This window comes from Natrarchaeobius halalkaliphilus, from assembly GCF_003841485.1.
Lineage (GTDB): Archaea > Halobacteriota > Halobacteria > Halobacteriales > Natrialbaceae > Natrarchaeobius > Natrarchaeobius halalkaliphilus.
The window spans coordinates 115,344-173,014 of sequence record NZ_REFY01000007.1 but is presented as its reverse complement, the minus strand read 5'-3'; the positions used below and the strand labels follow the sequence as shown (position 1 = coordinate 173,014).

The window sequence follows — 57,671 nt, the reverse complement described above, 5'->3', positions numbered from 1 at the left end:
ACGTGGTTACCGTGTCGCTGTTACTTTCGATGACTGCGCTCCGCACGGATCCGTCCGCCTCGTACCCGACGGTCACCGTATCGTCGAAAAACCGTCTGACGTGTTTCGGGACGGAGCCGACGTTAACGTCGACGACACGTGAAAGGGAAATCGTCGTTCTATTATCGTTCGTTGCGAGAACCAACCGTTTTCTCGTCATGATTATCCGCCCGCTGGAGGGGACGTCGTCACCAGTCCGTTTGAGAAAGAATCGCCCGGTGAAATCAGCGACGATATCTTCGTCCATATATCTCTCTATTGAGCGAACTCTCTTATCCTTTTAGGAACTACTCTTCACCAATTAATTCCTGGATTCCATGGGATGTTATATAGTCATGCGCACAGTTCTAAAACTCACACTGTAGCTGTTCGGTTTTCGTTCGAAACGTTCAGTGTTTGAGCCGGTTCCGCAATTACGACCTCCTGTGGTGACTCTCTGTTCACTCATATTTCGTTCTGACCGGCGGACAGGCGATGGACTTCGGCGTCGATTTCGTCGACGAGTTCCTCGAGCTGGTCGTTGATGGCGACGATCTCTTCGGTTCCAGCGGAGATCTCCTGTGACCGTTCCATCGCGGTATCGGTCATGCTGGCGATCTCCTCGGTCGTGGCGGCCTGATCATCGGTGGCGATGGCGACCTCCTGAATGCCGGTGCTGGCCTCGGTGATCGACTCTTTGATTCGCTCCAAGTTCTCGACGGTGTCCTCGACGAGGTCGACGCCGTCTGCGATTTCGTCGTTTGCGTCCTCGAGGCTGTCGACGGTGTCCTGGGTGTCGTCCTGAATCTGTTCGACCATCTGCTCGATGTTGGTGGCCTCCTGTTTGGACTCTTCGGCGAGGGATTTGACTTCGTTTGCGACGACTGCGAAGCCGTCGCCGGCCTCGCCGGCGGTGGCGGCCTCGATGGAGGCGTTGAGCGCGAGGAGGTTGGTCTGGTCCGCGATATCGTTGATGACGTCGATAATTTCGTCGATGCGCTGGACGCCTTGGCGGAGGTCTTCGACGTCGTCGGTGACCTCGGCGGCGGCGTTTTCGACGCGTTGCATTTTGTCGATGGCCTCTTCCGCGGTGTCGGTGGTCTGGCCGGTGAGGGTTTCGGCGCGTTCGCTGGTGGCGCTGACCTCTTCGGCGTTGGACGCGATCTCCTCGACGGTCGCTGACAGCCCGGACACTTCACCGGCGATGCTGTCCATCGATTCCGATTGCTGTTCCGCCAGGTCGTTGATCTCGTCCGTCTCTTCTGAGACCATTGTTGCGCCGTCGCTGAGCTCTTGTACCGATTCTTGAACGTTTTCGGAGACTTCTATCCGGCGCTCGAGTTCGGCTTCGAGATCCGAATAGGCGTGGATGTAGGTGTCCATCACGACCTGCTGGTCGAGCGACGTCAGCTTGAGCATCGAAAGGGCCCGCTCGACGACGTCGTCGACGGCTTGTTTTGCGTCTGCGAGTGCCACCACCGGCTGGGCTTCATCCTCGAGCGCTGTCGCGACGGTACCATCCCGTTTTTCGTCGGTCGGTGCTCGATTCTCGAGATCGTCGCTGCTTCGACTTTCGAGGTGTGCTTTGCTCTGACTCTCCAGTTGCGCTTTGCTCTGACTCTCCAGTTGTGCTTTGCTCTGGTCTCCGAGCGCCGATAGGATCCCTTCGTAGTAGATCGTCGAGCTTCCGAGATAGAACTTCGGCTCCATCTCGAGCAATTCGTGAAGCTTGCCGATTCGGGCCCGACGATCGAAGTACTCCTGTCCGTACTCGCCGCTTGCGAGTTCCATGAGATACTGTCGCTGGGTTCGTTTGAGCGCGTCGATCTGCTTTGACGAGTCGTCGATGACCGCTTTCGCTTTCGGATCAGATTCGAGATGATCGTAGAACTCGTCGACCAGGTCGTCCGAGATCTCCTCGAACAGCGGCTTCATCGCCTCGAGTCGGTCGGCGTCGTCATCGTCGAAGCGGGTGAACGCCTTTCGCCACTCGATTTCGGTCCGGTCGATACCGAGTTCGGCGGTGAGTTCGCTTCCGTTGACGGTTCTTCTGATGCTGTCGTCTATCTTGTACTCGCGGTCGTGTTCTTGCATTGTCTACGTTCGTCGCTCGTTCTTCGTCTATTCTCGACGATGGTCGGTATCGGCATCAGACCCGGACGTCGGTGGGATCGATCCAGAGAACGAACTCCTCCTCTCGACGGACGATTCCTGCAATTCCGCTTCCGTTGACCGACGTGTCGACGATGTCGGTTTGGAGTTCCTGTACCTGGTGGACTTCGTCCGCGAGCCACCCGATTCGCTCGTTCGAATCTCGCTTGCGTTTGAATACGATGATCCGATCACCGAGCGTCGTCCCCGCCTCGTCTCCGAAGATAGTACGGAGATTGACGATCTTTGCCGTCTCTCCGCGCAGATCCATTACCCCCTCGATATGGTCCGGTGTGTTCGGAATCTCGGTCAGTTCGTCAGTGTTGACGATCTCTGCCACGTAGCCGATGTCGACGCAGTATCGGTTCTCACCGAGATCGAACTCGAGTACGTGCGTACTGGTCCGTTCAGCCGTCGGGTTGGTCGTTGCCATGATTATTTCTCGTAGGTTTTCCTCTGATTCTCTCGTGTTGATCGGTCCTCTGATTACTTCGAGCTGGCCGTTGCACTCGAGAGTCGGTCGACTTCGGCGTCGATTTCGTCGACGAGTTCCTCGAGCTGGTCGTTGATGGCGACGATCTCTTCAATCTCCGCGGACACGTTTTGGGAGCGTTCCATCGCGGTGTCGGTCATGCTGGCGATTTCCTCGGTCGTGGCGGCCTGATCGTCGGTGGCGATGGCGACCTCCTGAATGCCGGTGCTGGCCTCGGTGATCGACTCCTTGATTCGCTCTAGGTTTTCGACGGTATCCTCGACGAGGTCGACGCCGTCTGCGATTTCGTCGTTTGCGTCCTCGAGGCTGTCGACGGTGTCCTGGGTGTCGTCCTGAATCTGTTCGACCATCTGCTCGATGTTGGCGGCCTCCTGTTTGGACTCTTCGGCGAGGGATTTGACTTCGTTTGCGACGACTGCGAAGCCGTCGCCGGCCTCGCCGGCGGTGGCGGCCTCGATGGAGGCGTTGAGCGCGAGGAGGTTGGTCTGGTCTGCGATATCGTTGATGACGTCGATAATTTCGTCGATGCGCTGGACGCCTTGGCGGAGGTCTTCGACGTCGTCGGTGACCTCGGCGGCGGCGTTTTCGACGCGTTGCATTTTGTCGATGGCCTCTTCGGCGGTGTCGGTGGTCTGGCCGGTGAGGTTCTCGGCGCGTTCGCTGGTGGCGCTGACCTCTTCGGCGTTGGACGCGATCTCCTCGACGGTCGCTGACAGCCCGGACACTTCACCGGCGATCTCTTCCATCGACTCCGATTGCTCTTTTGCGACGCCGTCCATATCGTCGGTACTCGTAGCGATCTCCGCGGTCGATTCGGAGACGTCTTCGAGCGTCGACCGAACGGACGTCCGGACGTCTTCGACCACCTCCTGGCCCCCTTCCGTGTCGTCGAGTCGGGACTCGTAGGCTTCGATCCGCCGTTCGTACTCCTCGAGTTGAGACTCGTAGGCCTCGATTCGGTCTCGCTGTGCGTTTTCGAGGGCCTGTATCGCGAGCTGTTCGTCGACTTTCGAAAGCCGAAGGAACGCCAGTGAGCGCTCGACGACTGCATCGACGGCGCTCGAGACATCCCCGTGTATCGTCCGGTCCGCTGTGGTCCTGTCTGGACGACCCTCTGCGTGGTGTTCGGTATCGTCGACCGGTTCGAGATCGGTTTCAGGACCGTATTCGGCTTTGACGTCCGCGGCGATTTCCTCGAGTATTCCTTCGTAGTAGACGCTGGCCGAACCGAGATAGACCGCAGGATCACCGGCCAGAACCGTTTCGGTTCCGTCCGATTCCAGACGCTGCTGGAAGAAGTCGGCGTCGTACGTCCCGGACGACATCGATCGTAGGTACTGCCGTTGATCGTCCACGAGCGCGGCTCGGTCGGTATCCCTCCGGGTCTCGACCGTCGAGGTATCGAACTCCGAACGTAGCCGGTCGATGTACGTGCCGGCGAGATCGTCGCTGACGTCCTCGAAGACGTGAGCTATCGACTCGAGCGTCGCTTCGTCCTCGTCATGCAGCGAAACCAACGCTTTCGCTCGCGATACGTCGGCGGTTCCGACGTCGAACGACGGGATGGTCCGATCGCGGTCGACGTCGGGGGTGGCCGCCGTACCATCTGCTCTGGACATAGTCATGAAACTGATCGAACGCTAAATAAGTGTTTTTGCAGATTACCCGTTCGGCACCTCCGTTCCGTTCTCGCGTTGTCACCACCGTGTCGGGATCGTTGTCCATCGTGACTGTGCCTCGAGATACCGCCTTCGGTTGGGACGCGTTTCGTCGATCGATCAACGGGTGGCTCACTCCGTGTTTTCGATGATCGCGTCGACGTCTAACCACGTTATGAGGCTCGTCTCTTCGTCGACGTTTTTCTTGATAATGCCCTTGATGAACTCGTGTTGGTTTTCTGAGTCCAGATCCATTACGGCGCCGGTTTCGTCGATCTGGGATTTCGGGTAGGTAACCGCCTGAGAGACGTCCGTGACTCGCACACCGAGTTTCTGCTTGTCATCGGATCGTTTGAGGACGACGATATACTGGTCGTCGGACAGCTCGCTTTGCTCGACGTCGAGCATCGTCGTTGGATCCAGTACGCCCGTGATCTCTCCGCGGAGATCGGTGACGCCGTCGATCGCGTCCGGTCCGCGTGGGAACCGGGTGATGTCCTTCATCTCGACGATCGCGCTGATCCGTTCGATCTCGATCGCGTACCGGCTCTCGTTGAGGAACAACTCGAGCATCTGGATCGTGTCCTCCCGATCGTGCGTCGAGTGGAGCAGGGAATCGCCCTGATCGAGCATTGCGCTCCCTCGCCCCGTCGATGCTCTCCCGACGTCATCCGTCTCCTGGCTGAGGACCGAGGCGTCGACCGTCGGCTCACCGCCGATCGTCTCCGTCGTTGCGACCATCGAGGAGGTGTCAGCGATCGCTCCCTGCAGTGCGGGATCGATCCCCTCGTTTTCGTCCGCCGGTGCTGGTTCTTCAGCGCCTTGTCTCGGTGTGTCTCCGGTTTGTGGCCGTTCCTGCGCTGTCCCGTCCGTTTCGTCGTATGACAGTTCCTCCCTATCGTCGTCCGTAGCAGCCGTTTCGTCGACGAAATCGACCCTATCGTCTTCGCCGCCACTTTCGTCTTCGCCGTCGGTGAGTTCAGCACCTCCACGTTCGTCGCCGTTAGCGCTCTCTTGTGACGACTCGTCGGAATCGCTGTCCTCGCCTGTGGTCTCATCACTCGTCTCGCCGTCCGTCGGCGCCGTCGAATCATCGGCTGATTCGTCGTCTTTAGTTCCTTCGTCCTCATCGCTCGCCGTACGCTTTCGCAGATCTCGAAGCCGTCGCGCCCTGTCGTCGGTCATGCCGTCACCTCCCGCGTGGAGAATCGATCCTCGAGGGTTTCTGCGAGGGCGGTGAACACGGTTTCCATGTCGGTTTCTTCGTCGGCTTCGAATACGGATTTACCGTCAGTAAACGCTCGCTGAAGGGCGACCCGCTTTCGAACCCGGTACAGGGGAACGTCGGGTAGTGCGTCTTCGAACCACGCGAGCATTTCCTCGTCCTCGCGCGTGGTCTCGATACGGTTCGCTACGAGCGCGACCGGTTCGATTTCGACGTCGTGATCCATCTCGAGCGATCCGACGTAGTCGAACAACAGTTCGAGCGATCGTTTACTCGTCGGTTCGGTCAGCGCCGGAATCACGAGGTTTTCGGTCGCACAGAGTGCGTTGTCGGTGAGAACGCCGAGGTGAGGCGGACAGTCGACGATGACGTACTCGTATCCCTCCTCGATCCCGTCTAGAAGGTCCTCGAGAAGCGTTTCGGCGTTCGATTGTCGGGCCAGCGCTGATGCGGCGGCGTTCATATCGATATTGCTCGTGACGACGTCCATCTCGGAGTGTGAGTGGACGATATCGTCCGGTGAAACTGCCTCGGGATCGATGAGTGCGTCGAGGAGCGTCGGCGGTTCGTCGTCGTAGGCCTCGAGCAGCCCGAGTCCTTCCGTCGCGTTTCCCTGCGGGTCGAGATCGACGAACAGGACGTTCCGACCGAGCTCGTTCAGCGCGCCGGCGACGTTGATCGCCACGGTCGTCTTACCGACGCCTCCTTTCTGATTTGTCACACACAGCCGAGCGGGTCCCGCCATTCGTCTGGGTCGTTCCGACTCTGCCTACATAACTCGCACGGCCAAAACTGCCGCTCGAGAATCGCTTTCGACGGTTCACAATGGCCGAATTCTTTATGCGCCGTACATCACAATCGTGACCTATGGCAGTGAACGTCTTGATCGTCGATACCTCCGAAGCCGTCCGTGACGTTCTTCGGGAGGCGATCTCCGCCGAGTTTCACGTCGTTGCCGAGGCCGAAGACGGCGTCGAGGCTATCGAGATAGCCGAAACAACCGACCTCGACGTCGTTATCATGGATATCGTGATGCCGGGGGTCGACGGTATCGAAGCCACTGCCAAGATCAAAGCGCTCCATCCGGACGTGAGCGTAATCTTCTGTACGAGTTCGACACAACAGGAAACGATGAAATCCGCAATCGAAGCCGGCGGCGACGGCTACATTACGAAGCCCTTCGAGCATAGCACCATTCAGGACGCGGTCGAAGACGTCCTCCCCTGATGGTTCGGGCCGTAATCGCGGATGACTCTGCCGTCATGCGTGAAACCCTGGGAAAGATCCTCGAGGACGGTGGTATCGATGTCGTCGGCCGAGCGAAAAACGGGGTCGAAGCGATCGAGATGATCGCGCAGATGGAACCGGACGTTGCGACGATCGACATCCAGATGCCGGGGCTCACCGGCCACGAGGTAATCGACCGCGTGATGGCCGAGAATCCGACGCCGATGCTGGTCATCAGCTCCCAGACGACCAGAAACGCCGATGCGACGTTCGAAGCGCTCGAGGCGGGGGCGGTCGACTTTATCGCGAAACCCTCGGGTGACAACTCGGTCGACATCTGGAGTCAACAGGATCAGATCGTCGATCGCGTGCGTGCGGTTGCCGACGCCGACGTCTCGGGGATCGACGCCGATCCAGGGCGCTCGGAGCGTCACACGCAGCCGACTGTCGACGCTGAAGACGAGTTTCCGAACGATCCGACGCTCGTCATCGGCGCGTCGACTGGCGGCCCACGGGTCGTCGAGCGAGTGTTATCGGACCTCCCCGAACGAGCAGAATTTCGAATTCTGGTGGTACAACACATGGCTGATCACTACACGAAACGGTTTGCAAAGCGCCTCGACGAACGAACTGCATACGAGATCCGGGAAGCCACCGACGGCGATACGATCGGTCCCGGCGAAGGTGTCCTGGCGAAGGGCGGATACCATCTCGACGTGACACGTGCGTCGGGTGGTCGGATCACCGTTGCTAACGACGACGGCCCCAAACGACACAACGTTCGACCTGCAATCGACGTCACGATGGAAGCCACAGCGCGGCGAGTCTCCGGCAACCTCGTCGGCGTCATTCTGACCGGGATGGGGGCCGACGGCGCGGCCGGACTCGAGTCGATCAAGGAGGCAGGTGGGAAGGCCATCGTTCAGGACGAAGCGACGTCGCGGGTCTACGGGATGCCGAAAGTCGCTGCAAACCGCGTCGACGTCGACATGGTTCTTCCGGGAGAGCGGATCGCTGAGGGGATAACTAACGCCTTCAAGGGGTGGTCGGCGTGAGCGACGTGACGAGCACGTTCGTCCAGGAGAGCCAGGAAGACATCCAGAAGTTAAACAACGCGCTGTTGGATCTCGAGAACGCAGCCGATCCCGAGAACTCGGACGCCATCGAGACGGTGTTCCGGGTCGCGCACAACCTCAAAGGGAACTTCGGCGTGATGGGTTACACCGACGCGAGTAATATCGCTCACGCCGTCGAGGATCTCCTCGATTGCATTCGGAGCGGCGAACTCTCGGTGACCGGCGATCGAATGGACCTGATCTTTAGCGGAGTCGACCTCCTCGATCAGATGGTCCGGGAAATCTCCGAGAACGGCGACACGGAAACGGATCCCGAGGAGACGATCGAGGAAATTCGGGCTTCGATCGAGGGCGAACGCAACGGAGATGCGGATGGTGACGGTGTCGACACCGATGGCTCGAGCGCCGGTTCGTCGCCTCCGAGTACCGGTGGGGACGTTCCGATCGACGCACTCGCCGCCGATCTCGATGCCGGCTTCGACGACGACGGAGAACTCTATCGAACCACCGTCGAACTCGAAGCGACGGGATCCGAACACGTCGATGCCATGTTCGCCATCGACGCGATCGGTGACGAATACGAGCTGATCCGCCTCGAACCCGACAACGAAACGATCGAATCGGGCGAGTTCGACGCCGAGTTCGACGCGTACGTCCTGACGGATTCGGACGTCTCGAGCGAGGACGTCTCGGAATTTTACGACGGCAACCGGTACGTCGTCGACAGTTCGGTCAGTGCCGTTACCGATGCGGTCGCCGCCAGTCTGGCCGGATCGTCTGACGATGCGGACGAATCGGCTGCCGGCTCCGAATCGGACGCTGGCGGATCCGATTCGGGCTTTTCTCACGACAGCCAAGAGGTGGAGTCCATCAGGGTCGACGTCGAACAGGTCGACCAGCTCTACAACCAGGTCGAAGAGATGGTGACGAGCCGGATCAAACTCCGGAAGATCATCGAGGAAAACGATCTGGTCGAGGCCGAAGACGAACTCGAGGAACACGGGAAAATCACGGCGAGCTTACAGGACACCGTGCTCGAGATCCGGCTCGTCCCGCTGAAGAAGATCGTCGGGAACTTCCCACGGGTCGTCCGCGACCTCTCTCGAAAGCAAGAAAAGGAGATCGACTTCGAGATGACCGGCGTCGACATCGAGATGGACCGTTCGATCCTGAACGAACTCGGTGATCCGCTGATGCATCTCATTCGAAACGCGGTTGATCACGGAATCGGGTCTCCCGACGAGCGTGAACAGAAGGGCAAACCACGTCAGGGCTCGATCAAACTGATCGGTGAGCGCGACCGCGACCGTGTGTCCGTTACGGTTCAGGACGACGGTCGCGGACTCGACGTCGAAGAGATCCGCGAGAAAGCGATCGATCAGGGGGTCATCACCGAAGAAGAAGGCCGCGTCCTCGAGGATTCGGAGGTGTATGACCTCATCTTCCACCCGGGCTTTTCGACGACGGACGAGGTGACGGAAGTCAGCGGTCGCGGGGTCGGAATGGACGTCGTCAACCAGGTCGTCCGCGGAGTCGACGGCTCGATCAACGTCGAGAGCGAACCCGGTGCCGGAACCAGCGTCACGTTGATGCTGCCGGTCAGCGTCGCCATCGTTCGCGTCCTGTTCGTCACGGTTGGCGATGAAACGTACGGCGTCCCGATCAAGAACATCGACGAGATTTCCGAACTCGAAGACGTTACCCTCGAGTCGGTCGAGGGCCGGTCGACCGTCACTCACGACGAGCGCGTGTACCCACTGTTACCGCTGAGTGAGCGACTCGACGTTCCGGGCGTTTCGCCGTCCGAGGACGATATGATCGTCCGAATCAAAAACTCCGTCCGACAGGTCTGCCTGCGATGTTCGGACGTCGTTGGTCAGGAGGAAGTCGTGATCAAACCCTTCGAGGGTGTCCTGAGCGGTGCCCCAGGTATCAGTGGAGCGTCGGTGCTTGGCGAAGGGGAGGTCGTGATGATCCTCGACGTGGATACGCTCTAAGATGACGGGTTCGGAGGATCGACGCGACGGATCCGATCGCTCGACCTCGTTCGACCCCTCCGATCTTCCGATCCACGATGACACGGATAGCGATTCCCGATCGACGACTTCCGAGCAAAAGACTGGACTGTCGTCATCGGCCAGACGCGTCTCCACGAACGCGATACCGGTCACGATCGCGGATTACGCGGTTACCGACGCCGACGTCCCGCTGAAAACGAGCGGACTCGGCTCGTGTATCGGCGTCGCTATCCACGACGAGGAGGCCTTCGTCAGCGGGTTGTTACACTTCATGCTCCCGAAGGCGTCGCAGGCTCACAGCGGCCCCCACCCCGAAGCGAAGTTTGCCGATACGGGGATCGAAGCTATGCTCTCCGAGTTTCGGGACCTCGGCGGTGATCCCACCCGTTCCTGGGCGAAGGGTGCCGGTGGCGCGACGATGATCGTCTTCGAGAAAACGAAACCCTCTATCGGTGAGCGAAACGCCGATGCGCTCCGTCGGGAACTCGAGACGCACGATGTATCGATCGTCGGGACAGACTTCGGTGGGAATCACGGGCGCTCGCTCGAGTTCGTCCCGGGGAGGGGAACGCTCACGATCACGGGCGCTGACGGGACCGAACGAACCTTGTAGCGCGTTTGATCGTCGTTATTTGATCGAAACCGACGATTTTAATCGTTATCGACGATTTTTGATCATCGGCTCGACCGTTACTGATCGTTTCCGTCGACTAGGCTCTTTGATCGTCGTCGTTCTGGCTACCGTCGCTGTCGTTTTGGCCGGTCCCCTCGCCCCCCGTTCGGTCGTCGCCACTGACTCCGCCCGACGACGTGTCGTCGTCCTGCCGGTGAGTATCGTCAGTTTCGACTCTCTCGATCTCACGACCGAAGACGGTGCGATCCTCGCCGGATTTTGGACCTGACCCGCTGTTCATCTGATCGAGAAATGACGGTCGGCTCACTCGGTCGGTACTGTCGTCCGGAAGCGTATCGATTCCGACCAACTGGAGCGCTCCGGGAAGGCTGGTCCGTTCGTACAATTCCTCGCCGTCGAAGGCCCCGGTCGACTCTTCGTCGGGTGCCTCGATGACGATCTTCTCTTCGACCAGCGTGTCCCACACTTCTTCGTCGTCGGCGTCGCTCGTCCGTTTCGTCGCACCCGCTTCCGTTCGTCCCTTGTGGTAGGCGAGTTCGACGAAGCTCTGATCGTAGCTCGTCTCGATTACGGCTCCCAGTCGATCGAGTTCGTCCGGGTAGTTCTCGCCCAGTCGCGTTGCGACGCCGAGTGCGAACGCTCGACGGACGACTTCCTCGTGGCTGTCGATGGTCTCCCAGTCGGTGCCGAAGTGGGTGTCGTACATATCAGCTCTGGACCTTCTCGTTCGGATCGACCTGCAGTCCACGGTCGGTGAACTCGACTTTGCGGATGTCACAGTCGATCTGCGTCCCGCGCATCTTGATGATCTGTACGCCGCGAGTCATGCCACCGGCCTCGAGGTAGTTGTGCATGAAGATCACGCCGTGAGCCAGGTAGTGGCCGTCGGAGTACGACGTGGGGTCGGTCATCTCCGAGATCAAAAGTACCGTTGCATCTGCACGTTTGAGCTTCGTCAGGAACTTGATGAGCGTGTCGAGTTCGTCCGAAAAGTAGTACTCCAGAAGCATCGTCGAGTCGATGACGAGCCGATCGACGCCTTTGGATTCGATGAACGCGACCAGCTGATTGGCGAGGTTTTCGACGCTCGTGGGAAACTCTCCGCTGTTTCGTGATGCGGGCGCAAGAAGCCGTTGGGCCTCGTTTTCGAACGCGTTCAACACCTTGACGTGACCCGAGTTGACGGCCTGATCGAAGCCGAACTCGTAGTTACCCATGTCGGAGACGAGTTCCTCTTCGGTCTCGTGTAACGTCAGAAACAGCGTCGTCTCCCCGTCGATCGCGCCTTTCGTGACGAACTGTGAACAAAACGTCGTCTTGCCGCTTCCCGGCGGTCCGCTGATCACGTACAACCGATCCTTCAGGATCCCGCCTCCGACTAGCGTGTCGAACCCCGAGACGCCCGTGGTAATTCGCATTGTGGAGTATCAGGGCTGTCTCGGATAAATAAATTCTGCATTTCAATCATCTAATCTATCCGCGAAAAATATCGATCGCGACCGGCGCCCCCGACTCATCTCGACTTTCGACCGAATCAACCCAGATTCGCGATCAGGATCCCGTCGGCTCGAAGGACGACGCCGATATCGCCGGAGATCTCCTGAAAGACCTCCTCGTGGGCGGTAATGTCTTCGACCCCTGCTCCGACTTTGAACTGACTGACGTTGGGCAACGATCCGAGCGCTCGCCGTTCGTCGGGATCCAACTCGAGGTCCTGTAGCAACACCGTATCGTGGGCCGTTTGACAGCGGACGCGCACCGTTGTCCGCCTCGGCAGTTCGTTCTGTACGATCAACGTCCCGGGTCCGAGCCCGACGAGTCCCTTCAACGCGGCCATGACCGCGGCTGTATCTCCGTTTCGTGCGGCGATCCCGATCGCGATGAGTTCGCGACGGATATCCGCAACCGTGGCGGATGCACGCTCTTTGACCGAGGCTGCGTCCGGCGGAAAGGCGTCCGGATCGTTCCGGTACGCGATGAGCGCGAGTACGGAGCTCACGACGCCGAGGACGCCGAGAACGAACAGATACCACGGAACGCCGCCCTCGTCCTCGTCGCCGACGTCATCGTCGGTCGGCTCCCCGTCGGCCGACTCGCCGTTCGTGTCGGAATCGTCCGTACTGGGCTCGTCGCTCGGTTCGTCCCCGTCGTCGGGATCGTCGACCCCAGCCGCTGTCACCGTCTCGCTTACGTTATCCGTGACGACCGAAAAGCTCGAGTCGTCCTCCGGCGCCTCCACCGTGGTCGTGATGACTCGTTCTTCCCACGGCTCGAGATGGACGCGGTCGATGTGGACGACGTCGTCGTCCAGCACGAACTCGACGTACTGCTCGTCGGGCTCGAGTCCGGTGTTGTTGATCGCGGCGGACAGTTCGATCTCGGAGTCCGAAGCGCCGTCACGGTCGGCTGATAACTCCGGAACGTCGAACCTCGCGTTCCGGGAACGAACCGTCGCGTTGGTCACGTCTTCGTCGTCGTCGCTGATCACGGCGACCTCGATTTTCGGTACGTCAGCATCACGCGTGCGAAACGAAAATCGCTCGATCGTTCGCTCTCCGGCCTCGAGCGAAATCGTCCTGTTGTCTCGGACGTGATGGTCCGTCGTCCCCGGATCGTCCACGCCGCGGTCGATCCGTACCCGGACGTCCTGCTCGCCGTCGATGTCCCCCGTGTTCTCGATCGCGGCGGTGGTTATCAGATCGTCGGTCACGTTGACTGGTTCGACGATCCCCTGAATATCGACGGCGAACCCGCTGCCAGCGACGAGCGGACGAGCGGTGTCTCCCGTTCCGGGACTTCGTAACTCGACGTCGACCCGAGGCGCATCACCCTGTTGGGTTTCGTACGTAAACTCCGATTCGACCCACTCGTCGCCGTCTAGTTCGATCGTCCGTTCGTCCGCGACCTCGCCGTCGACGAAGAGCTGAATGCGGTGTTCTTGCGGGCTGTCCGGAACGACGCCGGTGTATCCGACCTCACCGGTGATAACGAGATCGTCGCCTTCGTCGGGGTAGTTCCTGTCGATGATCTCGGCCGAGACGCTTTCGTTGTACGAAGCCTGGCCGATCACGTCGACGTCGGCGGTCGCCGTATCGCCGCCGTCCTGGCTCGTAAGCGTGGCCGTCACTCCCGGTGCATCGTCCTCGCTCGTCTGATAGGTGAACGTTTCCGTCGAGCTGTCGCCCGGACCGAGCGTTACCGCCTCCGTCGAGACGTGCGTGCCGTCGACACGGAACTCCACGAGAACGTCCTGTTCTCCCTCCGGATCGTTCCCGAATCGTTCGACCTCAGCTGTGATCTCGAGTTCGTCTCCCGCCGCGGGTGCGATATCGTCGGCGTCGGTGATCGTGACCAACGTCTCCGCACTGTGAATGGTGATATCGGCGGAATCGATCCCGCTGCTGGTAGCGCTGAATTTGGTGTCGGCGGTCACCTCGGCCATCTCGGCTTCTCGATCGTCCTGTTCGGTCTCGTACTCGAACTCGAGCGTCGTCGTCTCTCCCCTGTCGAGGGACAGTTCCTCGTCGACCGAACCGAGTACGTTCCCGCTCCCGTCTAGGATCTCGAGGAGTACGTCCTCCTCGTCGGTTCCGTAGCCGTCGTTCGTGATCTCTACCGGTATCGTAAGCGTCTCTCCCGCCCCGACATCGTCGATCTCGTCATCGAGTATCGAGACGTTAAAATACGCCTCGTTGGCCTCCTCGAAGATGATCTCGTCTCCATCTTCGTCTCCGACGGTCGCCGTTATTCCTTCCTCGCTGGTCTCGATGAGTCCGTCGTCGTTCACGACGAGCGTATCGTTGACGTAGCCGTCGGTGCTGACGACCAGATTTGGATCGCCAGAGATCGTCTGCACCCTGTTGTCCTCGCTTCCGGCGACGATCTGCTCACCGCTGTTGGCGTCGACCACCATCCCGTCGTCGACGATGAGCCGATCGTCTCCATCGCTTCCATCGACGCTCACGTACGGTTCCGGCGGGATCTCGTCGGCCACGCTTTCGGTAACGATGTGATCGTCCGCGAACCGGACGACGACGTATTCGTCCTCGTGGTCGTCGTCCGCAGCCGCGATGTCCGGTGCCGCGACGAATAGCCCCGCTCCGATCAGCAACACCGTGGCGACGAGTACGGCGACTCTCCGCCGGTCCAGCTCGTGACTCGATCCACCTATCGCTCCGCCCCGATTTTTACGTTCACCTCGAGTCGAACCGCTCTTCGCCGGACCTTCGACCGCGCCGGTGATCGACGCCACGCTCAGCATACCATTCGATCCCCTGACGCCGAACCGCGTTGCCGTAGTTGCTCCTTCATTGTCTCGTCGTTGGTTTCGATCGTGACCAGATGTTGTCCAGTAAGGAATCCTGTTATATGATATTGCCGGCCCGTCGATCACCACCTTTTAACAGCGATGGAGTCCCACCGTCTCCGCTTCGGTCCGTCTATCATGTCCGCTTCAGTTCGTCGACGACATTCTGTTCGATTTCTCTCCCTGATTTACTTCGATTCGTTCGTCGTCCCTCGAGTGGTTGGTGCGGCCGACGCGTTTTTCACCTACTGGTGCGACGGATCCGGTAGGATGGCAGAACCCGGGAACACGAAGCGAGGGGCGCAACTAACTCGGAGGCGGGCACTCGCGGTCGCGGGCACTGTCTCGCTCGGGACGACGGCAGGCTGTCTCGATTCGATCCAGAGCATCGGTGGGAGTCGAACCGAAATCGAACCCACCGAGCCGGACGACGGCACTGACTCCGAGGACGATGGCAACCACGTGCCCACCTACGGCGAATTTTACTACCATCTCGAGGACGCTGGGATCACCGTCGACGAACTCTACCACGACACCGACGACGACGATCTGATCCTGTTCTACGAATCGGATGCGGAGACGCGAGACGAGTCCGACGACGAGATCGCCCAGATCTACGTCCTCTTTCGGGACGAACTCGTTGCCCGCGGCTCGGACGTCAGTCACATGTACACGGAAGTGACCGACGGATTCGACGAACAGGTCGATGGGTGGGGCGTCAATTCGGAGTGGGCCGAGGACGACCTCGCCGGTGATGCGGGGCCGATCGACGTGTGGAACGCCATCGTGGATACGATGGTGTACGAGGGCGACTCCGATCGATACGACCTTCCCGAGGACAGTACTGATCAGTGAGATGACCTGGCTACTCCCGAGTGATGAGCCCCGATCCGTACACCGAACGCAACCGCGGCGACTGTCGGACGGGACAGTTATATATTCCTTTCACGCTATGTCCGAATCGAACGCGGGGGGAGAGGACGGTAGTCAGGTGATCTCGCACGAATGACGCTATTTAAACTCGAACGAAATGCGGAATTCGAGAAGCTCATCACGCATCTCGAAGAGAGTTCGAACCCCGATATTCGAAAGCGCTCGGCCGAGATTCTCGGCAGTCTCGAGTCGGAGACCGGTGGGACCAATCTCTCTCACGACGAGGTCGTCGACGCCCTCGTCGAGGCATCGAAAGCCGACGACGACGGGCGAGTCCGGGCGGCGGCCATCGATGCGCTGGACCAGTACGGCCAGGATGCCCTAGAGCAGTTTATCGGTGAACTCTCCGAACAGGATATCGACGACGTCGCCGAGTGGAAGAAAGCACAGATACTCGCACGTGGGTTGAACGCAGAGCAGGCGGAACTCCGGATGGCAGCCGCCACCGGTCTGGGGAGGATCGGTGAGGATAACGTGTTGAATCAACTGGTCGCTCGGCTCGAAGATCCCGATTCACGGGTTAGGAAACGAGTTGCACGCGCGCTCGCGCGCGTAGAATCACCGGAGTGTGTTCCGGCACTCTCGCGAAACCTCCACGAGGATCAGTACGACGTTCGCGTCGAAGTCGCCTACGCGCTCGCGGATATCGGAACGCAAAACGCGCTGGCCGAACTGGTCGAGATTGCAGACGACGATGACGAAGTGTTGCGCCGAATCGCCGTCGACGCGCTGGGACGACTCGGCAGCGTCGAGGCCGTCGAGATACTCGCGGGCGCACTGAGTGACGAGACGGAGATGGTCCGTCGGACCGCGATGTTCTCGCTCGTTCAACTGCTTTCGGAAGCGCCACCGAACGCGAGCCACCAGGTCCGTGAAAAGATCGTCGACGAACTCGAGGAGGCGAACGAACGCGATTCCGTCCAGCCGCTGATCGAGATTCTGGGTCGAAGCACGGAGACGGCACAGCGACGAAACGCTGCCTGGTTGCTCGGACGCATCGCCGATGACGCGTTCCGAACCGAAGCCCAGGACGCGTTGATCGAGACGCTTGCCGACGACGACGAGATGACGTCGAAGTTCGCGGCGACGAGTCTGGCGTTGCTCGACGGCGACGGTCTCGAACAACGGCTGATCAAACTCGTCGAAACGGATACCAAAGACGAAGAGATGCGCGTCAAGGCGCTGTTCGTCCTCGGCAAGATCGGCGGAGATCGGTCGCGGAAACGACTCTCGAAGTTCGTCGAGCGAACCGAGAGCGATCGTCTCAGAAAGCGCGGGTTCTCCGCGCTCTCGAAACTGGGGGGGATGGAGATGCCGAGCGGTGATCTCGCATGAGCAAGTCAGAGCAAAAACTCGCGGACGTGACCGGTAAGTTCACCCAGGTCGTTCGTGAGGGACGAAAGCTGTCGGATACGAACTGGTCGAACGGTCGCATCGTGCTTTCGAACAAGCGAATGGTAATCGTCAGTGGCGATGGGAAGACGACGATTCCGTTGTCAAAGGTCCAGTCGATTCGTGGCCGGTACGACGTCAATCAGACGATCGCGAAGGTTTCGAACTACATCAGCATCAACTACGGCCAAAACGTCTATCTCATCTCGATGGAGGAGGTCAGCTCGTTCGAACTCGAGTTACAGAAGGCGATCCTCGACGGTGAGATCGTTCTGATCAAACACCCTGCGGTCAAAGGCGGTGTCGTTCAGGATGCCTCCTGGACCAAAGCCAGAGTCAAGATCAACGACGGCGTTGCGAACTTCGCCGTCGAAAACGGCAAGCTCGTTCAGATCGAGGTCGACGACGTCGGAACGGTCGAGAGCGACGAACGAACGATACGATCCTCGGAGCGGCCGGTGGTCGAGGCCGAACACACGGAGAACGGCTCGAGCGTCCAGACCTACCTCTCCGGATCCCCCCAGAACTGTGCGGTCTTGAAATCCGTCCTCGATCGCGGGGCCGAGAAGAACGCCTCCCAGATCGACCTCTCCGGGAAAGAAGAGGAGGTGTTGATGGCGATCTACTCGGGCGTGTCCCCCTTCGAGGTCCCCGAGTTCCTCGACATCGATACGGACGACGTCGAGGAGATTTACGAGCGACTGATTGAACTCGACGTCCTAGAGGAGATCCGCGTCCGCCGTGAGGTCGCACTGAAGCCCCGCGGACGGAACATCGCGAGCGAAGCAATGAACAACAAGTGATCGTCGATCTCTGACAGCTCTCGGACGAAAATACGCACCGACGGCGCTCTACTCGCTTTTCAGGTAGCTCACGTCGCGCTCGAGTTCGTACCCCTTCGGTACGCCGACCTTCTTGAGACAGTCGTCACACAGCGGCTTGGCGTACGACCGATTGTTCTCCTTGCCCAGAACGTTGACGTCGTCCAGTGAGGTCACTTCGTCACAGCGTGCACACTCGATTTTGGTCCCGTCGATGATGTCCATATCGGCATATCGGGGTGAGCGTAAAATAAGCTTCCCGGCCATCGATTCGGGACCGACCGACTGCGGTTCGGTTTCGACGTCGACTGTGAACGGCGAGGCGGATGTCACTCGGCGTACAGGCTCAAAATCACCGCGACGAAACCGAGCGTCGTGACGAAGTAGTTGACCGTCAGCAGCGTCCGCGGGTGCTGGAATCCGCTCACGAAGGCGCTGATAGTGGTCGCGGAGGCGGCGGCGACGATCAGCGTAAACCCGATCGAGAGGTAGATCATCGACGTTCGCTGCGTCTCTGCGTACGCCTGGACGGCCATTCCGGCCATCACGAGACCCGACGTGATCAACGTGACGCTGAAGACGGCGTACAGTATTTCCACGGGTTCCATCTCAATCATCCCCGCCGACGCTTCGACTGAGGTCCTCCCAGACGCTACTGAGGGGCTGGTCGGTCCGCTCGCGCTCTTTCGATTCGATCTCTATGGAATCGTCCTCGAAGCGTATCACGATCTCCTCGACGTTGCGGTGATAGAGCGTCTGGCTCTGGCCAGTCTCTCCGAACCCGCTCACGTCTTCGTCGTCCTCGAGGAGGCCGAGTTCGTTGAGCGTCTCGACGCGCCGATAACTCGTCGTCACGGGTATCTCGAGTTCGTCGCTCAGTTCCTGGGCCGACTTTGGTTCGTCGGCCGAACGCAGAATGTCGGGGCTGTATTTTTTACCCAGGCTTCCCAGTACCTCGGTCGGATCCATGTCCGCGTAGAGAACCCGGAGGCACTAAACCGTACTGACCGCCTACTCCGCTGATTCGGCCCGTTTTCACTCGTGAAAACGACTCGAGGGTTCATCGGTAATATATATTCTGGCCGAATGATGTATCGACAGAATCTGATCGTGGATCGATTGGGGGGTGGTCCGGTAGTCACCCGCATACGCACGCGAGGCGTTCAGATTAGGCGCCCCCTCGAGACGAGTAGACCGTCCGAAACTCCGTTCCCATACTTGAAAATACTGGCTCAGGTTTAATAACGGGTAATTTAGAGTATAGGACGAGCCCGCAACGCGGGTGTAACCCCTAACACATGTTCGAAGATAATGAAAACCGCGGTCAGGTGGGGATCGGCACGCTCATCGTGTTCATCGCGATGGTGCTGGTCGCCGCGATCGCCGCAGGTGTACTAATCAACACCGCTGGCGTGCTGCAGACGCAGGCAGAAGCCACCGGTGAGGAATCGACGCAGCAAGTGAGTGATCGACTCGACATCGTGAGTTCGTCGGGGAACGTCACTGAGACACAGACCATCGATAACGTGACGTTCACGATGGCGATGGCGCCTGGCTCGGATCCGATCGCTCTCAATCAGACGACAGCGCAACTCATCGGTAGTGCTGGCGAAGAGACGATGTCGCTTCAGCACGACAACATCTCGATCAGTAACATTCAGGGCATAGCGGATGAGGAAAACCCCGTTCTGACGAGTAATAGCGATCGCGCCGAAGTTACCTTCCAGCTCAATGAAGTATACGAAGAGTTGGATGAGGGTGATCGGTTAACAGTGAGCTTCACGACGGCCGCAGGCGCGACGACGCAGACGGAGCTCCGAGTTCCGACTACGATTACATCTGATGACGATTCGGTGAGGCTATAACAATGTTCGTAGATGAATCCACTGACCGCGGTCAGGTGGGAATCGGTACGCTCATCGTGTTCATCGCGATGGTGCTGGTCGCTGCGATCGCGGCTGGAGTTCTCATCAACACGGCTGGCTTCTTGCAAACGCAAGCAGAAGCGACCGGTGAAGAGAGCACGGATCTGGTGTCCGAGCGGATCGACGTCGTGAGTGAGGTCGGTATCGTTGAAGATAGTGAGGACCCGTCGAACCTCAGTTCGATTAACCTCACTGTAACTGGAGCAGCGGGGGCATCAGATATTGATCTCAATCAGACCATCATCCAGGCTGTCGGTCCCAACGGGCAGGCAAATCTGGTGCTGAACGAGTCCGTTGACGATGGTGATCCAGCTAATGCAACCGAACTCAATGAAACCTTCGCCGTCATAAATGAGTCGAACCAGTACGTCGACTCTGACAGTGCAGTTCTCGGCGACGAAAACAACGAGTTCACGATCATCCTGAACCCAGAAGCAACGCCGTTTGGTGATTCAGATGATCCTGCTGTGACCTTCGGACAGGGTGACGAGTCGTCGCTGGCTATCGTTTCACCCTCCGGTGCAACCACTGAAGTCGAACTGCGCGCACCGGACCTCTTCACCGACGAAGGTGAAGCGGTTCGACTGTAACCCCGACGACGACCCTTTATATTATTTCAACGGTGAGCCCCTGAGAGAGATCGTTCTTCGGAGTTCGCTGTATCGGTTTACTCGAACCCCCTCGACTGTGATACTACCTGTCATGCGTGGACTCTCGTGGCCGGCACGCTTTTGAGCGTCCCATCCCTCATCTCGACTCGAGAATGGGGTTCAGTACGAGCGGCGCTGTTCTGGTCATACTCATCGGCGTTCTCGTGGCCATGAGCGTCATCGTCCCCACGGTATTCAACGTCGGTGCCGCGACCGGCGAGGCGTTTTCCACCCAGAGCGAACAGCTCAGGGATCAACAGAACACGGCGATCACGATCGAGTCGTTCGAGAACGTCACCGACACGGACGCGGAGGCGAACGCAACCGTCAACGTCACGAACGCGGGCGCATCGTCGCTGTCCGTCGGCAAAACCGACGTGGTCGTCAACGGAGAGTACTACCCGGTCCACGGGAGCGACGCCGAGACGACGATTGTCGACGGCGAGACCGATCGCCCGAGCAGCGATATCTGGTCGTCCGGCTCTCACCTCGAAGTCGAGATTCACGACGACGACCTCGACACGGTGATCACGGGCGACGGCGACCGCGTCCGGATCACGACCGAGCACGGGATCGCTGACGCGGCGACGATCACGGAGGCGGGAGCGTAGATGGCGAGCGTTTCGGCCGCTCACATGATCATGTTCATCGGAAGTCTGGTGCTCGCATCTGCCGTCGCCGGGACGGTGATCATGGAGGTCGGACAGGTAAGCGACTCGATCGAGACCCGCGGGACGTCGGTCGCAGACGAGATCGAAACCGAAATCGCGATCATCAGCGACGCCTCTCGATCCGATGCCATCGTCGACGACGACGACGTCCAAACCCTCACCGTACTGGTCAAAAACATCGGAAACGCGGAACTCGAGGCTGACTCGAGTACCGTCGATATTCTGGTCGACAGTTCGTACGTCTCGTCCGCCGACGTAACCGTCGAACGCGTCGACGTCGACAGTACTGTCTGGGAACCGGGCGGCGTTGTCGCGATCGAAATCGCGGACCAGAACGTCGACGGCGATACTGCTGTGACGGTCATCGCCAGTGGAAACGAGGACACGATTCGGTTTTACTGGGACGCCGAAGACGGGGCAGACGATTGAGACGACACTGACCATGACATTCCTACTATTCAGCGGACTCGGGGCCGACGACGAAGACGACGCCGATGACGGGGGCGACGATCTCCTCGGTGGTGGTGATGACGGCCTGTTGGGCGACGATCTCGGATTTGGCGACGACGACGGCGGATCGGACGACGACGAGCTCAATTACCGACTCGACGAGGTCGAAAAGGAGATCGATTCGCTCGGAAACAAAGTCGAAACCGTTCGCGGCGAGAACGAGAAGATCAGCGACTCGATCTCGACGGTGGAACGAAACGTCGACAAGCTCGTCGATCTCTACGAAATCGTCACCCACGGCATCAACCCGTTCGTGGGCGACCAGGAGATCGGCAACGCGTTCGAAACTGCGACCGAACAGGGTGGCTTCGGCGCGAGCGATGATCCGGCGGACGAAATCGATCCCGAAATCGCGGACGCCGAGGCGACGGATTTCCTCGCCGATGACATCGAGTCGGACGACGATATCGACGATCTCGATGAGGACCCGTTCTCCGAACTCGACGGCGAGGATGAACTCGATTCAGAACCCGACGACGAAGCTATGGACGACAAGACAGCCGAAGACGAACTCGACGACTTCCTGGCACCGGACGACGATGATCCCGACGATGACGACGCCCTCGAGGCGGATGACGATCCGCTCGGTGACGATGACGATCCGCTCGATCCCTCGACCGGGATCGAAGACGACGATCCACTCGGTGACGGGGCGGATGGCCTCACGACCGATGAGACGGCTGCCGCCGTTGCGGACGATCTCGAGGACGCGGTCAACGGCGAGATCGGTGAGCCGCCGTATCTGGTCCGCCACCCCGCCCAGAACGGAGCGGAGATAACGACGCTGCAGTGGATCGAGTTCCTGGTGGAGTCGGCCGGTATCGACGGTGCGTCTCGGACGATCGCCTACTACGAGACGGTCGGGTGGATTTCACCTCCCGTCGAGACGTACCTCCAGTCGCTGTTGAACGGGTTCGGTGACGAGTCGGTTTCGCCCGCCGACGACCTCGATACGCACTCGCCACTCGGGACGAACGCTCACAGGCGAAGCCTGAGATACATCGCGGCGATCGCGACGCCGGAACGGAATCCCGACTCACTCGAGGATGCGTCGAATACCGAACACGAGGCCGAACACACCACCGGATCAGTCGATGACCCCTCGGCTGAACCTGATACCGAATCGGCTGGTGAACCGATAGCTGATCGTGACGATAGGTTGGCTGGCGGATTCGAAGACGGTGTTGATAACGGACGAGTTGAGTGAGGGCTTCCGGACCGGAGAATTTGGTGAGGGTCTCCGGACCAGAGGGCCGATACCTGGACGCGACGACCGCTACGGAGTGAATAGCCGGAAGGTTTGTATGGTGTGCCTCGAGACCTCATTCATCCGACGGGCCACTGTCTCGGGACTGGCGTAACTGAACGAACACCGGTCAGGCGGTTCGACGAACCCGTTCGATCGAGTCCGCTCGCCGGCCACGTCCGTTAGTCTGTGGCGAGTGTCGGTAACAGATAGCGTATCGCGGAAATCATGGGCATCGCTGGAAACGCGGCGACGGCGAACGAACTCGGTACGTCGATTCTTCGGGCGTACGACGAGATGGATCTCCCGGCGAGGATCTACATTCTGGGAATCGTTTTCCCGTCGCTTCTCGTCTTCATTGGGACGATCGCCGGTGGCGTGCTGTTCGACGGATTCGTTCTCGTCCGTCTCCTGTTGCCGGCGCTCGGTCTGTTGATCTTCGTCGCTGCGATCGGATATCCGCGATTAGCCGTCGATCAGCGCCGTATCGAGATGGAGAACCGATTCCACCTCTTCGTTATTCACATGACGATCCTGTCGACGACGAACATCGATCGGATGGAGGTGTTGCGACGACTTGCGGCCGAAGAGGAGTACGGCGATCTGGCTGCCGAGATTCAACGCGTCGTCGATCTGGTCGACGTCTGGCACCTGAGTCTGGGTGACGCCTGTCGTCGACGAGCCACGGACGTTCCGAGCGAATCGGTCGAAGACCTCCTGGAACGGATGGCCTACACGCTCGGTGCCGGCCAGAGCCTCGACGAGTTCCTCTTTCAGGAACAGGACGTGTTGATCGAAAAGTACTCCACGGTCTATCGACAGTCACTCGGAAACCTGGACGTCCTGAAAGACCTGTATCTCTCGTTGATCATTTCGATGACGTTCGCGCTCGTGTTCGCAATCGTCTTGCCGTTGCTGACGGGGAACGATCCGACGATCACGGCGAGTATCGTCATCGTGATGTTCATCTTCGTTCAGATCGGGTTTTTCTTCATCATCAAAGCGGTCGTTCCCGACGATCCGGTCTGGTATCTCGAGGACGGTTATCGAACCACGACCAAAAAACGATTACTCGGATCTACCGTCGCCGGGGTCGGCCTCACCGCACTCGTTATCACCTGGCTTATCCTGGCGTTCTACGATCTGGCTCCGAGTCCAACCCCGATATCGAGCAATACCCTTCCGCTCTTGCTCTACATGCCGATCGCGACGCTGCCGCTTTTGATTCCGGGATCGGTGTTCTGGTACGAGGAGCGACGCGTCGTCGACCGCGATCGGATGTTCCCCAACTTCATCCGCGCGCTCGGGACCAGCGAAAGTGCAAAGCAAAGCACGACTACCGAGGTTCTCTCGACGCTTCGGACGAAAGACTTCGGCCCGCTTTCGGACAACGTAGACGATCTCTACCGACGGCTGAACATGCGCCTGAGCACTGAAAAGTCGTGGCGGTATTTCACGGGCGATACGCACTCGTTTCTGATCCAGAAGTTCAGCGAGATGTATCTGGTCGGCAGAGACATGGGTGGCGGCCCGAAACGACTCGGGGAACTCATCAGCCAGAACATGAACGAAATCGTCAATTTGCGCGAAGAACGACGCCAGGAAACGACGACGTTGGTCGGTGTCGTCTACGGCATCACGGCCGCGTCCGCGTTTGCGTTCTTTATCGGCCTCGAGCTCGCGGTGATGCTCTCGAGTTTCGATATCAACACGGACGGCGAAGTCATCGGTGGAACGCTGATTCATACCGAACAGTACAACGTTCCGATCCTTCGATTTCTGATCGTTCTGGTGTTGATCTTCAACGCTTTCATCTCGTCGCTCGTGCTTCGGGTCGCTGACGGCGGTCACTTCGGCAATTCGTACGTTCACTTCACGGCGTTGCTCTGGATCGGCGCGGTCACGGGGACGATTACGGAACGGCTGGTCGACCTGATAATCACGGTGGATATATAGCACCCCCTGAGCCGAGCGGGCCGAGGCTAGGCCAACTCGGGCCACAAGATAGAACACCCGTCCCTCCATAGAGGGCGTATATCGAGATGACTCGCAAGCGTTCCGGATTCGATCTGTCGACTCGAGCCGTCGAATCGGCCCAGAGTGGTGTATTACTGTTCGGTATCGCGATCCTGTTGTCGATCTTTATGGGTGCCGTTATCCTCGTCAACGGTGCCTGATAAGGACTGTTGTGACGGTTTATCGGTATAACAGCAGGCCAGTCGTGGTTGTACCGGAAACGATTTACAACGGTCCCTATGATACGGTCTACTGTAAGTCGTCACCGGAGCGACCGCAGGACGGTTCGCGGTCGCTCCGGTAAAAAGTCACAGCAAACCGTATGAGCCGACGCGAGTTCGCTTCCCGTTATTCGATCGCCTCGAGCAGTTCTCCCAGACTACTCGACTTATCGAGACCGTGCTTTCTTGCCGCCTGTCGAAGTTGCATCGGTGACAGTGGTGGTGCGAACTCGGAGCGCTCGATGAGCAGCGAGGCCGTTCGCTGGGTTGGCGTCTCCGTCGCGACGTGCTGGGCGTACCAGAGAACAAGATTATTGAACGTCCCGACGACGTCGTCGGAACTCGTTCGATGACGGACAGCCGTCCGGTCGAACTGTGCGATGATGTCGAGTGCGAACCGTGCATCCGTCCGATCGAGCTCGTCCGCAAGAACCGATCGTGCCACTTCCGGGCTCTGGATGGGCTGATGTCCATCGCCGGCCGGACGCTCCGAGACGTTCGCTCGATTCGTCGCTGAGTCGTGCTGGCGATGTGGCTGATTCTGTGGTTGCGGTGGGGTTCGATTCGAACCCGTGGTGGTGTCCGGGACGCCGCTCGGACGCTTCTCCGAAGAAACGACGTACCTCCCTTCGGACACTTTCGAGACGTACGGACTGTCGGTAAAATCGAGCTCCTCTGGGGAGAGAGCACCGCCACTTCCGGAGGGCTTTGGCTGTTCGCCTGGGAGTACAGGCGGAACGTCGGCTTTCTCTTTTGGGTTTTTTTCCTTGTTACTGTCCGGCATGCCTGTCCCGTAGAAGTGATTATACGCGCACCAAGAAGAAACCTTGGTTCGTGCCCGATATTCTCGATACCAGCTCATATACTATTTCGAATATGATAGAAAAATCTTCTCTCAGCTACCTTGATATATCGTCTGACGTAGAGGACACACGGCCGGAACCACTTAATATGTTGATTTACATAGTACCGACAGATGACGACTCGCTCCCCCCCTAACCAACACCGGGTTGGTTCGATTGTTAGTCTCTTCGTTCTCGTAACCGATCGAGACGAGCGTGCTTTCGATCGAACTCCTGCAACGAGCTCACCATGTTACTGTCCATAATCGGAAATATACTCGGGAACGACGGCGAAAGCGACTCGAACGCCGGAAACGGCGACGGTTCGCTCGACACCGGTGAACTCGCGGGCAGTATGAGTCAAGAAGAGTTGATGCCCGGTGTGAGCACCGGCGACGGACTGAGTAGCGACGGATCCGGCTCGGAAATGGGGGATGCGGACCTGTTCGGTGACGACGGCGGCACCGACGACCTTCTCGGTGACGACGGTGAGATGGCCGACGACGGCGGAATGTCCATCGACGGTATGGGGGAGATGGACGACGACGACCGCGTCTCGAGCGAAATCGAGTCTCGCGTCGAGGACATGGAAAACGAGGTCGGTTCGCTCGCGTCGACCGTCAACACTGTCCAGAGCGAGAACGAGAACATCAGCGGGTCTCTCGACGAAATCGAAGAGAACATCAGGAAACTCCTCGAGGTCTACGAGATGGTAACGCAGGGAGTCAATCCGTTCGTCGAGGACGACTCCCTGAACGACACGTTCGGCGGCCCTGGCGGGGGAGCACAGGGAACTGGAAACTTCGGCGGTGGCAGTCTCTTCGATGCTGATGGGGATGACGAAGACGACAACGCGGTCGACGACGATATCGCAGCCGCCGAAGCTGAGGACTTCCTCGACGAGAGTGTAATCGACGACGACGACGATGAGTTTGGATTCGATGATGACGACGACGAGCTCGACGACGCCGGTGGTGAGTTCGATGACGGCGATGACGAATTTGACGACGCCGGTGCGACCGACGGTGACGACGGCGATCTGTCGTTCGACGAACTAAAATCCGAGTACGACTCCGGCGATGCCGACTGGGACGGAGACGAATCGGATACGTCTGACGGTGACCTCGAGAACGGATCTGACGATGCGTCTGGTGACGACGATGCGTTTGGGGACGACTCCGACGACCCGCTGCAGGAACTCGACGACGAAGCGACTGCCCCCATCGACGACGAACTCGACGGCGGAGATTCCGGGTCTCGACTCGGGGATGCGGACACGGCGCTCGATTCTGATGATGCGCTCGATCGGACCGACCAGTCCCCACTCGACGGACCCGAGATCCCGTGGGATGACGGTAACCGGCCGTATCTCGAGTCCGTTCCCTCCGAGTACGATACGGAGTTCGTCGTGATGGACTGGCTCGATCACCTTGTCGCGGAGGTCGGACTCGACGGAGCATCCCGTACGATTCGATTTTACGGATCGATCCACTGGATAAGCGACGGTGTCGAGGAGTATCTTCGGACGATTCTGAACGGGTTCGACGGTGGTCCCGAGATCGACGATCCCGAGCCACTTTCTTCTCTCGGCGTCGATCACGCGCGGAGTCTCTGGTGGATCCAACAGATCGGTACGCCGTCGAAGAAACGGTGCTCGTTCGATGAGTGGCTCGACGCCGAACGCCCGTCGCTTGCGTCTCAGTCTTCCCCTGTCACGCTCGATGCCGACGGAGCAAACGACACCGCTGGAACAGAGCGGATCGATTTCGAGGAGTACGATCCGGACACTGCCTCGAGTGACTCCGATCTCACGGTCGAGACGTCGTCGGAGGCGACGCGCGACGACGAGTCGGTTATCCACGAGTTCGACGAGGAGAACCTCGATGACGATGAACAGGGCCGAACGTGGGCCGAGGACGCTATCGAGACCGATTTCGAGGAGCCCGACCGAGGTGTCCGGACGATTCACATCGAGGAGGACACCATCGAAGCCGTACCGACGGATGACGAACCCGCAGACGGCCCCCCGCTCTCTGATCGAAACGAAAAACGCGATGACGAACGGATGATCTGGGTGGACTCGGACGTAATCCTCTCGGAGCCGGGCCTCGAAATCGCCGGAATACCCGATGTACACCGGAACGGAACCGAGGTCGAGTACGCACAACCGACGCCCGAGACCGGCCGTGGCTCGGGATCGAGCCAACCGCGGGAACCGTCGACGAAACCCCTCGTTGCATCGGAGGAAGAAAGCGATCTGGAACGGTGGCAGATCGAACTCATCCGATCGCTGTTGACGTCGGAAGACGAATCGCGAACGGTTTAACGACACATGAGCCAACTCAATAACATCTTCTCGATCGGTCTGGACGACCGCGATCGGCTGAACAAAGAACTCGGTGGTGGTATTCCAACGGGGAGTATCGTTCTGATGGAAGGCGACTACGGTGCCGGAAAGAGCGCGATTTCACAGCGGTTTACGTACGGGCTGTGTGAAACCGGCAAGTCGGTTACCTTCCTCTCGACCGAACTCGAGGTCAAGGGGTTCGTCGAGCAGATGGACTCGCTGGATTACAACGTCGAAGAGCACCTGTTGTTCGAGAACCTGTTGTTTCTCCACGGTGATCTGGACAGCGGTGGGGTTCTCTCGTCGTCCGGCGAAGAGGACACCCGTCAGGACCTCCTGACGGACTTGATGGACGAGGATACGATCTGGTCGGCGGATATCATCGTCATCGACACGTTCGATGCGATTCTCCGAAACGATCCGAAGTTCGAAGCCCTCGTCAGACAGAACGACGAACGACAGGCGGCACTCGAGATAATCTCGTTCCTCCGGAACGTCATCTCACAGGGCAAAGTCGTCGTTCTGACGGTCGATCCGTCGACGGTCGGTGAAGAAGCGATCGGTCCGTTCAGATCGATCGCGGACGTCTTCATCGAACTCGAGATGATCGAAGTCGGCAACGACATCCGCCGACAGCTCTTCATCAAGCGCTTCGCCGGAATGGGTGAACAGGTCGGTGACAGAGTCGGATACTCCGTTCGGTCCGGCACGGGTATCGTGATCGAAAACCGTAGTGTCGCCTAATTCGGTGTCCGTTATATGACTGAAATGGGGACGCCAAAACCGTCAGACGAGCTTCAGGAGCTTGCGGCTCGCCGCCCTCATCTTCGCGAACACCTAAAGAAGTTCAGACAGATAACTGGAGAGTTTCCGGTCCTCATCGACGAGCCGACCGGGGAGTACGAATCGAATCACCCGAACGTATTGTATCCGGTCGGTGGTCCCATTTACAGTCATATCTACGGTGACGTCGGAACCAAAATGCAGTACTTCGCGGTCGAGCCGACGCTCTCGGAAGAAGAGCAGATCGTTTTCTCGGCGGTCAAAGACTCGCTCCTCCGTCGTAGTGCAAGCAAGCAAGCGCCGGAGAAGGAAGCCGAGTACGGGGATCGTATCGAGGAGTTGCTTGCCGAGTCGACACACATTCGCGGCACCGAACCCGACAACCTCCTCGAGCGGCTAAAAATCAAGTTTCACCCCGGTATCCAGGAGATTCCTCAGGAGACGTTCGAAAACATCCGGTATCGACTCAACCGAGACATCGTCGGCCTCGGTCCGCTCGAGCCGGTCATGCGTGACCCGGCCAACGAGGACATTCACGTCATCGGCCCCAGCGAGTGCTACGTCGACCACGGCGTGTACGGGTTAGTCGAGACCACCGTCGATTTCGGCACCAAAGAGGAGTTCGACAGCTGGCTCAGCAACATGGGCGAACGGATCGGGAACCCGATGACGGACGCCGAACCCATCATCGACTCCACGCTGCCCGACGGCTCGCGTCTGAACGTGATCTACAGCGACGACGTGAGCGTGAAAGGGCCGAGCCTCACCATCCGTCAGGGCGATGAGGTCCCGTTGTCGGTCACCCAGATTACGAACTGGGGGACGCTTTCTCCGGAGCTCGCGGCGTACCTCTGGCTGTGCCTCGAGAACGAGCGAACCGTGTTCGTCGTCGGGGAAACGGCGTCGGGAAAGACGACGACGTTGAACAGTATCATGACGTTCATTCCCCGCGACTCGAAGATTTACACGGCCGAGGACACGGCGGAAGTTCTCCCACCACACGATACGTGGCAGCAGTTACTGACCCGAGAGAGCCGCAGCGAGGACAGCGCGGACGTCGACATGTTCAACCTGGTCGAGGCCGCACTCCGGTCACGTCCCGAGTACATCGTCGTGGGTGAGGTTCGTGGGGAGGAAGGACGAATGGCGTTCCAGGCCGCACAGACCGGCCACCCGGTGATGCTGACGTTCCACGCGAGCGATATCGTCTCGATGATCCAGCGGTTTACGGGTGACCCGATCAACGTCCCCGAGACGTTCATGGACAACGCGGACGTCGCGCTGTTCCAGAACCGCGTCAAGCAAGGCGACGACGTCCTCCGGCGCGTCACGAGCGTACAGGAGATCGAGGGCTACTCCGAACAGATGGACGGCGTCGTCACCCGGCAGGTGTTCTACTGGGATCCGGTCGAAGACGAAATCGTCTTCCAGGGCATGAACAACTCCTACGTTCTCGAAGAACAGATCGCCACGTTGCTCGGCTACGCCGATACGCGCGACATCTACGACGATCTGCAGTTCCGTTCGGACATCATCGAACGGATGATTCAGGAGAACATCCTCGAGTACCACGAGGTGAACGCGACGATCGATTCGTTCCAGCGTGACGGCGTCGAAGGGTTGCCGTTCCACGCGACTCGTCCTGATTAGCCCTCGCTCGCCGTCTACGACCTCATTTTCCAACCGAACGAACCGACTGCCTGCCACGACCGGTTGACGGGCTGTGGATCTCGTCGATCCGCGGCGGTGATCGATCCGCCGAACGATTGCCTATCTGCGCGATAGATTCGTTTCGCTGGAATCGTTGTTAGTCCCCATCCCCGACTGACTCCGTGCGACCAGTCTTTCGACTCCATTCGTCTATCTCATCACTCGAAGAACTATCTGATAAAAAGAATAAGTACTATAGTGTACTATATATTATATAATATTCTGTGTTTGTTGGCACGCGGCCAAGTACCGACTGGGTAGTCGATAGGGAGTTCCGACGAGTTCGAACGACTGCGTTTACCTGAACCGCAGGCGGGTAAGCCCCCTTCCTCAACGAGCGAGGGGTGAGCAACCCCGAGCTCGGTAGGTGGGGGTAGTTCACTTCTCGAGTCGCTCTCCCACCACACATTAGCCATCTACCGGTTGAACCGACCGATTTCTTCACTCTTCTTCGATCATGTGACCGTTTGTCGCGTACACACAGGGGCGCCCGAACTGAGACTATCGGACCGGGTATCCGCTCGGGAGTTCTCATTTATTCTTATTACTGGACTAATCAGTCGAAAAGACGGACGTATAATCGATAATCTGTGTTTTGTTGTTCGAAACTGTACTCAGATCCATCAGAGGCTGCTATCTCACACATTTATCGGGCTGTCGTTAGGAACTCAGTCCTCGTCCGTCCTGACCGCTCGTCATCCACGCCTACCCACCTTCCAAACTTATAATTTATACAGAATATATTTAAATATTGTATATTGGGCTTTCTCTCCTCCGGCCAAACTTTGATCGGTCGGTTCGTTTCTCGAGTGATCCGGATTGCTGTACCGGGTTACCGGTGGAACTGAAGACGGGTCGCGGTCGCACTACTGACGTACACCAGATCGTATAAACCCCGAACCGAACGGTCGTCGTCACCTGTTCTCCGGGACCGGGTGTCGACACCTGCAGATCTCACAATAAATATCGTCGTAGTTGCGAAGCGGGACGTCGAGATGAGGGCGAACTCTCCGGTTTCGCTCGATAATAGCCGCGGCGTCTCTCCGCCGGTCGTCATTCCGGCCGATTCACTGCGTCTCGAGGTACCGACTTCGTCCCGCGCTCCCCGAGACGGCGGCCAGCTGCGCGTGTACCTCCGCGATACGTTCGCGTATTTGGCGACCGCCGACCCGTGGATCGAAATGATCCTTGTTCGGTGTCCACGCGGTCTCGTTGAAGAAGGTGTCTCGACCATCCCGATCAGCGTCCGGTGGGACGATCGAATTTCGGTGTCGCTCGTAGTACTCCATGGCCGTTCGCGTGTATTCGTACTGGTATCGTGTGTCTTTGTTCACTTTACAGATCCCGTGTCTGAGCATCGTCCGGAGTTGGTCCGGTTGGACGCCGGAGGACCCGTGGAGAACCAGCGGTGTATCCAGTCCGTGGTCTCGCAACGTCTGGCGAATCTCCCCAGCCAGATCCGGGCGGAGTTCCAGGTCTTTTCCCTTGGCGACGCCGTGTTGTGTGCCGACGGATATCGCGAGCAGATCACATCCTGTTCGATCGACGAACTCGACCGCCTGTTCCGGATCCGTATAGAACGCGTTGTCTACCTCGAGATCGTCCTCTGCACCCTTGATCTGCCCGAGTTCAGCCTCGATAAGGACGTCAGCGTCTTTCTCGGTGGCCATACGAACGACTTCTCGACTGATTTTGACGTTTTCTTCGAACGATTCGCTTGAGGCGTCGATCATGACCGACGACGGGATCTCCTCGTCCATCTGGAATTCGATGAACTCCGTGTCCGTTTGGTGATCCATGTTGAGAAACACGCCGATATCGAATCCCTCGGCAAGCGCGTCGATATACGCGCCGAGAGCGTTCAGCCCCGCCTCCGCGTCGCCGTTACCCGCGAACCGACAGGCACCGGCCGAGGCCTGGAGAAGCAGATCGGATTCTGCACGTGATGCACCTTCCATGAGGCCAATCAGAACGTTCGGCTCGGCGATGTTCGATGCGACGAGTCCGAATCCGTCCGAGAGTGCATTTTGGTACACTGACTCGAGTTCACTGCCACGATAGAATGTCATGAGCTCGGTTCAGTCGTCGGCCTCTGCGTGTATAGTCCATTCGAAGATTCGACACTCACGGTTTGGAACTCGCGTTTCTCGCGGTCCATATTGATAACCTGATCGCACGACCCCTCGTCCACGCTTTCGACACACGCTCACGAGCCGTTCCTCTCTGCTTACTGTGCTGTACTGTATCCCCACCTCATTCCGAACGAGGGTCTGCTGCACCATCCCGGTTCCCCATCCGTGTTTCACTTGTCAGAACTTCCCTTCTCATATACTGAATATTTGCGTGGTGATGCGCTTCGTTCGCGAGTGTTCCTGTCAGTCTCCGGCGATACCCGTTACTATACATATGTACTTTTGTAAATTATCCCGACGTGATCGGAACGAACCCGACTGACATTATCGAACCGGTTCTCCGAGATCCGGTCGGTAGTACGCGTTACGGAGCTTTCTGGTTGATGTTCAGTTCGATGACGTTGAGCGTGCTGTTGACGATCGATGGGAACTCGTCGTAAAACCGACCGTCGGTCATGCGACTCGCGGGTCCAGAGACGCTTACTGCACCGAGTACCTCTCCGTTCGAATCGTGGATTGGCGCACCAACGCACCGCAACCCCTTGATGTGTTCCTCGTCGTCGAACGCGATTCCCCGATCTCGGACCGCTGCGAGACTCGCTTCTAATTCGTCCTGCGTGGTGATGCTGTTCGGCGTTTTAGCCGGGAGTCCGTGTCGGTCGACGATTTCGTCGACGCGGTCCGGTGATAAACTTGCGAGAATCGCCTTTCCCGAGGCGGTTACCTGAAGCGGCCGCCGAAGGCCGGGATAGACGTCGATGTTGACGGCTTGCTCGCCGGTTTCACAGGCCAGGTATACCGCATGACCGTGCTCTTCGATGACCAGATTTGCGATCTCTCCCGTCTGTTCGGCCAGCCGTTCGATTTCCGGGAGCGCCCGCTGGTACAACGCGTGTTGATTCCGTGCATACCCCCCGAACTCGAGAAGCCGAAGTCCGAGTCGGTACTCCGCCCCGTCTCGGACGACGAGTTCTTCGTCGACGAGTGTGGTCAGATGGTTGTGGGTCGTACTTTTGTTCATTCCGAGTTCCGACGCTAACTCGGTGAGTGTTCCGCCGTTTTCCTGGAAAATCGTCTCCAGAATCCGGATCGTTTTCTGGCTCGTCGTCACGGGATGGTTTGCGTTTTCGCTCATAGTGGTCTATTTATCCATATCTAAATAAACCTTCTGAATAATAGAACCACTATCTCACTCACGGTAATGATCTGCTCGAGCGCTCTTTTCCCTAGCCAGCTTTTTATTCACGCAGATCGTACCGCTCGTCGACGATGACACGAGCAGTTCTCTTCGATATGGACGGTGTACTGGTCGATTCGGAGCCACATTGGAAACGATACTGGCAGACGGAAGTGTTTCCCGAAGCGGTAGACGGCGAGCCAACACTCGAGGACGTCACCGGACGGAACTTTCGAGAAAGTCTCGTTGCGCTCGATGAGACGTACGGTCTCCCCGGTGGCCCCGACCGTTTCGAAGCTGAGGTCGAAGCCTTTGCCGAAAGGATGTACCGAGAGCGAGCGACCGTCACCGAGGGGATGCCGGCGCTCGTTTCGTCGCTTCAGGATCGAGTATCCAGTTTCGGTATCGTCTCCTCGTCACCGCGTCGGTGGATCACGCTCGTCGTCGATCGTTCCGACCTGAGCGCGCCAGACGTGATCGTCAGCGCCGAGGACATCGAGGCACCTGGTAAGCCGGATCCTGCGATCTACGAACACGCGCTCGAGCGGCTCGACGTCGATCCGTTCGATGCGCTCGTCGTCGAGGACTCGATACACGGCGCACGCGCGGCCAGCCGGGCCGGTACGACCGTCGTTCGGTACGAGTACGGAGGCGACCCGGAACCGATTCCCGAGGCGGAGTACGTTGCAGACGATCTGCCCCAGCTTCGCACCCTGTTATTCGAGTTGAGTGCGGACGACTGACCTCGTTGCTCCGTCGATCGCGGTGGTTCACCAACCCCTCCGGTGTACCCTCGTCGACTCGTTCATTTCCGAGACGACGAGGATACGAACTGCTGAAAGTCGTTACCGTTGCAACCGCAGGACAGTCGCGCTTGCGTCGGTAAACCTGTACGGCGATTCGTATTGGGACCACTAGTGCCGATCGTACAGGTCAGCGACCTGGTACCATCGGTCGAGATACCTGTCTCGGCGGTCGTCGTAGTCTCCGATCTGATCGCTGGCCGGCTCGATCTCCGAACGCTGTCGCAGGAGACAGTTGACGGCTTCGTTGCTGTCTGCGTACTCCGACGTAATGAGTGCCGCAGGGATGAGAAGTCCGGCCGTCATTCTGGGTTCCATCTCGGTGATCGATCGGTTCCAGATCTGTCCTCGGAGTTCGTTCCACCAGTTGTAGTCGTCGTGCAAGCTCGGGGCTCCGTCGTTCATGAGCTGGATTCTGTCGATGGTCGTGTCGAAGTGTTCCTGAATACGGTAGATGTACGTCCACTCTGCAAGAACGATTCCGGTCATCAGGCCCCGTGCGATCCGCCCGCGAACTGCTTCCGTCGAGAGTGACGTGTCACACTCGACCCCGAGAAGTGATGTCCCCACAGACGGATCGTACAATGGACTGCGGTGACCCTGAAGGAAGACCTCGTACTCTTGACCGGGAGCGATCGACTTCGCGAGTTCGAATCCGTGCTCGGGGGCGACGTCGAGTACGTGATTGAAGTACCACCGGAGAACGGACCCGCTGTCGAAGGACGCACCCAGAATGTAGCCATCGAGCGGATGGCGGTGATAGTACAGTGCCTCGTGAGGTGTAATCTCGTCCAACACGTATTTGATCACGCTCGTCGCCCCGAACGTGACGCTGAAGTCTCCGGGCTCGAGACAGCCGTTTGCGAGCACTGATGCGCTTCCGTCCGTCATTCCCTGGTACAGCTTACAGCCACCGAATCCGGTTCGTTCTGCGACTTCGCTTTCTGCCGATCCGATGTAAGAACCTGGCGGACGAATCGCGGGAAACAGTGTTGAAGAGAGATCACACGCTTCGAACAGCGAGCTGTTCCACTCGGGCATGGAAACCGTGATATCCGCCCCGAACTTCATCGCGTTCGTCCAGTCGGTCTCGACGGTCTTCCAGACCGACGAGCGTCCGTACCGGAGCCGATATAGGAGCCACGTCGTCGGGCTGAGAACCCACTCGACGTCCTCGAATCGGTCGGGATGGTCCTCTCGCAGCTGAAGAACCTTCGCGAGTGGCCCGGCCGACGACGACACCACGTCCCAGTTCGTCAGATCGTTTCCGACGTCCAGTTGACGGAGACGTTTGGCTTGCTCCGGCGCTGATTCGTAGTACATCTGCGGCGGAAAGACCGGTTCGCCGTACTCGTCGACCAACAGTACGGTACCGGACGTACTGGCGACCGAACAGGTCCCCGACGATGGGAGCGCCGGCGCTGCACTCCGGAGTGCACGTTCCCACGCGATGGTTGTCTGCTCTTCGATCGGCGCTTCACCGTCAGCGATCAGCGTTCCATCGGGATCGTACGTTGCAACCCGTACACTCGAGGTGCCGAGATGTACGCCAACGAGACGGGATTCGTCCATGCGCGGTGAACGGACAGGAAGAATAAAATCGTTCCGTACCAGTGTATTTCGATCACTTCGATTCGGTCTCCGATCGGTCCGATACTCGACGAGGAACCATACACTTTTATAACTTGCTCGAATATTTCGACTATAGTATGGGTTATATCGTTCGAATGCCACAAATGGGCATGGAGATGGATCGAGGAGAGGTCGTCTCGTGGGAGTACGACGAGGGCGAGACGGTCGAAGCTGACGAGGTTATCGTCGTCGTCGAGTCTGAAAAGGCGACGAACGACGTGAACGCACGTGAGAACGGCACGATTCGTCGAATCATCGTCGAGGAGACGGAGAAAGTCGAGCCGGGAACTCCGATCGGAATTCTCGCCGCTCCCGACGAGGACCTCTCTCAGTTCGAGGATCACATCGATGCGTCGCTCGTGGACGGTTCCGATGGTGGCGGGGCCGACACCGGCGGTAACGCAAGCGGTGTCGAGGACGGAGGTAACTCGGCTTCGAGTTCTCCCGCCTCGACTACCCGTTCGCAGTCGAGGCCGAAAAGCGCCGACGTTCGTGCGTCACCCGGAGCGAGACAGGTAGCGGGGGAGAACGATGTCGATCTGACGACCGTCGAGGGCTCCGGTCCTGGCGGGGCAATCACCGAAGGAGACGTCGAGACTCATCTCGAGAACGCAAGCGAGACCCAATCCGAGTCCCGATCCGGGGGCTCTGCCTCGGATGAGCCGGTCCGTGCATCGCCCGGTGCGCGCCAGCTCGCGACCGAAAAGGGAATTTCTCTGGCTGCTGTCGATGGAACCGGCCCCGGTGGTGCGATCACCGAAGGGGACGTCGAGGCTCACCTCGAACGTGACTCCGGAACCGCCGCCGACGTCACGCGAACGGTCCGCGAAACGCGCGAACTCTCGACCGTCCAACAGACGATCAGCGATCGTCTGAGCGAGAGCGATCGCCAGGCGGTTCACGTCACACTGAACCGCTCGTTTTCAGCCGAAACGCTCCGTGCGGTCAAAACGGCCGCCGAGCAACAGGATACCGACGTCTCGCTTACTGACCTGTTGCTCCGAAGTGTCGGCGCTCAACTCGAGACACAGCCGGAGTTCAACGCACTCTTCGAGGACGGCCAGCACAACCTCATCGAGGAGGTCAACGTCGGCGTTGCTGTCGACGTCGAGAGCGGGCTGCTCACGCCTGTCGTCCCTACGGTGTCGAACAAAAGCGTCGAAGCGGTCGCAGACGCTCGGCGGACGTTGACGCGGCGAGCTCTAGAGGGCGAGTCGACGATGGACGATCTCTCGGGAGGAACCTTCACCATCTCGAATCTCGGTATGTTCGGCGTCGACGACTTCGATCCGATTATCAACCCCCCGGAGATCGCGATCCTCGGTGTCGGCAGGATTCGAGACGATGGGACGATGACGCTGAGCCTGTCGTTCGATCACCGCGTCGTCAACGGTGCCGACGCCGCCCGGTTCCTCGATGGACTCGTTGGTACTCTCACCGATTCGGACGCCCTGGTCGAGTTCTTCGACGCTGACGTTCCGCTCACGACGGCTGAGCCCGACCTCGACGATCGCGAGATCCGAATCGAAACGGATGGCGATCTCGCAGGACGCTTTCGGACCGCGTACGGTTCGGTCGAGTTCGACGAACCAGAAGCCATCGGCGGATCCGGATCTGCGCCCTCGCCCGTCGATCACTTCCTCGGCTCGCTCGGTTCCTGTTTCTCACTGATGGTCCGCCAGCTGGCTGCACAGAACGACGTCACCGTTCGTTCGGTTACGTCCGACGTCGTCGGTAGCCCCGACCAGGGTTCACTCGAGGAGATCGATATTACGCTTCGAGTCGAAACAGACGCAAATCTCGAGACGGTGACCGAACTCGCCACGAAGGCCGAACGGGCCTGTTACGTCGCCCGAATCGTCAGCGACGATGTCCCGATTCGTCTGGACGTTGCGGAACTGTCCTCGTAGACGACGTTCGGTTCGCTCTTTCATCGTTCGTTCATCAAAGTTTATATGCGTGGGGCGGATTCTGATGGGTATGAGTTCGCAAGGAGAGCGATCCGAAGAGATCGCAGATCAGGAGCGAATCGACATGCTCCGAACGATGGTTCGAATCCGTGAGTTCGAATCCGTTGTCCAGAACAAGTTTGCCGACGCTGAAATTCCTGGCTTCCTTCATCTGTACATCGGTCAGGAAGCTATTGCAACGGGTGTCTGTCAGGCACTTACTGAACGTGACTACCTGACGAGTACTCACCGTGGGCACGGTCACTGCATCGCCAGAGGACTCGACACCGACAAGATGGCCGCCGAACTGTACGGAAAGGAGACCGGCTACTGTAACGGCAAGGGCGGTTCGATGCACATCGCAGACGTCAACGCCGGAATGCTCGGCGCAAACGGGATCGTCGCCGGCGGCATCCCGATCGCAACCGGTGCTGCCCTGTCGGCAAAGATGCGAGACACCGACGAAGTCGCGGTCTCGTTTTTCGGTGATGGTGCACTCTCCGAAGGTGCGTTTCACGAGTCGTTCAACCAGGCTGGTATCTGGGAGCTTCCGCTTCTCGGAATCATCGAAAACAACCAGTACGGCGAAATGACCGGTCTCGAGGAACACCATCCACCGTCTGCGTTGGACGATCTCACGATATACGGTGAGCCCTACGGCGTTACTCGAATCCAGGTCGACGGAATGGACGTCGAGGCAGTGTACGAGGCAACCCTCGACGCCGTCGATCAGGCACGAAACGGCGGTGGTCCGTCGCTGATCGAGTGCGTCGGCTACCGCTTCGAGGGCCACCACGAGGGTGACAGTCAATTCTACCGTCCCGACGGTGAACTCGAGGAGTGGAAACAGCGCGATCCGCTTTCAACCTATCCGGAGAAACTCATCGGCGAGGGAGTACTGACCGAAGATGGCTACGCGGAGATCGAAGCCGAGATCGAAGCCGAGATCGAGGACGCGATCGAGTTCGCCCGAAACAGCGACTATCCTGATCCACAGCAAGCCTATGAGGGCGTCTTCAGTGATGGAGGTGAGCAGGCATGAGCGCAACTGCAGGCGAGAGCGAAGAGTTCGCGGTTCGTGACGTGATCAACCGGACGCTCGGTGAGGAGATGGAACGCGACGACCGGGTCTACATTCAGGGGATAGACGTCTCCGGACGTGGCGGAACCTCGAATATCCTCAAAGGTCTGGACGACCGCTTTGGTACCGATCGCGTGCGAAACACTCCGATCAGCGAGGTTTCGATGGTCGGAAGCGCACTTGGCGCGGCCGCGACCGGCATGCGTCCCGTCGTCGAGGTCATGTACTGTGGGTTCCTGGGCGTGGCTGGCGATCAGTTGCTCAACCAGGTCGCCAAGATGCGCTACATGTTCGGCGGGGAACTCGACTTGCCGATGGTAATCCGAACCAAAAACGTGATGGGTGCAAACGCGGCCGCCCAACACTCTCAGGCGCTGCACCACTGGTTGGCAGCGATTCCGGGGCTGAAGGTCGTTTGTACGTCGACGCCTGCAGACACCAAAGGACTGTTGAAAGCCGCCGTCAGAAGCGACGACCCGGTGATGGTGTTCGAACACGGTGGGGTCTACAACCGGAAAGCCCCAGTACCGACTGAGGACTACCAGTACGAAATCGGGAAGGCAGCGATCGAGCGCCGCGGCGAGGACGTCACCGTAGTCGCGACCCAGAACCAACTCTGGAACGCACTCGAGGCCGCCGAACGGCTGGCGTCGGACGGGATCAGCGTGGAAGTCGTTAACCCCCGGACGATTTCACCGCTCGACACCGAAACGATCGTCGAAAGCGCCCGCAAGACCGGTCGCTGTGTCGTCGTCGACGACACGCCGCTGAGTTACGGGACCCAGTCACAACTGTCGGCAGTGATCTCCGAGGGTGCGTTCTGGGATCTCGACCTTCCCGTCAAGCGACTCGGTGTCGACAACGTTCCGATTCCGTTTAGTCCGACGCTCGAAGACGAGATCATCCCGGGAACCGACGAGATCGTCGACGAGATTCTCGACCTCGCCTGACGATCGCTCGCGCTCGACGTTCGTCACGTATCTGTCCTCTTTCGCGTCTTTGTCGCCGGTTTCCTCTCACTCCCGAGTGCGTGACTGCTGTCCGTCGCCGTCTCTCGTACGGATCGCGGTAGCACGGTGCTGACTTACGCCGGATCGTCTCACACGATTACGACCGACAAAACGATTCGATACTATTCACGGTGCGGTTTTTCACTCGTGGCCCATCGATGCTGAGCTATCTGTTGAGCGTATGGATTGCCTCGCCGCGAGCGTTTGCCGCGGCCTCCATCACGGCTTCGCTCAGCGTTGGATGCGTGTGAACGGTCGTTGCGAGATCCGCCAGCGTCGCCTCGAGGTCGATCGCGAGTGCGAGTTCAGCGATCAGTTCCGATGCTTCGGGACCGACGATCTGTGCACCGAGGATCGTTTCGGTGTCTCCATCAGCGACTATTCGGACGAACCCGTCTGGTTCGTCGAGCGTGAGGGCACGACCCGACGCGTTGAGCGGCATTCGACCGACGACCGGTTCGTATCCGCGTTCGGTCGCCTCATCCGCGGTCATCCCCACTGATCCAATTTCGGGATCGGTAAACACGGCCGCCGGCACGACGAACTCATCCAGCGTCGTCGTTTCTCCGGCGACTACGTCCGCAACGACGTGACCCGCTTTGCTCGCCGCGTGGGCGAGCATCGGCTCTCCGGTGACGTCTCCGATCGCGAACGCGTGATCGCACTCGGTCCGTCCCTGCTCGTCGGTCCGAATAAACCCGCGATCGTCCGGCTCGATTCCGATCTTTTCGAGCGCGAGCGTGTCGGTAACGGGCTCTCGGCCGACGGCGACGACGACGTGGTCGGCGTCGTATTCGAACGACTCTTCACCCTCGTTTTCGGTCGTGACTCGAACGCCGTTCGGGGTCTGTGTCGCGTCGCTTGCACCTTCTCCAAACCGGAACGTTATCCCGAGCTTCTCGGCCCGCGAACGGATGGTATTCGAGATCTCGTCGTCGTACCCTGGGAGAACGCCCCCGAGCATTTCGACGACCGTGACGTCCGTCCCCAGCTTTGCGAATACCGTCGAAAGTTCCATGCCGATGTACCCCGCACCGACGACGACGAGCCGTTGTGGCACCCGCTCGAGTGCGAGCGCGTGCGTCGAGGACAGCACTGTCTCGCCGTCGAAAGCCATACCTGGGAGCTCGATAGGCCGTGATCCAGTCGCGATGATCGCGTGGTCGAACGAGAGCCGATCGCGCTCACCACCCGTCTCGATCTCGAGTGTTCGTTCGTTGACGAACGATGCGGTACCCTCGACCAACGTGACGCCGCGTGCGCTCGAGAGTTTTTCGACGCCGTTGGTCAATCGATCTACGATACCGTCTTTCCATTCGACCATCTCTTTGAGATCAACCGCCGCTTCTGCGTAGACTCCCATCTCTTCGGCCTGCCCCGCGTCGTATGCGATATCCGTTGCCGTGATGAGCGCTTTCGACGGAATGCAGCCGACGTTGAGACACGTCCCGCCGTAGGCGTTCTTCTCGACCAGTGTAACGTCGCGCCCGTGCTGTGCCGCCCTGATCGCAGCGACGTACCCTCCGGGGCCAGCACCGATCACGACGACATCTGTGTCACTAGAACCGCTTTCAGAGGTCATACTGTACTCGAGTATTCGCGGGGACGGCTTAAAATTACTGAGTTGATCTTGTCCTCATTTGGCTGGGTACGACAATAATGGTACTAATTTCTAACTGAATTCATACAGATTGTGAGTTTTGATGTGCACCAATTTACCGTGGCATCTATACGGGAATGTCTCTGCCTATTGAATCTACGGAACATAGTGCCGGATGTATCCAGACCAGTTATACGAAAAACATTTTAGATATTATGGTCAAAGAAGGGAGATGGAAAAATGGGATATAGTTATATACCTATAATTCATGTGGTATAGATGGATGCCAGTTAACAACAGACGAAGGAACCTATTGATGGGTACCGGCGCAGCGTTTATGAGTGGACTTGCAGGATGTGTTGGTGGGGATGACGATTCCGGAAGCGGTGGTAACGGTGACTCGACAGGGAACGGTACTGGAAACGGGGGTGGCACAGAGTTCGAAGACTTTGATCCTGATAATCCAGTGTTCCCGCAGATGGCCCCGACGCTGCTTGATGAAGGCTTCGAAGTTGCCAACATAAACGAACTGGATAATTTTGAAGAGCGTGATGAGCCGCGGTATGGAAATCCACACCCAGAACCACCGGAGAGTTCCGATGAGTGGATTGATCCAGACACGATTGTCATGTCGCTCGTACCCAGCGAAGATCCTGGTGTATACGAAGACCTGATGGATCCAATCCGAGAAAACGTTGAGGCTGAAACCGGCAAAGATACTGAATTTCACGGGCTGACCTCCTATGCTGCACAGGTCGAAGCAATGCGTGCAGATCGGCTTCACACGTGTGGATTCGGAACGGGCGCGGTTCCGTTTGCAGTGAATATGGCGGGTGCAGTTCCGTTTGCAATTCAGGTCGCTGAAGATACGTTCGGATACAAACTGTGGGTAGTGACCCAGGCAAATAATGATGAAATCAATTCACTGGATGATTTAGAAGGCAAGAGCGTTGCCCACACCGACCCTGCGTCCAATTCCGGTAATTTGGCGCCGCGTGCGTGGTTTACTGATGAAGGGGTGGAACCCGATGAGGACTACGACGTTGAATACTCCGGAAGCCACGAAAACAGCATTCTCGGAGTTCAACACGGCGACTATGAAGCCGCACCAGTTGCCAGTACTGTTGTAGAGCGAGCCTCGCGCGAGGGGGCAGCCGATGCTGATGAGCTAAAAGTCGTTTATAACAGTGTCCCCTTCGTTACAACTGGATTCACGTACAAGTACAACCTTCATCCAGATATCCGTGAAGGAATTCGAAATGCGTACTTAGAGTACGATTACATGGACACTGAGCTGGCTGAATACTACGATGGACGAGGCCGATGGGTCGAAATCGATTATGCAAGCCACTGGGACGCCGTCCTGTCTATACAGGAATACAATGAAGTCGAATACGTAGAGGACCAAATATGATCTCGGGACTCAGACTATCCCATGCACTGACTAGGTAGTAGCGGCACGTGAATCGCGCGGTGTGAATACCTTTAAGTATCATTATCGATAAGCACCCATAGATGAGGTAATAAAAAATGTTAACAGTAAACAATTTAGAGAAAGTTTATGACACAGGAGATCGGGCCCTAGATGATGTATCGGTAGAGGTCTCTGGTAACGAGATTGTATCGATCATCGGTCCCAGCGGCGCAGGCAAAAGTACGTTTATTCGCTGTATAAACCGTCTCACGGAGCCAACATCGGGAGAAGTGTATCTGGACGGAACTGAAATCACTTCCCTCTCTAAAAACGAACTTCGTAATACCAGGCGTGATATGGGTATGATATTTCAGGAGTACAATCTCGTCGAACGATTAACTGTAATGGAGAACGTATTATCTGGCCGTCTCGGATACGTTGGAAACCTCAGTTCGATTCGTCGGTCGTTCCCACAAAAAGATATCACTGAGGCGTACCAGATACTCGACAGAGTTGGTCTTGGTGGGCTGGAGAATAACCGTGCTGACGCACTCTCCGGTGGACAACGCCAACGGGTCGGAATCGCCCGAGCGGTTGTACAGCGACCTAAAATAATGCTGGCGGACGAACCAACGAGTAGCCTTGATCCTGAGACTTCTCACGAAGTGATGGAACTCCTAACCGATATTGCGGATGAACGTGATATTCCTGTCTTAATTAATATTCATGAGGTCGATCTAGCCCTCGAGTACACTGATCACATTATTGGATTGACGAACGGATCCCTCTCATTCGAAGGCACTCCAGCAGAACTCGACGAAGAGGCTAGAGACACGATATACCGTGACGGCAAATCCCGAACGTCACCGGAAACGGACCAACCAACCGAGGTAACGCCCCACGAGAGTACGTAATATGTCTACTGATAATGAACTCTCGCAAAATAAGAGCTGGGAACGCCCTTCGTTATTTTATAATAAGTTTGTAAAGTACGTTGTCTATCTCTCGATTCTCCTATTTTTAATCTGGAGTGTGTGGGAGCTCAGGATCAGTTTCGAGAGGTTTATAGCTGGAATCGAAAGCAGCCAGATGCTGATTACTGAGATGTTCCCTCCTGATTATGGTGACAGCACTCGTCCGCGAATCTGGAGTGGAATCCTCGAGACGCTTGCCATGGCCGTTATTGCGACGGTGATTGGGGTTGGGATCAGTATTCCAATCGCGTTTATCGCGGCTGGGAATCTGGTACCGAAACCGGTCTATCTATTTGGCAGGTCAATAGTAATGATTTCGCGAGCATTGCACGAGCTTGTGCTCGCGATTGTTATTGTTACTGCGGTTGGGTTTGGACCGTTAGCCGGTATACTTGCACTCACGATTGCGACACCTGGATTCTTCGCAAAACTTCTCTCGGAGGATCTTGAAGACATTGATGAGGGCCAGATAAATGCTATTCGAGCAGTCGGTGCGTCGCGGTCTCAGGTAGCAACCTATGGCATTCTTCCGCAAGTGATGCCACGTATTATCGGTCTCACCGTCTATCGAATGGATATCAATATTCGTGCCAGCACCATTGTCGGCATCGTCGGTGCTGGTGGTATTGGAATGACACTGATGCTCTCGTTCGATACGTATCAGTATGATTTCACCCTTGCAATTTTGCTGGTCATCGTTGCAATCGTATTACTCGGTGAAATGTTCAGCGCATGGATTCGTAACAAGGTACAATAATGTCTGAAAGTAGCACACCCCACAACGCCGGCCAACAGGACGATTCACGGAAGCATCGAGAGTGGAACCGCTTTTCACTCAGACAACGTCTGACGCGTTTTCTGAGCCTTGCGGTCTCTTTGATTGTTGTGATCGTGTCATGGCGATTTTTGGACATGAACTTCTATTATATGTGGACTGCGTCTGCGACGATTCAGGATCTGCTCGGACGAATGTTCCCACCAGATATTGGATACACCCACGAGATCATGGGCCCACTGATTGAAACTATCAATATGGCTATTGTGGGCACGATACTGGCGATTTTGCTTGCGTTACCTGTTGCTTTTCTCGCAGCGAGAAACACAACACCCAACAAAATCACGTATGGTTTGGGAAAATTCATAATCTCGTTCACTAGATCTGTTAATGTCATAATATGGGCATTGATATTCGTGGTGGTGTTTGGTCCTGGTGCTCTCTCAGGGGTTCTTGCGCTTGCTATGCGATCAATCGGATTCGTATCTAAGTTATTAGCTGAAGCAATCGAAGAGATAGATCCGAATCAAGTAGAAGCGATTGCTGCAACTGGTGGATCTAGCTTTGATATCTTGGTTTATGGAATCGTTCCCCAAATTAAACCAGCGTTCATCGGCGTCGCGACGTACCGGTGGGACATAAATGTAAGGGCTGCAACCATCCTTGGATTAGTCGGTGCTGGAGGAATTGGAGTCCAGCTAAACACGAGCGTAAATTATTTCAATTGGGATGCGGTGCTTACGATCTTGATTGCAATTCTAGTTATTGTCGCGATCAGTGAAGTTGTCTCTGCATATTTCCGGTCGAAGACTACATAACTCTATGACTGTTCACGATTTTCCGGACGAACAACCTGGCCCAGTACTTGCAAAGTTACGAAAGCCACGATCTCAACAGTTGACACGCCTTGCTTTCGTCGCTGATATCCATTTATCAACAGATGGATTCGGAACTAGCAAAGTGTACCATAGAACTGAAGAGCTATTCGAAACACTGATTTCGGACATCAATGCAAGGGATGTTTCCGGCGTCGTATTTCTTGGTGATCAGACCCACGATGGGCGTCCTAAAGAATTTGATTTGTTTGACACGATGGTCGAACAACTTCAGTTTCCTTGGATTTCACTCCCTGGAAATCACGACGTCCCCAAAGAACACGACGAGCACAGGTCGCTTTTATATACTGAATTCAAGCGGCGATATACTCCTCGCGGTGATGGATATCCGTTCGTGACTGAATTCAACGAGACCAGTGTGATTTCTTTGAACAGTTCGTGTACCCCAGATGGCTGTCTCAGAAATACGGCGTCGGGAAAAATCTCACAGCAGCAGCTAGATTACATCAGTGGCCTCGATTTGGACGTTTCTCGCACTATCGTTACACTGCATCACAACCTTTCTCTACTTCCTGAACATACCGTTGACTACCCCTGGAATCAGTTCCAGATAGAAAATAGAACCTCTCTTGTTGATTCGTTGCCAGCTAATTCATCACCTTTAGTGGTTTCGGGCCATCATCATCTTCCAGCGGTTACCAATACGGAAAATTACCTGGAACTAATCGCACCTGCAGTCTGTTCGTTCCCACAGTCTTACTTACTGGCAGAGATCTCCTCAAGGGGTACAACAGTCTTTCTCGTTCCATTATCGGATCGTGATGAGATCACTGAGTCGTATTGGTTTGCCAAGAACGGTAGCGTTACTTCTCAAGGTAGTTTGGAGATGGCTTCTAATCGTCTTGGGCGTTTGCCCCTTCTTGTCGAAGAGTAACTCACGCATGCCACATGTTTCTATCCTATAATATATAAAAAACATCACGACCATATCGGTTCACAGACGATAATATGAACCGACTTTTTTGTTAAAATAGGGGTATAAGCAATCATGGACTGCCACTGATCGTTGAACACACTGGCCTCAGTGAATTTAGTAGCTACGCCTCCGGTTTTCACCTGATTGATCGGTCGGCTTAAAGTTCGGGAAACGTTGTTTCGGTTGGTTGACGTACAGATGTACACTGATTGTGATTTTTCTCTCGAGTTCATTCTGGTGGTTTCTATAGAAACATTCATCACTGGTGAACTCGTTGAAATTGCTATGGTTGAGACTGTTATATTTGACCTAGATAACACGCTTGTCGTGTTTGATCGCGATAGGAACGCTCGCTTAGCTGCGACTACAGATGAGGTTGGTGCACCCCCTCTAACAAATGAGGAATATTTGAGTGTCCATAAGAAATATTTAACAAATGAAACACGCGAGCCAATTTTTGCGGAACTACTTGCGGATCAGGATGACATCGATCCAGCAGCAGCAGCAGCAGCATACCGTGATGTGACGGCTGAAGCCATACTGCCCCTTGATGGCGTGGTGGCTATGTTAGAAGAACTCTCTCATGAGTATTCTATTGGCCTATTGACAAATGGTCCAGAACGCGCTCAGCGTGAAAAGCTTGCGACCCTGGGTTGGGATAATCTCTTTGACGAAGCTTTGGCAACAGGCGAGATTCAAAGCGGTAAACCTGACTCCCTTTCTTTCAAAACCATTCTAAATGAATTAGCTGTAAGTCCGGAGGAGGCGGTCTACGTTGGTGATAGTATTGAATCCGATATAAATGGGGCAACCAATGCTGGTCTTCGCGCGATTCAGGTGCTCTATGACGGTGGCCCCGATCCACACTCAAGAGCCGCCGGTCACGTTGAACAGAATCAAATTGCTGAAGAGTTACCGAGTTTAATCAGTACGTTGTAGTACTGGGATTTCGTGCTATTCTGGATAGCACGGTTATGCTGATTACTGTAACGATTCGAATGCTGGTGCACAGCTGTCGTGCGATCTGGTGTATACCGACTCGCAGAGACTACTGTACCGTACGATGTGTTTGCGAGGTAGCAAACTTCCTTTCTACTGTTCATCTAAAGACCATCTTAACAGTAATATATACTCTCACCCTTCTTTACATATTGCTGCTGCATACCCATCCAAATCATTAAGTCCCGGTAAAAGAATTGCACACATCACATGGACGGAGCTATTATAGATTTAGATGGGACAGTGTATCGTTCCAATGAACCGATTCCTGGTGCTGTGAAGGCAATCAACCGAATGCGATCATTTGACCTCGATATCGTCTTTGCCACAAACTCTTCTACAAAATCAATACGCACGTGTGTAGAAAAGCTAGAAAGTATGGGTGTGTCGACCAATCGAAACGAAATCCTTACCAGCGCATCAGTAACTGCATCATATGTTTCTGAGGCGTACTCAGATGCGGTTGCGTTTGTCATTGGAGAGGACCCTCTGCGCGATGAATTGTCCGAACGTGGCGTAGCGATAAGCTCAGATCCTTGTGATGCTGAAACTCTCGTCGTTGGAAAAGATCGTTCATTTGATTTCAACACATTACAAATGACCTTAAACATTCTTGACACGGGTATCCCGTTCATCGTTACAAATCCGGACCGTTCTAGCCCAACCGACTCTGGTATCGCCCCTGGAACTGGTGCTATTATTGCAGCGATTGTCGCAGCATCGGGCCGCGATCCGGATATAGTCGTCGGAAAACCCAACGAGTCTATGGCTAACATAACATTGGACTCGGTCGACTCGTCGCCTTCGGAATGGCTTGTTATAGGGGATAACGTTGATACAGACATTGCGATGGGCAAGCGCGCGGGAATGACAACTGTGTTAGTCCAAAGCGGTGTCGACAACAGACGTGTTGAGCGGAACTCATCGACTTTGCCTGATTACATCTTGGATTCATTGGGATCGATCAACGAGGTACTTAATTCTCACTGAATATATTAATTTAAGGGTGAAATAGTATGATCTTCTTTGTGCGCATTCTCTCTCTATTCATCTGTTCCCCGTCGAGTGTAACCCCTCTCAGTAAATTATGGAGTTGTTTCATCCGTTCAGGTCCACAGTGTGGTGGTCGGTGCCAATCCCGAGATTCAGATAATAGGCTCTTATATCCAAAATTCCACTATGTGTATGTCCGAAGACGATCCTGTGCGTGCTCGATTTCGATTTTATTACTCATATGACTACTGAACGCTCTCGTTCTGGTGTGTCGTATGCTGATTTACTAACCAATAAAAACTTTGGGATTATCATACTAGTATCAGTGTCTGCTACAATCGGAACTCTTCTGCCTCCTGCGTTGCCCGGTCTTGCTACTGGATTGGGGGTCTCTGAAGGGACAATTGGGTATGTTATTACGGTGTACAAATTGCCTTCGATTCTAATTATTCCCGTAGCTGCAGCCGTCGCTGATATATATGGTCGACGAACTGTTTTGCTTCCGTCTCTCATTTTATTTGGTGGTGCTGGGACGATCATGTTTTTCGCACAGTCTTTCTCCACCCTTCTTTTTCTTGCTGTGGTCCTTGGAACTGGAGCAGCTGCAATCTATCCGCTAACTGTGACCCTCCTAGGTGACTTCTTCGAGGGAAGACAAAATTCTGCTGGGCAAGGTATACGAGTGGGTATGATCGGATTGGGTATGATTTTTGTTCCCGTTGCAACTGGTTATCTAGCAGAAATTAGGTGGAATTATCCCTTTATTCTGTTCCTTTTTGTCTTTCCCGTAGTTGGGATCGTTCACTTATCCCTTTCCGAACCACTACCAAATAAAATAGACGAGCGTACTCTTCGTTCTGCCGTTACGGAATACGCCTGGACAATTCGGAAGAAAATATCAGAACCCTCATTGGCAATCCTGGTCTTCGGTGGATTCACTCGAGGTTTTACTAGATATGCACTGGTGATCTTTGTTCCACTTTTTGCTGTTAGCACTCTCGAGGCATCCCTGTTTCAGGTCGGACTTTTGCTTTCAATTCCTGGTGCTGTCTACGTTGTGGCGTCCCCGTTTTCCGGCGAGTTGCTCAATTGGTTCAAACGAAAACAGGTCTTATTCGCCTCGTTTTTTGTCTCCGGATTCGCGCTCTTTCTTTTACCGTTCGTGAACAATCTATTCGTCTTGGCGATTTTAATCCTTTGTCACACCGCTGGTGATGCCGTCCTCGACCCTGTGATGAAAGGTACTGTGACGTCTCTAACGGATAATGAGCACAGAGCTGGTATCGTAAACACATTGTATGTGCTGAAACGAATCGGCCAAACCACAGCACCAGCAGTTCTCGGTTTCATTCTCGCCACTTTCAATTATTCAATAGTGTTTGCTTCATCAGCCGTTTTCGTCGGCATATATTTGCTACTGTTCGCTTTTTTATTCTCAGATACTGTCCTAAGTTGATGCATATTGGTGTAATTTTCTTTCGTGTCTGTACTGGTGTTCATATTATATGGCCAACAAACGTTGGTCTAGTTCGGTGTGATCGTACCGCACCATACTATACTGCTGGTACGGGCGGTGATTCAAACTGTTACTTCGCCTGTTGATGCGTTCTCTATCAGGGGGAGAATGTATTTACAGGAATCCCATCCAATAGGCGTACATTTAGCTATTGTGTTATAATCAGGTCCAAAAAGGTGTAAATAATTCTAAATATAATACGAATCTATGTATCGTAATATTACGAGATTAGTAAAATACTTACTAATGATGGGTGACGGAAGATGTGAACAATCTTGAAAGCTCCGTTTGAATATTACCGTTAGTTGCAACTACGTGCAAACTGTCTCCCTCGTCTGTTTCGAACGTCTCAATGGTCCCACCTGCTTCTTTTACCATCAACACTCCTGCTGCAATATCCCACGTGTTTAGATACGGGTGATAGTATCCCTCAATCTGGCCACTCGCCACCATCGCTAGTGACGCTGCTGCTGATCCAAATCTCCGTATTCCATGTGTAGTGTTAACCACTACTTGCAAAACTCCCAGTAGCTCTTCATCCACTATGTGTTTCGAGAGGAAACCTGTTCCAATAAGCGACCTCTCCCAATCTGTTTCTCCAGATACTGTGATACGTTTGTTGTTGTAATATGCTCCGTTTCCATTAATCGCACAATAGGTTTCGTCCGTTGATGGACAATACACCACCCCTATCTCGGCTTCCCCGTCTTTTTTGAATGCGATTGATACTGCGTAAAACGGAACACCGTGATAATAATTTGTCGTACCATCGATCGGATCGATTACCCATCGTTTATCAGATTCCCCCTGTACACCCTTTGTTTCTTCTCCAGCGATCGTATGATTGGGGTACTTGGTGGCAATAATGTCAATAATTTCTTTCTCTGATTGTATATCTGTTTCTGTAACCAGATCTCTCCGAGACTTGTACTTGAATTCTGATTTAGCGATGTTTCCACAGTGCTCGTTTTGCAGGTCTCCCACGCTTTTCGCTGCAGTAATAGCGGTCTTCAGATATTCATTTTCCGGCAAGTCGTCCATGTGTCTATCACTATTTCCGTGGCATTATAGGTTACTACTGATGTGGTACCTGTGGTGTCGTTTTATCTCATCAGTATGTACCTATCGACTTGAATGGAGGTGTATTTATAAACTCCGTGAAATAACACCCATCGTCTAACTTCAAAACAAAGAGGGCGTCATACAATGGCTCTCAATCAGAATATTCCAGGTACTGCGATGAGACTTTAAATCTGAGATGGCGTTTTTAGGGAGTGAAGTGTAGAACGAGACCCACATAATCACCAGATGGGGGGTGTGAGACGTATTCTATGACACCCTGAAACAAATGATAGCGGTTGGTGGTAACAGTCTGAACGGGTTATCTTTTCAGGTAGCCTTTGACCCGGTCTAGAATCCCGCTACGGGGACTACGAAATCGGTCACTCTTCCAGGCAGTATCACCTTCCAAATTCACTCCATACAGTGGCTCTGCATCATCATCATTAGACATATAGAGCCGGAATTCTTCATCAATTTGAAATCGAATTCGATGTATGTTTGACTCTTGATTATCGTGCTCGGTAACCAGGCGACGATCTGGCAAATAGTATATATATGTTCTGCAGTCTGGTTCCATAGTTACAACTGCGGCATATTTACCGTCGTCAGACATATCGACTACGGCGATGTTTGAACTGTACCGCTGCGACATCAACTCGTTCGATCTTTGATCATAGATCAGTATTATTCCATTTAGCCGTCGGGGATCCCCCCTGTCTCCGACAATGGTAAACCCGTTGTTCGCGATAGCGCATCTGTGAGGATGCTTTAGCTTAGTAGTCGAGTGTATTTCTCCATTTTCGAAAATAAATAGGCGTTGCTCAGAACGGGTCTTAGAGAGTCCAAATGCTGCCATCCAGTCTCCACCTGGAGATGAAACACACCGACAATTGTACTCATTGCCATCGAAAGAAACACTCTTAGTACTCGAACTTTCGGGACTTACGCTCTTTTTGACCCAGTTAAAGTCAATTGGGTCGGGTGAATTTTGTCTTTTTCGCAGCCACCGTTTCATCAGTATCTGGTGCTACTTCACAACCATAGTATATAAAGGATTCAATCGCCACTGAAAGTATTCTGTTTTCTGAGTATACGCGATCGAACTGTTCCGCGACAATTATTTACCAGTACACCATCCGAAATTCGACTCTACGATCACCTGATTATTGTTCTCATTGCTGATGGGAGCTAATATTATAACTCAAAGTAGGAATCTTGCAATTTCCGGAGGTGGAGGAGTTCCGAGTCTTGTAGTTCCACGTCGCTGTACTGGATTGGTTCACCCTGTTCGACATCTCGTCTTAGGGTTGCTCCCCTGATAAGGCTGATTGGGACCAAGTCGTTTTCAGCAGCGGTATTCGCGTTTTCTGCAAGCCCATAGACAGTTTCACCGCCGATTCCATCGATCTCATCGCCAGAAGCCAGATTTTGCTTGGCTACCGAAATGGTATCCACGACTGGTTCCTGTGGCACTAAGTTGGCGTCGCCATGGAGTTCCGCTCGAGCAGCGCTAAGCAATGGTTCGATTGTGGGGATGTGATACGACCTGTAGAACACGTAATTCGGGCCGGTACCCAGCTTGAGATACTCGAGGTCGTCTTGAATGGTGTCATCTTCTGTAGTCACAACGACAAACACTCCCGGTGCGACATTTCCACCTAATGCATAGTCGACAACCCCATTTCGCGAGAGGATTCCACCTTCTCCTGTACTCGAAAAAACGTTCGCGAGATCTTGTACATCATCAACTTCGGGGCCATGGAGTCCCCGTTTATCGACTGAAAGTCCCGTCGCGTTCGCAACCATGGTCATCTCCAGCATCGAGTTCGTTCCGTCGACGAAAGCGGTGTATATCTCTGGATTCAGCTTTTTCTCTTTTGCTTCTTCGGCTACCGCTTTGGGAGTTGCATTTCTATCTAGTGAATTGTTCTTTCCTTTTCCCGCTGCAACCACCTCGAACCCACAACTTTTAACAAAATTATATAGCTCCAGAATTGCGCCCGGTTCATCGCCTGCAGCTCCGCAGTAGGTTACGCCCGTTTTTTTCGCGAGCATACTCAAATACGGGCCAACTACGGCATCTGCCTCGTCAGTGAGCATTACGACGTGTTTTTCGTTGGTAATCGCTCGCAATGCAATCTTCGCTCCAATATGAGGGACACCTGTCGCACAAATAATGACGTCGAGTCCGTCAAGTTTGGGGAGAATAAAGCTGTCAGTCGTTATTATTTTGCCATTTGCTTTCAGTGCGTTCCTAGCTTCATCAACGGTTTCGACAGTCCGAACTGCTTGTTCGTCGTGACCCATCGCGTGCATCGTATCCCAGCTACGCTCGAGGTCAATGTCTGCAATGGCAGCGATCTCGATTCCACGGAGTCGCTCGGATGTAACCGAGATCGATTGGCCCATTCGACCGACTCCGATGATTCCAAGTCTGAGAGGTTCATCTAGTGATTCGAGTTCCTTATACAAGCTAGTCGTCGACATACACTCCGATTTCCGACCATAGCTAATTAACTTTTCCCCTTGTTACTCATCTGAATAGATAACGAATCGACAGTTGACTGATGACGTATTCGAAATTAACTCATTTGAATAAATAAGAATTACCGTTCATTGTTCACTGGACAACGTCGCTAATTGGTGCATAGAATTTTTCATTGAGGGGTATAGATTTCGATAGACAGCATAATAGTCGTCATACGTTTCGTTCGCTTCTGGGTCTGGTTCTGTTTTGTTACTGACCGTAACTTCTCCTCTCAGATCCTCTACACTACCAATAGTTTGCGTTCCAATCCCTGCCAGATACGCACCTCCAAGCGGTGCACCCTCCGATTTGGCAACATACTCTTGGGTAGTTCCCGTAATATCACTGACGATCTCACGCCACAGCGGGCTCTGTGCGCCACCGCCGATCGCACGGACCCGGTCGACCGGGACGCCTTCCTCTCGCATCGCCTCGAGGTGATGTCTGAACCCGTACCCCACACCTTCGAGTATCGCTCGGTAGACATGTCCTTTCGTGTGCGAGAGCGTCAAACCGGTGATCGTCCCACGAGCTGACTCGTCGGTGATCGGTGTTCGTTCTCCACTGAAATACGGTAGCAATAAAAGTCCGTCGGAGCCGGGATCGATCGCCGCTGCTTGCTCGTCGAGTAGCTCGTAGGCCGATCTGGTGTCGTCCTCGAGTTGTCGCTCTTCGAAGGCGAACTCGTCTTTGAACCAGTTGACGATGGCACCTGACGTTGCCATTCCACCTGCGGCTGTATACTTTCCTTCGAGACAGTGTGGAAACGACCACAGTCCCTCGGGTCGGCGCTCTTCGTCCAGCGTGGTAAAGATGACGCCGGTCGTTCCGTACATGAATATCGAGTCACCGTCGTCGACAGCACCGACGCTAACCAGCGAGGCGATGGCGTCACCGGTTCCGACGATCACCGGTGTCCCCGCTGTCAGTCCGGTCGCCGCTGCCGCATCCGGTGTCACATGACCTGCGATTTCGGTCGACCACTGCGTCTCCGGCAGCAGGTCTTTCGTGATGCCGAGGGCGTCGATCATCTCGTCGTTCCACTCGAGTGCTGTCGGATCGAACAGGGGGTGGAAGTAGCCGGCGATGGCGTTGTCCATCGTGTAGGTCCCCGTCAACCGGGAGACGATATACCCCGTCGCATCGAGAATTTGATCGGTCTGCTCGAAGCGTTCGGGCTCGTTTCGTTTGTACCAGAGGATTTTGGGGCCGACCGATTGGAACGTCAGCGCATTTCCACAGACGCCGTAGATCCGCTCCGTCCCGATTCGTTCGTTGAGGAGTTCGATCTCGTCGGTCGTTCGCGTATCGACTCCATAGAGGATCGCAGGCCGAAGTGGATCGCCACTCCGATCGACGGGGACCATCGCAGCGTGCAGTGCGCTGATTCCGACGCCGGCGATGTCCGCTGGATCGAGGCCACTTCGCTCGAGCAATCGGGAAGACAGGTGGACGACGTCGGCCCACCACATCTCGTCGGCGTCGTGTTCTACCCATCCTGGATTCGGGGTGAGCACGTCGTGTTCTGTCGACTCGGAGACCACCGTGTTCAACTTTCGATCGACGATGACGCCGGTCGACCCGGACGTTCCGACGTCGATTCCCAGAAGATATTGGTTCCCCATCGTTGGTTCCCTGCGTTTCGGTCAGTTCATTATAACTATTTCGGAGATTCGGGGCTCAGCTCACACGGGTTCTACGTTTTCGTTTCGAAACCGAGCCATCGAGATACTGTCCTCTCATCGGTATCGAACGTTTCTCCATCGGGTGTGTCGTCGGTCCACACCAGCGATTGCGTACTGGTCACTCTGTCGCAGCTCATCGTGGCTCCTCTGACGAGACTGCTCCCATCGCTCGACACGGCTCGATGCGGATCGTTCGTTCAGTGTATTATTGTATACACAACTTTAATTCTGATAGCTGTAATATATGTTCTGTGTGGGTGTATAGTATCGATAACACTCTCCGATATGGATCGACGTCCACTACCGACGTCGCAGCTGGCGTTCCGAACACCGGGCACTGATTCAGGACTCCCGACTCATTCCGCGTATCCGTTCGCGGGCGAGCTCGTTCGGCAGACGACGGAGTGTGCCCGCCGTTCTGTCTCAGGGTGTCGCCAAGGCCCCCGGAATCGGCCTGTCTCAGTCGTTCACTGATCCGACCGCCGATGTTGAAACCGTTTCCGTAGACTATCTCATTACATTAGTACATGTGTAATAAGCTGATCGACCGTGTTCTGCATAACAGGAATCTCATTCTGCTTGATGGAACCTCGTGGCGGTCTCGTCGGTTGAACTATGCGGGGGTGGCTTCTCGAGCCGATCTCAATATCAGCGTGGTCGTCCGGCACCGTCGCTCTCCGATACCGCCGGACCCTCGGTACCGGAAACGAGAGACGTTCTCGTTCGATAGTCGTGTAATTCTAGGAGTCCAGGCGATACCGGCCTTGACTGGTGGAGTTCGCGTACCTATTCGTCGTCGGTCCGTTCGGTACTTCCAGCGTTCGATACCGTGCGGAAAATCTCGTCTCGCGGGATCGATTACCGCTCGCTCATATCAACGTATACCAGTTCTTCGGACGCCGCGTAACGCTTCGCAGCAGCCGGCGACAGCGCTCCTCCAGTTTCGTCGTCTAACATTTCACAGACGACCGCGACGGGAGCCCGATTCGCTTTCGCCGTGAGTGCGATTGCAAACTCCGTATGCCCGCGCCGATCCGCGAGCAGGTTCGGCGCAGCGCGAAGCAACTGGACGTGACCGGGCGATCTGAACTCTTCCACGAAGGCCTCCGTCGTTGGATCAGCGGCGAGAGCACCGAGTCTGTTGATCGTCACTGATCGGTCTTGATCGGTAATTCCGGTGAACGTGTCGCGGTGATTTACCGTGATCGAAGCGGCGGACCGGTCGTCGTACTTGAGCTCCTCGCTGGCCGCGACCGGATGATCCAGCGTGTCTCGCGCAAACGGAAGCTCGAGCGCCGTTGCGACGGTATCCGACAGTGCGACACAGATCAATCCTCCAGCATCGTTTCGCAGTCGTGTCACGTCCTGTGGTTCGACAGTAGCTGCCGGATAGATGATGTCGACCTCGTTTTCCCGATCCGCGCTGTCGTATGCGAGGATTGGATTTCCATTAGCGAACGCCGTCACGGCGTCTGCGAGCTGGTCAGTCTCGATTTCGAAATCATCACTCGCTGTCATCTGTCACCTCGATCGGAGAACCTCGCTCGTCGCGTTTCAACTGAATCGAGCGTGACCGCCCGCTGTGCGTACGATCGGCTCCATGCTGAGTGCTGATCGACCATACGACACCCTTCCCCGAAGCATCGGATAAGCATAT

The 57,671-nt window shown here is 56.1% G+C and carries 50 protein-coding genes (1 of these 50 only partly in view); 29 read left to right on the top strand and 21 right to left on the bottom strand.

Annotated features, from left to right (window positions below; genetic code table 11):
- From EA462_RS16460 to EA462_RS16435, 6 genes are all read right to left on the bottom strand, one after another.
- A protein-coding gene (locus EA462_RS16460; protein ID WP_124179667.1) for a CheF family chemotaxis protein crosses the window boundary here: on the bottom strand, window positions 1–286 show its start. The gene continues 590 nt to the left of window position 1, outside the view; 286 of the gene's 876 nt are visible here — the first part of the coding sequence; its start codon is at window positions 284–286; its stop codon lies off the left edge, out of view.
- Window positions 287–483: 197 nt separating this feature from the next.
- Complete coding sequence (locus EA462_RS16455) at window positions 484–2,112, bottom strand: globin-coupled sensor protein (protein WP_124179666.1); 1,629 nt, start codon at window positions 2,110–2,112, stop codon at window positions 484–486.
- A 55-nt stretch (window positions 2,113–2,167) separates the two neighbouring features.
- Complete coding sequence (locus EA462_RS16450; protein WP_124179665.1) at window positions 2,168–2,602, bottom strand: chemotaxis protein CheW; 435 nt, start codon at window positions 2,600–2,602, stop codon at window positions 2,168–2,170.
- A gap of 53 nt (window positions 2,603–2,655) precedes the next feature.
- Window positions 2,656–4,281, bottom strand: a complete 1,626-nt coding sequence (locus tag EA462_RS16445; protein WP_124179664.1) for a globin-coupled sensor protein — start codon at window positions 4,279–4,281, stop codon at window positions 2,656–2,658.
- 171 nt (window positions 4,282–4,452) lie between these two features.
- Window positions 4,453–5,505 (bottom strand): chemotaxis protein CheW, encoded by a 1,053-nt coding sequence (locus tag EA462_RS16440; protein WP_124179663.1) that lies wholly within the window; start codon window positions 5,503–5,505, stop codon window positions 4,453–4,455.
- Window positions 5,502–6,290, bottom strand: a complete 789-nt coding sequence (locus tag EA462_RS16435; RefSeq protein ID WP_124179662.1) for a ParA family protein — start codon at window positions 6,288–6,290, stop codon at window positions 5,502–5,504. Before EA462_RS16435 ends, EA462_RS16440 begins: the two co-directional genes overlap by 4 nt.
- Window positions 6,291–6,412: 122 nt before the next feature.
- On the opposite strand from EA462_RS16435, the gene EA462_RS16430 reads away from it, so the two are divergent.
- Genes EA462_RS16430 through EA462_RS16415 form a run of 4 tightly spaced genes read left to right on the top strand, consistent with a single transcriptional unit; the run spans window position 6,413 to window position 10,479 of the window.
- Window positions 6,413–6,772: a response regulator gene (locus EA462_RS16430; RefSeq protein WP_124179661.1), complete on the top strand. Its 360-nt coding sequence runs from the start codon at window positions 6,413–6,415 to the stop codon at window positions 6,770–6,772.
- Window positions 6,772–7,827, top strand: coding sequence for a chemotaxis-specific protein-glutamate methyltransferase CheB (gene cheB, locus EA462_RS16425; protein WP_124179660.1), 1,056 nt, complete (start codon window positions 6,772–6,774; stop codon window positions 7,825–7,827). Before EA462_RS16430 ends, cheB begins: the two co-directional genes overlap by 1 nt.
- Complete coding sequence (gene cheA, locus EA462_RS16420) at window positions 7,815–9,845, top strand: chemotaxis protein CheA (RefSeq protein WP_124179659.1); 2,031 nt, start codon at window positions 7,815–7,817, stop codon at window positions 9,843–9,845. Before cheB ends, cheA begins: the two co-directional genes overlap by 13 nt.
- A 1-nt stretch (window position 9,846) precedes the next feature.
- Window positions 9,847–10,479, top strand: a complete 633-nt coding sequence (locus EA462_RS16415; RefSeq protein WP_124179658.1) for a chemotaxis protein CheD — start codon at window positions 9,847–9,849, stop codon at window positions 10,477–10,479.
- Between the two features lie 97 nt (window positions 10,480–10,576).
- Here the strand turns inward: EA462_RS16415 and EA462_RS16410 are convergent, their stop codons facing one another.
- The 3 genes from EA462_RS16410 to EA462_RS16400 all read right to left on the bottom strand — a co-directional run bounded on the left by EA462_RS16410 (window position 10,577) and on the right by EA462_RS16400 (window position 14,761).
- Complete coding sequence (locus tag EA462_RS16410; RefSeq protein WP_124179657.1) at window positions 10,577–11,206, bottom strand: hypothetical protein; 630 nt, start codon at window positions 11,204–11,206, stop codon at window positions 10,577–10,579.
- A gap of 1 nt (window position 11,207) precedes the next feature.
- Complete coding sequence (locus EA462_RS16405) at window positions 11,208–11,918, bottom strand: RAD55 family ATPase (protein WP_124179656.1); 711 nt, start codon at window positions 11,916–11,918, stop codon at window positions 11,208–11,210.
- A gap of 116 nt (window positions 11,919–12,034) precedes the next feature.
- Entirely contained in the window at window positions 12,035–14,761 is a 2,727-nt protein-coding gene (locus EA462_RS16400; RefSeq protein WP_124179655.1) for a hypothetical protein, read from the bottom strand.
- Window positions 14,762–15,076: 315 nt separating this feature from the next.
- Here EA462_RS16400 and EA462_RS16395 point away from each other — a divergent pair, with 315 nt between their 5' ends.
- The 3 genes from EA462_RS16395 (at window position 15,077) to EA462_RS16385 (ending at window position 17,934) form a co-directional block, all read left to right on the top strand.
- Window positions 15,077–15,661, top strand: a complete 585-nt coding sequence (locus EA462_RS16395) for a hypothetical protein (RefSeq protein WP_124179654.1) — start codon at window positions 15,077–15,079, stop codon at window positions 15,659–15,661.
- Between the two features lie 150 nt (window positions 15,662–15,811).
- On the top strand, window positions 15,812–17,074 hold the full coding sequence (locus EA462_RS16390; RefSeq protein ID WP_124179653.1) for a HEAT repeat domain-containing protein: 1,263 nt from the start codon (window positions 15,812–15,814) through the stop codon (window positions 17,072–17,074).
- The gene (locus EA462_RS16385) at window positions 17,071–17,934 is read left to right on the top strand and encodes a CheF family chemotaxis protein (protein ID WP_124179652.1); all 864 of its coding nucleotides are present in this window, start codon (window positions 17,071–17,073) and stop codon (window positions 17,932–17,934) included. The genes EA462_RS16390 and EA462_RS16385 overlap by 4 nt, the downstream gene beginning before the upstream one ends.
- A gap of 48 nt (window positions 17,935–17,982) precedes the next feature.
- Here the strand turns inward: EA462_RS16385 and EA462_RS16380 are convergent, their stop codons facing one another.
- From EA462_RS16380 to EA462_RS16370, 3 genes are all read right to left on the bottom strand, one after another.
- Window positions 17,983–18,177 carry a hypothetical protein gene (locus EA462_RS16380; RefSeq protein WP_124179651.1) on the bottom strand — a complete coding sequence of 65 codons (195 nt, stop codon included), beginning with the start codon at window positions 18,175–18,177 and terminating at the stop codon, window positions 17,983–17,985.
- 104 nt (window positions 18,178–18,281) lie between these two features.
- The gene (locus EA462_RS16375) at window positions 18,282–18,560 is read right to left on the bottom strand and encodes a DUF7521 family protein (protein ID WP_124179650.1); all 279 of its coding nucleotides are present in this window, start codon (window positions 18,558–18,560) and stop codon (window positions 18,282–18,284) included.
- 1 nt (window position 18,561) lies between these two features.
- Complete coding sequence (locus tag EA462_RS16370; protein WP_124179649.1) at window positions 18,562–18,921, bottom strand: helix-turn-helix domain-containing protein; 360 nt, start codon at window positions 18,919–18,921, stop codon at window positions 18,562–18,564.
- A gap of 329 nt (window positions 18,922–19,250) precedes the next feature.
- Here EA462_RS16370 and EA462_RS16365 point away from each other — a divergent pair, with 329 nt between their 5' ends.
- The 7 genes from EA462_RS16365 (at window position 19,251) to EA462_RS17780 (ending at window position 25,131) form a co-directional block, all read left to right on the top strand.
- The gene (locus EA462_RS16365) at window positions 19,251–19,817 is read left to right on the top strand and encodes an archaellin/type IV pilin N-terminal domain-containing protein (RefSeq protein ID WP_124179648.1); all 567 of its coding nucleotides are present in this window, start codon (window positions 19,251–19,253) and stop codon (window positions 19,815–19,817) included.
- Window positions 19,818–19,819: 2 nt separating this feature from the next.
- Complete coding sequence (locus tag EA462_RS16360) at window positions 19,820–20,467, top strand: archaellin/type IV pilin N-terminal domain-containing protein (protein WP_124179647.1); 648 nt, start codon at window positions 19,820–19,822, stop codon at window positions 20,465–20,467.
- Between the two features lie 173 nt (window positions 20,468–20,640).
- Window positions 20,641–21,138: a flagellin gene (locus EA462_RS16355; RefSeq protein ID WP_124179646.1), complete on the top strand. Its 498-nt coding sequence runs from the start codon at window positions 20,641–20,643 to the stop codon at window positions 21,136–21,138.
- Window positions 21,139–21,627, top strand: a complete 489-nt coding sequence (locus tag EA462_RS16350) for a flagellin (protein WP_124179645.1) — start codon at window positions 21,139–21,141, stop codon at window positions 21,625–21,627. It abuts the gene before it with no gap.
- A 13-nt stretch (window positions 21,628–21,640) separates the two neighbouring features.
- Complete coding sequence (locus EA462_RS16345; RefSeq protein ID WP_124179644.1) at window positions 21,641–22,915, top strand: FlaD/FlaE family flagellar protein; 1,275 nt, start codon at window positions 21,641–21,643, stop codon at window positions 22,913–22,915.
- 267 nt (window positions 22,916–23,182) lie between these two features.
- Window positions 23,183–24,910, top strand: a complete 1,728-nt coding sequence (gene flaJ, locus EA462_RS16340) for an archaellar assembly protein FlaJ (RefSeq protein WP_124179643.1) — start codon at window positions 23,183–23,185, stop codon at window positions 24,908–24,910.
- Window positions 24,911–24,996: 86 nt separating this feature from the next.
- Window positions 24,997–25,131 carry a hypothetical protein gene (locus EA462_RS17780; RefSeq protein ID WP_279387019.1) on the top strand — a complete coding sequence of 45 codons (135 nt, stop codon included), beginning with the start codon at window positions 24,997–24,999 and terminating at the stop codon, window positions 25,129–25,131.
- 187 nt (window positions 25,132–25,318) lie between these two features.
- On the opposite strand, the gene EA462_RS18005 is transcribed toward EA462_RS17780, so the two are convergent.
- Window positions 25,319–25,975: a DUF7500 family protein gene (locus EA462_RS18005; protein WP_124179642.1), complete on the bottom strand. Its 657-nt coding sequence runs from the start codon at window positions 25,973–25,975 to the stop codon at window positions 25,319–25,321.
- Window positions 25,976–26,283: 308 nt separating this feature from the next.
- Between EA462_RS18005 and EA462_RS16330 the strand changes: the two genes are divergently transcribed.
- Genes EA462_RS16330 through EA462_RS16320 form a run of 3 tightly spaced genes read left to right on the top strand, consistent with a single transcriptional unit; the run spans window position 26,284 to window position 30,813 of the window.
- The gene (locus EA462_RS16330; RefSeq protein ID WP_124179641.1) at window positions 26,284–28,359 is read left to right on the top strand and encodes a FlaD/FlaE family flagellar protein; all 2,076 of its coding nucleotides are present in this window, start codon (window positions 26,284–26,286) and stop codon (window positions 28,357–28,359) included.
- 6 nt (window positions 28,360–28,365) lie between these two features.
- Complete coding sequence (locus tag EA462_RS16325; RefSeq protein WP_124179640.1) at window positions 28,366–29,124, top strand: ATPase domain-containing protein; 759 nt, start codon at window positions 28,366–28,368, stop codon at window positions 29,122–29,124.
- Between the two features lie 15 nt (window positions 29,125–29,139).
- A complete protein-coding gene (locus EA462_RS16320; protein WP_124179639.1) occupies window positions 29,140–30,813 on the top strand; it encodes a type II/IV secretion system ATPase subunit in 1,674 nt (557 codons plus the stop codon).
- Between the two features lie 1,127 nt (window positions 30,814–31,940).
- Here EA462_RS16320 and fba read toward each other — a convergent pair.
- Together fba and EA462_RS16310 are read right to left on the bottom strand one after the other, a co-directional pair.
- Window positions 31,941–32,942, bottom strand: coding sequence for a class II fructose-bisphosphate aldolase (gene fba, locus EA462_RS16315; RefSeq protein ID WP_124179638.1), 1,002 nt, complete (start codon window positions 32,940–32,942; stop codon window positions 31,941–31,943).
- Window positions 32,943–33,369: 427 nt separating this feature from the next.
- A complete protein-coding gene (locus EA462_RS16310) occupies window positions 33,370–34,140 on the bottom strand; it encodes an IclR family transcriptional regulator (RefSeq protein WP_124179637.1) in 771 nt (256 codons plus the stop codon).
- A gap of 134 nt (window positions 34,141–34,274) precedes the next feature.
- Here EA462_RS16310 and EA462_RS16305 point away from each other — a divergent pair, with 134 nt between their 5' ends.
- Complete coding sequence (locus tag EA462_RS16305; RefSeq protein ID WP_124179636.1) at window positions 34,275–34,925, top strand: HAD family hydrolase; 651 nt, start codon at window positions 34,275–34,277, stop codon at window positions 34,923–34,925.
- A gap of 171 nt (window positions 34,926–35,096) precedes the next feature.
- On the opposite strand, the gene EA462_RS16300 is transcribed toward EA462_RS16305, so the two are convergent.
- Window positions 35,097–36,557 carry an FGGY family carbohydrate kinase gene (locus EA462_RS16300; protein ID WP_124179635.1) on the bottom strand — a complete coding sequence of 487 codons (1,461 nt, stop codon included), beginning with the start codon at window positions 36,555–36,557 and terminating at the stop codon, window positions 35,097–35,099.
- 137 nt (window positions 36,558–36,694) lie between these two features.
- Between EA462_RS16300 and EA462_RS16295 the strand changes: the two genes are divergently transcribed.
- From EA462_RS16295 to EA462_RS16285, 3 genes are all read left to right on the top strand, one after another.
- A complete protein-coding gene (locus tag EA462_RS16295; protein WP_124179634.1) occupies window positions 36,695–38,527 on the top strand; it encodes a 2-oxo acid dehydrogenase subunit E2 in 1,833 nt (610 codons plus the stop codon).
- 70 nt (window positions 38,528–38,597) lie between these two features.
- The gene (locus EA462_RS16290) at window positions 38,598–39,608 is read left to right on the top strand and encodes a thiamine pyrophosphate-dependent dehydrogenase E1 component subunit alpha (protein ID WP_124179633.1); all 1,011 of its coding nucleotides are present in this window, start codon (window positions 38,598–38,600) and stop codon (window positions 39,606–39,608) included.
- The gene (locus EA462_RS16285; RefSeq protein WP_124179632.1) at window positions 39,605–40,597 is read left to right on the top strand and encodes an alpha-ketoacid dehydrogenase subunit beta; all 993 of its coding nucleotides are present in this window, start codon (window positions 39,605–39,607) and stop codon (window positions 40,595–40,597) included. Before EA462_RS16290 ends, EA462_RS16285 begins: the two co-directional genes overlap by 4 nt.
- Window positions 40,598–40,823: 226 nt before the next feature.
- Here EA462_RS16285 and lpdA read toward each other — a convergent pair whose 3' ends face one another.
- Window positions 40,824–42,239, bottom strand: coding sequence for a dihydrolipoyl dehydrogenase (gene lpdA / locus EA462_RS16280; protein ID WP_124179631.1), 1,416 nt, complete (start codon window positions 42,237–42,239; stop codon window positions 40,824–40,826).
- A gap of 301 nt (window positions 42,240–42,540) precedes the next feature.
- Between lpdA and phnD the strand changes: the two genes are divergently transcribed.
- The 8 genes from phnD (at window position 42,541) to EA462_RS16240 (ending at window position 50,680) form a co-directional block, all read left to right on the top strand.
- On the top strand, window positions 42,541–43,671 hold the full coding sequence (phnD, locus tag EA462_RS16275; RefSeq protein ID WP_124179630.1) for a phosphate/phosphite/phosphonate ABC transporter substrate-binding protein: 1,131 nt from the start codon (window positions 42,541–42,543) through the stop codon (window positions 43,669–43,671).
- 116 nt (window positions 43,672–43,787) lie between these two features.
- Window positions 43,788–44,585: a phosphonate ABC transporter ATP-binding protein gene (phnC, locus tag EA462_RS16270; protein ID WP_124179629.1), complete on the top strand. Its 798-nt coding sequence runs from the start codon at window positions 43,788–43,790 to the stop codon at window positions 44,583–44,585.
- A gap of 1 nt (window position 44,586) precedes the next feature.
- On the top strand, window positions 44,587–45,402 hold the full coding sequence (gene phnE, locus EA462_RS16265) for a phosphonate ABC transporter, permease protein PhnE (RefSeq protein WP_124179628.1): 816 nt from the start codon (window positions 44,587–44,589) through the stop codon (window positions 45,400–45,402).
- Window positions 45,402–46,238 carry a phosphonate ABC transporter, permease protein PhnE gene (gene phnE, locus EA462_RS16260; RefSeq protein ID WP_124179627.1) on the top strand — a complete coding sequence of 279 codons (837 nt, stop codon included), beginning with the start codon at window positions 45,402–45,404 and terminating at the stop codon, window positions 46,236–46,238. Before phnE (EA462_RS16265) ends, phnE (EA462_RS16260) begins: the two co-directional genes overlap by 1 nt.
- 4 nt (window positions 46,239–46,242) lie before the next feature.
- Window positions 46,243–47,190, top strand: coding sequence for a metallophosphoesterase family protein (locus EA462_RS16255; RefSeq protein ID WP_124179626.1), 948 nt, complete (start codon window positions 46,243–46,245; stop codon window positions 47,188–47,190).
- 327 nt (window positions 47,191–47,517) lie between these two features.
- Window positions 47,518–48,171 carry an HAD family hydrolase gene (locus EA462_RS16250; protein ID WP_124179701.1) on the top strand — a complete coding sequence of 218 codons (654 nt, stop codon included), beginning with the start codon at window positions 47,518–47,520 and terminating at the stop codon, window positions 48,169–48,171.
- Window positions 48,172–48,441: 270 nt separating this feature from the next.
- Entirely contained in the window at window positions 48,442–49,221 is a 780-nt protein-coding gene (locus EA462_RS16245) for an HAD-IIA family hydrolase (RefSeq protein WP_124179625.1), read from the top strand.
- A gap of 271 nt (window positions 49,222–49,492) precedes the next feature.
- Window positions 49,493–50,680, top strand: a complete 1,188-nt coding sequence (locus tag EA462_RS16240) for an MFS transporter (RefSeq protein ID WP_165872115.1) — start codon at window positions 49,493–49,495, stop codon at window positions 50,678–50,680.
- Between the two features lie 303 nt (window positions 50,681–50,983).
- Here the strand turns inward: EA462_RS16240 and EA462_RS16235 are convergent, their stop codons facing one another.
- The 4 genes from EA462_RS16235 to ribB form a co-directional block, all read right to left on the bottom strand.
- A complete protein-coding gene (locus EA462_RS16235) occupies window positions 50,984–51,781 on the bottom strand; it encodes an inositol monophosphatase family protein (protein WP_124179623.1) in 798 nt (265 codons plus the stop codon).
- 1,215 nt (window positions 51,782–52,996) lie between these two features.
- Window positions 52,997–54,289 carry an NAD(P)H-dependent oxidoreductase gene (locus tag EA462_RS16230; protein ID WP_124179622.1) on the bottom strand — a complete coding sequence of 431 codons (1,293 nt, stop codon included), beginning with the start codon at window positions 54,287–54,289 and terminating at the stop codon, window positions 52,997–52,999.
- A 126-nt stretch (window positions 54,290–54,415) separates the two neighbouring features.
- Window positions 54,416–55,954, bottom strand: coding sequence for an FGGY-family carbohydrate kinase (locus EA462_RS16225; protein WP_124179621.1), 1,539 nt, complete (start codon window positions 55,952–55,954; stop codon window positions 54,416–54,418).
- A gap of 918 nt (window positions 55,955–56,872) precedes the next feature.
- Window positions 56,873–57,532, bottom strand: coding sequence for a 3,4-dihydroxy-2-butanone-4-phosphate synthase (gene ribB / locus EA462_RS16220; RefSeq protein ID WP_124179620.1), 660 nt, complete (start codon window positions 57,530–57,532; stop codon window positions 56,873–56,875).
- Between the last annotated feature and the right edge of the window lie 139 nt (window positions 57,533–57,671).

Coding starts and splice junctions, on each gene's coding strand:
- EA462_RS16455 (WP_124179666.1), bottom strand. CDS start 2,112: ATGCAAGAACACGACCGCGAGTACAAGATAGACGACAGCATCAGAAGA.
- EA462_RS16450 (WP_124179665.1), bottom strand. CDS start 2,602: ATGGCAACGACCAACCCGACGGCTGAACGGACCAGTACGCACGTACTC.
- EA462_RS16445 (WP_124179664.1), bottom strand. CDS start 4,281: ATGTCCAGAGCAGATGGTACGGCGGCCACCCCCGACGTCGACCGCGAT.
- EA462_RS16440 (WP_124179663.1), bottom strand. CDS start 5,505: ATGACCGACGACAGGGCGCGACGGCTTCGAGATCTGCGAAAGCGTACG.
- EA462_RS16435 (WP_124179662.1), bottom strand. CDS start 6,290: ATGGCGGGACCCGCTCGGCTGTGTGTGACAAATCAGAAAGGAGGCGTC.
- EA462_RS16430 (WP_124179661.1), top strand. CDS start 6,413: ATGGCAGTGAACGTCTTGATCGTCGATACCTCCGAAGCCGTCCGTGAC.
- cheB (WP_124179660.1), top strand. CDS start 6,772: ATGGTTCGGGCCGTAATCGCGGATGACTCTGCCGTCATGCGTGAAACC.
- EA462_RS16415 (WP_124179658.1), top strand. CDS start 9,847: ATGACGGGTTCGGAGGATCGACGCGACGGATCCGATCGCTCGACCTCG.
- EA462_RS16410 (WP_124179657.1), bottom strand. CDS start 11,206: ATGTACGACACCCACTTCGGCACCGACTGGGAGACCATCGACAGCCAC.
- EA462_RS16405 (WP_124179656.1), bottom strand. CDS start 11,918: ATGCGAATTACCACGGGCGTCTCGGGGTTCGACACGCTAGTCGGAGGC.
- EA462_RS16400 (WP_124179655.1), bottom strand. CDS start 14,761: ATGCTGAGCGTGGCGTCGATCACCGGCGCGGTCGAAGGTCCGGCGAAG.
- EA462_RS16395 (WP_124179654.1), top strand. CDS start 15,077: ATGGCAGAACCCGGGAACACGAAGCGAGGGGCGCAACTAACTCGGAGG.
- EA462_RS16390 (WP_124179653.1), top strand. CDS start 15,812: ATGACGCTATTTAAACTCGAACGAAATGCGGAATTCGAGAAGCTCATC.
- EA462_RS16385 (WP_124179652.1), top strand. CDS start 17,071: ATGAGCAAGTCAGAGCAAAAACTCGCGGACGTGACCGGTAAGTTCACC.
- EA462_RS16380 (WP_124179651.1), bottom strand. CDS start 18,177: ATGGACATCATCGACGGGACCAAAATCGAGTGTGCACGCTGTGACGAA.
- EA462_RS16375 (WP_124179650.1), bottom strand. CDS start 18,560: ATGGAACCCGTGGAAATACTGTACGCCGTCTTCAGCGTCACGTTGATC.
- EA462_RS16370 (WP_124179649.1), bottom strand. CDS start 18,921: ATGGATCCGACCGAGGTACTGGGAAGCCTGGGTAAAAAATACAGCCCC.
- EA462_RS16365 (WP_124179648.1), top strand. CDS start 19,251: ATGTTCGAAGATAATGAAAACCGCGGTCAGGTGGGGATCGGCACGCTC.
- EA462_RS16360 (WP_124179647.1), top strand. CDS start 19,820: ATGTTCGTAGATGAATCCACTGACCGCGGTCAGGTGGGAATCGGTACG.
- EA462_RS16355 (WP_124179646.1), top strand. CDS start 20,641: ATGGGGTTCAGTACGAGCGGCGCTGTTCTGGTCATACTCATCGGCGTT.
- EA462_RS16350 (WP_124179645.1), top strand. CDS start 21,139: ATGGCGAGCGTTTCGGCCGCTCACATGATCATGTTCATCGGAAGTCTG.
- EA462_RS16345 (WP_124179644.1), top strand. CDS start 21,641: ATGACATTCCTACTATTCAGCGGACTCGGGGCCGACGACGAAGACGAC.
- flaJ (WP_124179643.1), top strand. CDS start 23,183: ATGGGCATCGCTGGAAACGCGGCGACGGCGAACGAACTCGGTACGTCG.
- EA462_RS17780 (WP_279387019.1), top strand. CDS start 24,997: ATGACTCGCAAGCGTTCCGGATTCGATCTGTCGACTCGAGCCGTCGAA.
- EA462_RS18005 (WP_124179642.1), bottom strand. CDS start 25,975: ATGCCGGACAGTAACAAGGAAAAAAACCCAAAAGAGAAAGCCGACGTT.
- EA462_RS16330 (WP_124179641.1), top strand. CDS start 26,284: ATGTTACTGTCCATAATCGGAAATATACTCGGGAACGACGGCGAAAGC.
- EA462_RS16325 (WP_124179640.1), top strand. CDS start 28,366: ATGAGCCAACTCAATAACATCTTCTCGATCGGTCTGGACGACCGCGAT.
- EA462_RS16320 (WP_124179639.1), top strand. CDS start 29,140: ATGACTGAAATGGGGACGCCAAAACCGTCAGACGAGCTTCAGGAGCTT.
- fba (WP_124179638.1), bottom strand. CDS start 32,942: ATGACATTCTATCGTGGCAGTGAACTCGAGTCAGTGTACCAAAATGCA.
- EA462_RS16310 (WP_124179637.1), bottom strand. CDS start 34,140: ATGAGCGAAAACGCAAACCATCCCGTGACGACGAGCCAGAAAACGATC.
- EA462_RS16305 (WP_124179636.1), top strand. CDS start 34,275: ATGACACGAGCAGTTCTCTTCGATATGGACGGTGTACTGGTCGATTCG.
- EA462_RS16300 (WP_124179635.1), bottom strand. CDS start 36,557: ATGGACGAATCCCGTCTCGTTGGCGTACATCTCGGCACCTCGAGTGTA.
- EA462_RS16295 (WP_124179634.1), top strand. CDS start 36,695: ATGGGTTATATCGTTCGAATGCCACAAATGGGCATGGAGATGGATCGA.
- EA462_RS16290 (WP_124179633.1), top strand. CDS start 38,598: ATGAGTTCGCAAGGAGAGCGATCCGAAGAGATCGCAGATCAGGAGCGA.
- EA462_RS16285 (WP_124179632.1), top strand. CDS start 39,605: ATGAGCGCAACTGCAGGCGAGAGCGAAGAGTTCGCGGTTCGTGACGTG.
- lpdA (WP_124179631.1), bottom strand. CDS start 42,239: ATGACCTCTGAAAGCGGTTCTAGTGACACAGATGTCGTCGTGATCGGT.
- phnD (WP_124179630.1), top strand. CDS start 42,541: ATGCCAGTTAACAACAGACGAAGGAACCTATTGATGGGTACCGGCGCA.
- phnC (WP_124179629.1), top strand. CDS start 43,788: ATGTTAACAGTAAACAATTTAGAGAAAGTTTATGACACAGGAGATCGG.
- phnE (WP_124179628.1), top strand. CDS start 44,587: ATGTCTACTGATAATGAACTCTCGCAAAATAAGAGCTGGGAACGCCCT.
- phnE (WP_124179627.1), top strand. CDS start 45,402: ATGTCTGAAAGTAGCACACCCCACAACGCCGGCCAACAGGACGATTCA.
- EA462_RS16255 (WP_124179626.1), top strand. CDS start 46,243: ATGACTGTTCACGATTTTCCGGACGAACAACCTGGCCCAGTACTTGCA.
- EA462_RS16250 (WP_124179701.1), top strand. CDS start 47,518: ATGGTTGAGACTGTTATATTTGACCTAGATAACACGCTTGTCGTGTTT.
- EA462_RS16245 (WP_124179625.1), top strand. CDS start 48,442: ATGGACGGAGCTATTATAGATTTAGATGGGACAGTGTATCGTTCCAAT.
- EA462_RS16235 (WP_124179623.1), bottom strand. CDS start 51,781: ATGGACGACTTGCCGGAAAATGAATATCTGAAGACCGCTATTACTGCA.
- EA462_RS16230 (WP_124179622.1), bottom strand. CDS start 54,289: ATGTCGACGACTAGCTTGTATAAGGAACTCGAATCACTAGATGAACCT.
- EA462_RS16225 (WP_124179621.1), bottom strand. CDS start 55,954: ATGGGGAACCAATATCTTCTGGGAATCGACGTCGGAACGTCCGGGTCG.
- ribB (WP_124179620.1), bottom strand. CDS start 57,532: ATGACAGCGAGTGATGATTTCGAAATCGAGACTGACCAGCTCGCAGAC.